This is a genomic window from Methylobacterium frigidaeris, from assembly GCF_022179185.1.
GTDB classification, from domain to species: domain Bacteria; phylum Pseudomonadota; class Alphaproteobacteria; order Rhizobiales; family Beijerinckiaceae; genus Methylobacterium; species Methylobacterium frigidaeris.
In genome coordinates, this window is record NZ_BPQJ01000013.1 from 136,139 (window position 1) to 180,119 (window position 43,981).

Annotated in this window: 37 protein-coding genes and 1 riboswitch (1 of these 38 only partly in view); of the genes, 15 read left to right on the top strand and 22 right to left on the bottom strand. The window is 71.8% G+C overall.

Annotated features, from left to right (window positions below):
- The 5 genes in view from MFF64_RS15645 to MFF64_RS15665 are tightly spaced (at most 45 nt apart) and all read right to left on the bottom strand, a layout consistent with a single transcriptional unit that may run on beyond the window.
- A protein-coding gene (locus MFF64_RS15645; RefSeq protein ID WP_099903373.1) for an ABC transporter ATP-binding protein crosses the window boundary here: on the bottom strand, window positions 1–1,834 show its 5' portion. It extends 44 nt beyond the left edge of the window; 1,834 of the gene's 1,878 nt are visible here — the first part of the coding sequence; it begins with the start codon at window positions 1,832–1,834; its stop codon lies beyond the left edge, outside the window.
- Window positions 1,835–1,879: 45 nt separating this feature from the next.
- Window positions 1,880–3,823: a glycosyltransferase gene (locus MFF64_RS15650; protein WP_238191459.1), complete on the bottom strand. Its 1,944-nt coding sequence runs from the start codon at window positions 3,821–3,823 to the stop codon at window positions 1,880–1,882.
- Entirely contained in the window at window positions 3,820–4,917 is a 1,098-nt protein-coding gene (locus tag MFF64_RS15655) for a glycosyltransferase family 4 protein (protein ID WP_099907973.1), read from the bottom strand. The genes MFF64_RS15650 and MFF64_RS15655 overlap by 4 nt, the downstream gene beginning before the upstream one ends.
- Window positions 4,914–6,158: a glycosyltransferase gene (locus MFF64_RS15660; RefSeq protein ID WP_099907971.1), complete on the bottom strand. Its 1,245-nt coding sequence runs from the start codon at window positions 6,156–6,158 to the stop codon at window positions 4,914–4,916. Before MFF64_RS15660 ends, MFF64_RS15655 begins: the two co-directional genes overlap by 4 nt.
- A gap of 12 nt (window positions 6,159–6,170) precedes the next feature.
- The gene (locus tag MFF64_RS15665) at window positions 6,171–7,370 is read right to left on the bottom strand and encodes a glycosyltransferase family protein (RefSeq protein ID WP_099907969.1); all 1,200 of its coding nucleotides are present in this window, start codon (window positions 7,368–7,370) and stop codon (window positions 6,171–6,173) included.
- Window positions 7,371–7,681: 311 nt separating this feature from the next.
- On the opposite strand from MFF64_RS15665, the gene atzD reads away from it, so the two are divergent.
- Complete coding sequence (gene atzD / locus MFF64_RS15670) at window positions 7,682–8,785, top strand: cyanuric acid amidohydrolase (RefSeq protein ID WP_099907967.1); 1,104 nt, start codon at window positions 7,682–7,684, stop codon at window positions 8,783–8,785.
- Between the two features lie 400 nt (window positions 8,786–9,185).
- Here the strand turns inward: atzD and MFF64_RS15675 are convergent, their stop codons facing one another.
- The 4 genes from MFF64_RS15675 to MFF64_RS15690 all read right to left on the bottom strand — a co-directional run bounded on the left by MFF64_RS15675 (window position 9,186) and on the right by MFF64_RS15690 (window position 14,790).
- Entirely contained in the window at window positions 9,186–9,503 is a 318-nt protein-coding gene (locus tag MFF64_RS15675) for a c-type cytochrome (RefSeq protein ID WP_099907965.1), read from the bottom strand.
- Window positions 9,504–9,558: 55 nt separating this feature from the next.
- Window positions 9,559–10,833: a PQQ-dependent sugar dehydrogenase gene (locus tag MFF64_RS15680; RefSeq protein WP_099907963.1), complete on the bottom strand. Its 1,275-nt coding sequence runs from the start codon at window positions 10,831–10,833 to the stop codon at window positions 9,559–9,561.
- A 122-nt stretch (window positions 10,834–10,955) separates the two neighbouring features.
- A complete protein-coding gene (locus MFF64_RS15685) occupies window positions 10,956–12,419 on the bottom strand; it encodes an amidase (protein ID WP_099907961.1) in 1,464 nt (487 codons plus the stop codon).
- 196 nt (window positions 12,420–12,615) lie between these two features.
- Window positions 12,616–14,790, bottom strand: coding sequence for a transglycosylase domain-containing protein (locus MFF64_RS15690; protein ID WP_099907959.1), 2,175 nt, complete (start codon window positions 14,788–14,790; stop codon window positions 12,616–12,618).
- Between the two features lie 225 nt (window positions 14,791–15,015).
- On the opposite strand from MFF64_RS15690, the gene MFF64_RS15695 reads away from it, so the two are divergent.
- Window positions 15,016–15,864: a type 1 glutamine amidotransferase gene (locus MFF64_RS15695; protein ID WP_238191461.1), complete on the top strand. Its 849-nt coding sequence runs from the start codon at window positions 15,016–15,018 to the stop codon at window positions 15,862–15,864.
- Between the two features lie 293 nt (window positions 15,865–16,157).
- Here MFF64_RS15695 and MFF64_RS15700 read toward each other — a convergent pair whose 3' ends face one another.
- Window positions 16,158–17,297: an acyltransferase family protein gene (locus MFF64_RS15700; RefSeq protein ID WP_099908554.1), complete on the bottom strand. Its 1,140-nt coding sequence runs from the start codon at window positions 17,295–17,297 to the stop codon at window positions 16,158–16,160.
- A gap of 126 nt (window positions 17,298–17,423) precedes the next feature.
- Window positions 17,424–17,798 (bottom strand): restriction endonuclease, encoded by a 375-nt coding sequence (locus MFF64_RS15705; protein ID WP_099908556.1) that lies wholly within the window; start codon window positions 17,796–17,798, stop codon window positions 17,424–17,426.
- 139 nt (window positions 17,799–17,937) lie between these two features.
- A riboswitch (TPP riboswitch) is annotated at window positions 17,938–18,048 on the top strand.
- A 58-nt stretch (window positions 18,049–18,106) separates the two neighbouring features.
- On the opposite strand from MFF64_RS15705, the gene thiC reads away from it, so the two are divergent.
- The 7 genes from thiC (at window position 18,107) to MFF64_RS15740 (ending at window position 28,865) form a co-directional block, all read left to right on the top strand.
- On the top strand, window positions 18,107–19,987 hold the full coding sequence (thiC, locus tag MFF64_RS15710) for a phosphomethylpyrimidine synthase ThiC (RefSeq protein ID WP_099908557.1): 1,881 nt from the start codon (window positions 18,107–18,109) through the stop codon (window positions 19,985–19,987).
- 896 nt (window positions 19,988–20,883) lie between these two features.
- A complete protein-coding gene (locus MFF64_RS15715; RefSeq protein ID WP_133123737.1) occupies window positions 20,884–22,731 on the top strand; it encodes an ATP-binding protein in 1,848 nt (615 codons plus the stop codon).
- Window positions 22,732–22,933: 202 nt separating this feature from the next.
- Window positions 22,934–23,347 (top strand): response regulator, encoded by a 414-nt coding sequence (locus MFF64_RS15720; RefSeq protein WP_064503883.1) that lies wholly within the window; start codon window positions 22,934–22,936, stop codon window positions 23,345–23,347.
- A 2-nt stretch (window positions 23,348–23,349) separates the two neighbouring features.
- Window positions 23,350–24,381 carry a sensor histidine kinase gene (locus MFF64_RS15725; RefSeq protein ID WP_238191463.1) on the top strand — a complete coding sequence of 344 codons (1,032 nt, stop codon included), beginning with the start codon at window positions 23,350–23,352 and terminating at the stop codon, window positions 24,379–24,381.
- A 464-nt stretch (window positions 24,382–24,845) separates the two neighbouring features.
- Window positions 24,846–26,501, top strand: coding sequence for an acetolactate synthase large subunit (locus MFF64_RS15730; RefSeq protein ID WP_099908561.1), 1,656 nt, complete (start codon window positions 24,846–24,848; stop codon window positions 26,499–26,501).
- A gap of 3 nt (window positions 26,502–26,504) precedes the next feature.
- Entirely contained in the window at window positions 26,505–27,626 is a 1,122-nt protein-coding gene (locus MFF64_RS15735; RefSeq protein ID WP_099908563.1) for a hypothetical protein, read from the top strand.
- Window positions 27,627–28,190: 564 nt separating this feature from the next.
- The gene (locus MFF64_RS15740) at window positions 28,191–28,865 is read left to right on the top strand and encodes a helix-turn-helix transcriptional regulator (RefSeq protein WP_099908565.1); all 675 of its coding nucleotides are present in this window, start codon (window positions 28,191–28,193) and stop codon (window positions 28,863–28,865) included.
- On the opposite strand, the gene MFF64_RS15745 is transcribed toward MFF64_RS15740, so the two are convergent.
- Window positions 28,841–29,620, bottom strand: coding sequence for a GntR family transcriptional regulator (locus MFF64_RS15745; protein ID WP_099908567.1), 780 nt, complete (start codon window positions 29,618–29,620; stop codon window positions 28,841–28,843). The two genes, MFF64_RS15740 and MFF64_RS15745, sit on opposite strands and share 25 nt — an antisense overlap.
- 65 nt (window positions 29,621–29,685) lie before the next feature.
- Between MFF64_RS15745 and MFF64_RS15750 the strand changes: the two genes are divergently transcribed.
- Together MFF64_RS15750 and MFF64_RS15755 are read left to right on the top strand one after the other, a co-directional pair.
- A complete protein-coding gene (locus MFF64_RS15750; protein WP_238191465.1) occupies window positions 29,686–30,660 on the top strand; it encodes a ribokinase in 975 nt (324 codons plus the stop codon).
- Window positions 30,661–31,293: 633 nt separating this feature from the next.
- Window positions 31,294–32,205 (top strand): alpha/beta fold hydrolase, encoded by a 912-nt coding sequence (locus MFF64_RS15755; RefSeq protein WP_099908575.1) that lies wholly within the window; start codon window positions 31,294–31,296, stop codon window positions 32,203–32,205.
- Here MFF64_RS15755 and trpC read toward each other — a convergent pair.
- From trpC to MFF64_RS15805, 10 genes are all read right to left on the bottom strand, one after another.
- Window positions 32,196–32,987: an indole-3-glycerol phosphate synthase TrpC gene (trpC, locus tag MFF64_RS15760; RefSeq protein WP_238191490.1), complete on the bottom strand. Its 792-nt coding sequence runs from the start codon at window positions 32,985–32,987 to the stop codon at window positions 32,196–32,198. The genes MFF64_RS15755 and trpC overlap by 10 nt on opposite strands.
- A gap of 144 nt (window positions 32,988–33,131) precedes the next feature.
- The gene (trpD, locus tag MFF64_RS15765) at window positions 33,132–34,145 is read right to left on the bottom strand and encodes an anthranilate phosphoribosyltransferase (protein WP_238191467.1); all 1,014 of its coding nucleotides are present in this window, start codon (window positions 34,143–34,145) and stop codon (window positions 33,132–33,134) included.
- Window positions 34,146–34,189: 44 nt separating this feature from the next.
- A complete protein-coding gene (locus MFF64_RS15770; protein ID WP_099903612.1) occupies window positions 34,190–34,855 on the bottom strand; it encodes an anthranilate synthase component II in 666 nt (221 codons plus the stop codon).
- A 223-nt stretch (window positions 34,856–35,078) separates the two neighbouring features.
- Window positions 35,079–35,789, bottom strand: a complete 711-nt coding sequence (locus MFF64_RS15775) for a Bax inhibitor-1/YccA family protein (RefSeq protein ID WP_099903614.1) — start codon at window positions 35,787–35,789, stop codon at window positions 35,079–35,081.
- 37 nt (window positions 35,790–35,826) lie between these two features.
- Complete coding sequence (locus tag MFF64_RS15780; protein WP_099903618.1) at window positions 35,827–36,618, bottom strand: anti-sigma factor family protein; 792 nt, start codon at window positions 36,616–36,618, stop codon at window positions 35,827–35,829.
- Between the two features lie 29 nt (window positions 36,619–36,647).
- Entirely contained in the window at window positions 36,648–37,217 is a 570-nt protein-coding gene (locus MFF64_RS15785) for a sigma-70 family RNA polymerase sigma factor (protein WP_438823078.1), read from the bottom strand.
- 187 nt (window positions 37,218–37,404) lie between these two features.
- Entirely contained in the window at window positions 37,405–38,133 is a 729-nt protein-coding gene (locus MFF64_RS15790) for an amino acid ABC transporter ATP-binding protein (protein WP_099901375.1), read from the bottom strand.
- Between the two features lie 158 nt (window positions 38,134–38,291).
- Window positions 38,292–38,984, bottom strand: a complete 693-nt coding sequence (locus tag MFF64_RS15795) for an amino acid ABC transporter permease (protein ID WP_238191471.1) — start codon at window positions 38,982–38,984, stop codon at window positions 38,292–38,294.
- Window positions 38,985–39,012: 28 nt separating this feature from the next.
- Window positions 39,013–39,732 carry an amino acid ABC transporter permease gene (locus tag MFF64_RS15800; protein ID WP_238191472.1) on the bottom strand — a complete coding sequence of 240 codons (720 nt, stop codon included), beginning with the start codon at window positions 39,730–39,732 and terminating at the stop codon, window positions 39,013–39,015.
- 168 nt (window positions 39,733–39,900) lie between these two features.
- Entirely contained in the window at window positions 39,901–40,812 is a 912-nt protein-coding gene (locus MFF64_RS15805) for an amino acid ABC transporter substrate-binding protein (RefSeq protein WP_099903067.1), read from the bottom strand.
- A 301-nt stretch (window positions 40,813–41,113) separates the two neighbouring features.
- On the opposite strand from MFF64_RS15805, the gene dgcN reads away from it, so the two are divergent.
- From dgcN to MFF64_RS15825, 4 genes are all read left to right on the top strand, one after another.
- The gene (gene dgcN, locus MFF64_RS15810; protein WP_099903068.1) at window positions 41,114–42,124 is read left to right on the top strand and encodes an N-acetyltransferase DgcN; all 1,011 of its coding nucleotides are present in this window, start codon (window positions 41,114–41,116) and stop codon (window positions 42,122–42,124) included.
- Entirely contained in the window at window positions 42,121–43,101 is a 981-nt protein-coding gene (gene dgcA / locus MFF64_RS15815) for an N-acetyl-D-Glu racemase DgcA (protein ID WP_238191475.1), read from the top strand. The genes dgcN and dgcA overlap by 4 nt, the downstream gene beginning before the upstream one ends.
- A 124-nt stretch (window positions 43,102–43,225) precedes the next feature.
- Window positions 43,226–43,543, top strand: coding sequence for an EthD family reductase (locus MFF64_RS15820; protein ID WP_099904794.1), 318 nt, complete (start codon window positions 43,226–43,228; stop codon window positions 43,541–43,543).
- A gap of 10 nt (window positions 43,544–43,553) precedes the next feature.
- Window positions 43,554–43,835, top strand: a complete 282-nt coding sequence (locus MFF64_RS15825; RefSeq protein ID WP_099904797.1) for a hypothetical protein — start codon at window positions 43,554–43,556, stop codon at window positions 43,833–43,835.
- Window positions 43,836–43,981 lie beyond the last annotated feature (146 nt).

The window sequence follows — 43,981 nt, forward strand, 5'->3', positions numbered from 1 at the left end:
GCCCGGGCTCGATCTCGGTCATGGTGCCGGCCGCGCCGCCGGTGAGGCGGTAGGGCTCGGGCCAGCTCGCCGGGTCGGAGAAGCGGTCGCTCATCAGGAGCTTCAGGTCGAGGGGATGGTCGAGGTCGGGTTCCGGCACCGCGGCGAGCAGCGCCCGCGTGTAGGGATGGGCCGGGTTCCTGAACAAAGCCTCCTTCGGCGCCTCCTCGACGATGTAGCCCCGGCACATCACCGCGATCGTGTCGGCGATGTAGTCGACCACCGCGAGGTTGTGGGAGACGAACAGGTAGGAGACGCCGAGGCTCGCCTGCAGATCCTTCAGGAGGTTGAGCACCTGGGCCTGGACCGAGACGTCGAGGGCCGAGACCGGCTCGTCGCAGAGCAGCACCCGGGGCTTGAGGGCGAGCGCCCGCGCGATGCCGAGACGCTGGCGCTGGCCGCCCGAGAAGGCGTGCGGATAGCGCCGCAGCGAGGTCTGGTCGAGCCCGACCATGTCGAGCAGTTCCTTGGCGCGCTCGTAGCGCTCGTCGGAGGTGCCGACGCCGTGGATGCGCAGGGGCTCGGTCAGGAGCTCGTAGACCGTCATGCGCGGGTTGAGCGACGAGAACGGGTCCTGGAACACGAACTGCACCGCGCGGCGGAAGTCCTTCAGCTCCCGGTCCTTGAGCGCGAAGACGTCCCGCGGCCCTCTCCCAGAGCCGTCGTCGAAGGTCACGGTGCCGGCATCGGGGCGCAGGGCCCGCATCACCACCTTCGACAGGGTGGTCTTCCCGCAGCCCGACTCGCCGACGAGGCCGAGCGTGCGGCCCGGATGCAGCTCAAGCGACACGCCGTTGACGGCGTTGATGGTGCGGGTCTTCCCCTTGAACCAGCCCGAGCGCAGGGTGAAGGACTTGCGTACCCCCTCGATGGCGAGCAGCGGCCCGGCCGGATCGGGCCGGTGCGGCTCGCCGGCCTTGCGGGCGAGCACCGCGCTCTTGACCTCGCGGATCGGGGTCAGCCGCTCGCCGGCCTCCATGTGGAAGCGCGGCACCGCCCGCATCAGGGCCTTGAGGTAGGGGTGGCCGGGCCGGCGGAAGATGTCGTCCCGCGAGCCCGCCTCCATCACCCGGCCGCGATACATCACCACGACGTCGTCGGCCATGTTGGCGACGACGCCGAGATCGTGGGTGATGAGCAGCATCGCCATGCCGGTCTCGGCCTGCAATTCGCGCATCAGCTCCAGGATCTGCGCCTGGGTGGTCACGTCGAGGGCCGTCGTCGGCTCGTCGGCGATGAGGAGGGCGGGCCGGGTGATCAGCGCCATGGCGATCATGGCGCGCTGGCGCAGGCCGCCCGACAGCTCGAACGGATAGGTGACCAGCGCCCGCTTCGGGTCCGGGAAGCCGACGCGCTCGAACACCTCGATCGCCCGGGCCCTGGCCCGATCGGCCGAGACGTCGGCGTGAAGGCGCAGGGCCTCGGTGACCTGGTCGCCGACGGTGTGGAGCGGCGACAGCGAGGTCATCGGCTCCTGGAAGATCATCGCGATGCGCCCGCCGCGCAAGCTCTGCATCCGGGACGAATCGGCTTTCAGCCCCGCGATGTCGGTGCCGCCGGGAGGGCCGGACGGGTCGGCGAGGCGGATCGCTCCGCCGGTGATCCGCGCGACCTTGGGCAGGATCTGCAGGATCGCCTGCGCGGTGACCGACTTGCCCGAGCCCGATTCGCCGACGAGCGCCACGGTGCGGCCCGCCGGCACGTCGAGGGACAGGCCGTCGACCGCCCGGAACGAGCCGGAATCGGTCGTGAAATCGACCTTGAGGTCGCGGATCGACAGGAGCGGTGCCGTCATCCTGGTGCCGTGCTGTCCTCTCGGGGCGCGAGGGCGCTCCCGGATCTATCGGAAGATAGGGTCCGTTTGTGACACGGGCGACGCCGCGGGCGCAAACAAAGCGGCGGCACGCGATATTCTCGATGCTCGGTTCTTCGCAGCGTGGGAGGCGAGGCAGTCGAGGAGGCGCTCGCAGAAGTCCCAGGTCGTCCCGTCCTGCACGAGGTGGTGGGTGAGCAGCCCGACCGGGCCGCCCTCCGCCACCGCCCGGGCCGCGCGGGCGACGATGCCCTCCGGATCGGCGAGCCCGCCGCCGGAGCGCCAGGCGATCGGGTCGATCGCGGCGTGGGCCTGGGCGAGGCCGGGCACCGGCGGCAGGGGATGGGCCGCCGAGAGGCCGCGATAGTGGAGGGCCGGCAGGTGCTCGGGCAGGTCGGGGGCGATGCGGTTCCAGGGCGGGACCAGCACCGGCAGCAGGCGGTGGCCGAGGCGGGCGTGGGAGAGCGCCAGGGCTTCCACCGCATCGGCGCGCAACGCCGCCAGGGGCCGATGCGAGCCGAACTCCGCCTTCCTGGCGTCGGCGGGCGCGTGGTTGGCGTGAGCGAGGCCGTGGACGAGGAGGTCGATCCCGGGCTCGTCCGCGATGCGCGCCGTCAGCGACGGCTCGGCCCGGGCCGGCACCGCCGCGAGGGCGACCGGCCAGCCGGTCCGGGCCGCCAGGGCGAGCAGGCGGTCGAGGGCGGGGGTGTGGGCGGTCGCGTCGTCGTCGCGCCACCAGAGGGTGACGGTGCGGCCTTCGTCCGCGGCGCGGGCGAGGGCGTCGGTGAGGGGCGTGACGTCGGGAGACGGATGACGAGCCGGCGCTCGCCCCTTTCCCGTGGGAACGGGAGTGCCCAGCATCTCCTCCACGATCGCCACGCTCCGCCGCGCCCCGTCGCGGGCGATGGCGTGGCCGGTGGCCGGCGGTGGAGTGGAGAGAGCTGCCGCGGCCAGATGCTCTGCCGTCAGCTCGCTCTCCGGCAGCACTCTCGCGAGACCGTGAGCGGCCAAGGTCTCGGCGCGCAGGCGCTGCTCGGTCTCCTGGCCGGCCTCGAACGGCACCAGCAGGGCCGGGCAGCCGCCGTGCAGGAGGTCCAGCACCGTGTTGTAGCCGGCCTGGCTGACCGAGAGCGCGGCGCCCGCCAGGAGGGCGCGAAAATCCGGCCGGGCCCGCTCGACGATGGCGTTCGCGGGCGCCGCCGCCGCCAGGCCGGCGAAGGCGGGCTCCGGCACGGCACGGCCGACGAGGATGCGCCAGGACAGGTCCGGGGTGAGCGCCGCCGCCGCGACGGCCGCCTCCTGCAACGGCAGCCCCGCGGCACTGGAGCCGCCCGAGACCACGATGCCGGAGCGGGGACCGCCCGGGGCGGGACTCGTCTCGGCCTCGTCGACGTAGCCGGTATAGCGCAGGCGCCGCGCCACGGCGGCCTCGACCGGCCAGGAGGCGTCGAGGGGCAGGAAGGCGGGATCGCCGTGGACCAGCACGGCGTCGTAGGCGTCGAGGCGCGCGTGGGTGGCGGCGACCCGCTCAGGGCGGCTCGGGGTCGCGAGGATGTCGCGGATCGAGGCGAGGAGCAGGGGGCGCGGCGAGGCCGCCCGAACGGCCTCGACCAGGGCCTCGAATTCCGGCGCCAGCACCCGGCGGCCGAAGGGATAGAGCTCGGTGACGACCGCGTCGGGTGCGGCCTCGGCGAAGGCGGCGAGCAGGGTGTCGCGGCGGGCCGCCAGGCGCTCCGCCGTCACCGGCGCGCCCTCCGGGTCGAGGAGCGCCGTGAAGGCCGTGCCGGTGATGCGCAGGGGCGGCAGCTGCACCAGGCTGATGCGGTCGAGGCGGGGCAGCGGCACCGGCATGCCGCCGGAGACGAGCGTCACGGCGTGGCCGGCGCCCGCGAAGGCCCGCGCCAGCGCCGCCGCCCGGGTGAGATGCCCGGCGCCGAGGAGGTGGGTGACGGCGATCAGGATCCGGCTCATGCCTGACGCTCCCGCAGGAGCGGGGCGAGGGCCGCGCGCAGGAGGGCCGCAGAGGCCATCAGGCCACGCTCCTCGCGGGCGAAGGCGAGAGCGGCCCCCCGCATCGCCGCGAGGCGCTCGGGCGCCGCGGCGAGGTCGCGGATCGCTGCGGCGAGCGCTGCGGCGTCGCCCGGCGGCGCCACGCGGCCGGTCACGCGATCGCGCACCACGTCGGGCACGCCGCCATAGCCGCCGGCGACCACCGGGCAGCCATGAGCCTGTGCCTCCAGCAGCGCCACGCAGTAGGCCTCGTTGACGGCCGGCCAGACCAGCAGGTCGGCGGCAGCGTAGAGGGCCGAGAGCCCGGCCGGTGCCAAGGTGCCGTGCTGGCGCACGCGGGGACCGAAGGGCGCGAGCAGGGCCGCGACCTCCGCCGCCGCCGGGCCGTCGCCGGCGACGTCGAGGATCCAGGGACGGTCGCCGAGCTGCGCCAGGGCCTCGGCCAGCAGGCGGTAGGAGGCGAGCTTGTCGCCCTCCCGCATCATCGCGACGGTGAGGAGGCGCAAGGGGCCGGGCGCTCGCCCGGCCTCGGGCAGCGGCCAATCGGCCGGATCGAGGAAGGGCGGCAGGTCGGCGAGCAGCTGCCGCCCCGGCCGCGCCGTCTCGAGCGCCGGCCGGTCGCGGCGGTTCATGACGAGGACCAGGTCCGCCGCGTCGAGGGCCGCCTCGGCTCCGGCATGGCCCAGCGCGTGCGGGCCGGCGGCACGCTTCGGCGCCCGCGAGCCCTCCGCCACCACGTAGGGAATGCCGAGGACCCGCGACACCGCCGGTCCGATCCAGTCCGGCGCCTTGTAGTAGACGTGATAGGTGAACCAGAGGGCGGGCGGGTCGGCGCGGTACGCCGTGACCAGGCGCGCGGCCTGCCTCAGCGCCTCCTCCCGCAGGATCGGATGCCGGGACCCGTCGGGATCGCGGGTACGCAGGGAACTAGCGACCTCCGGCGCGAACCCGGCCGCCGCGAGCGCCCGCAGGAAGAGCCGCGCCATCGTGCGCTCGCCGGACGGCACCGGGTGGTCCGGGGCCTTGAGGGGAGCGTAGAAGGCGATCCGGGTCATCGCCCGGCCGCATCCTTGAGCAGGCGGGCCACCCTCTCGAACCCGGCCTCGGCGCCGAACTCCGCCCGCAGCCGGTCGAGGGCCGCGCCGGCGAGGCGGGCCCGCTCGGCGGGATCGCGGGCGAGCAGGTTGACGGCGTTCGAGAGCGCCCCCCAGTCGCCCGGCGGCACCAGCCGGCCCTCGATGCCGTCGCGCAGGAATTCCGGGATGCCGGCGAAGTCGGTGGCGACCACCGCGAGGCCCTGGGAGGCCGCCTCCATGATGACGTTCGGCAGCCCGTCGCGGTCGCCCGACGGCGCGGGCTTGGCCGGCAGCACGAACAGGTCGGCCTCGCGCAGGAGCGCCACCACCTCGGGCTGGGGCTTGGGGCCGAGAAAGAGCACCTTCTGCGACAGGCCCAGGGACGCCGCCTTCTGGCGCAACGCCGCCAGCGCCTCGCCGCCGCCGACATGGGCGAGGCGCCAGTGCAGGTCGGGGGGAAGGGCGGCCAGCGCATCGAGGAGGTCGTCGAAGCCCTTCTTCGCCACCGCCCGGCCGACCGTGACGACCCGCAAGGGATCGGCCGGATCCGACCCGTCCCGGGACGGGCGGCTCTCCGGGGGCGCGGGAAACCGCGACAGGTCGAGGCCGTGATAGACGAGCGAGACCCGCTCCGGATTCCCCGAGAGCGCGCGCAGGCGCGCCGCGCCGGCCGCCGTGCAGGTCACCGCGAAGCTCAGCCGCGCATCGTCGAGCTTCTCCGTCAGCTCCCAGTCCGGCGTGGTCCAGATGTCCTTGGCGTGGGCGGACGCGCTCCAGCTCCGCCCGGTCAGGAGCGCGGCGTAACGCGCCACCGAGGCCGGGGTGTGCAGGTAATGGACGTGGATGTGCTCGATCTCGGCCGGCAGCTCGCGGGCGAGCACCAGGGCCTGGCCGAGGCGCCGGCCGCGATTGGGGGTGAGGTCGCGGGCGAGGTCGCGCCAGGCGAGGCCTATCAGCGGCAGGAGGCCCGGCCGGCGCAGGGCCGACAGGGCGCCGCGCAGGACCCGGAGCGGCGCCTGGTAGAGGTATTCGGGCAGGTAGGCGACAGGGGCGCGGATCTGCCGGTGCATCGGGTGCACGGCGCCGTCATGCGGCTGACGGAGGGACCAGATCGCGAGATCCAGGCCCCGCGCCTCGAGGCCGAGCAGCTCCTGGGCGATGAAGGTCTCGGACAGGCGCGGATAGCCCTTGACGAGGACGGCGATGCGGAGCGGGGGCATGGGAGGAATGGCTTACTCGGCGGCCACGCAGGCGGCGTCCGGTGCGGCGGCGAGGCGGCGGATCGCCGACAGGCCGTCGAGGAGACCGGGGATCGGCCGGGACGAAGGGGTCGGACGATGGGGCAGGGCGGCGAGCGCCGCGGCCATGCGGGCGGTGTCCTCGTCCTCCCCGGGCTCGATCACCCCGACGAGGCCGAGCCGGGCGGCGGCGCGGGCGCGGATCAGCTGCTCGCGCCGCGGCCGCACCCGCGGCAGGATCAGGGCCGGGCGATCGAAGGACAGGATCTCGCAGAAGGTGTTGTAGCCCCCCATCGCCACCACGCCGGCGGCCCGGCGCATCAGTCGCTCCAGCCGCGCGTCGAAATCGAGGGAGGCGAGCCGCGGATGGGCGGCGATGCGGGCGCGGAAACGCTCCTGCTCGACGGCCGGGAAGAACGGGCCGAACACCACCAGCGCCCGGTGCTCCAGGCCTTGCGCCTCGTAGGCGCGCACCACCGCCTCGACGAGCTCGACCCCGTCGCCGCCGCCGCCCGGGGTGACGAGGAGGAACGGCTCCTCGGCTGCCTCGTCGGGAGCCTCCGCCCCGGGCGCCTCGCGGCGGAGATAGCCGGTATAGGTCAGGCGGCCGGCGATGCCGGTGGGCAGTGCCAGCCCGTCGAGGGGGGCATAGATCTCCTCCAGGCCGTAGACCCAGAGCGAATCGTAGAGCGGCAGCACCGCGAGCGCGCCCTTGCGCTCCCATTCGGGCGCGAGCAACGCCGGATCGTCGAGGACGTCGCGCAGGCCGAGGACCAGCCGGCAGCCCCTTGCCTTGAGACGGTGGAGCGTCGGCAGCACCTCGCCGTGGAAGCCCGCCGGCTCCTTGTCGACGAGGAAGAGGTCGGGGTCGAAGCGCTCGGCGACGTGGCGGATCAGGGCGGCGCGGGTCGCCACCACCTCGCCGAGGCCGTGGCCGGGACCGAGGCTCTGGTACTCGCCGCTGGCGAGCTTGGTCACACCCGGCAGGCGCCGGCAGCTCACCCCGGGGGCGAAGCGGAAGGCGTGGCTCACCGGAGAGCCGGACAGAATCACCACCCGCCGCTCCGGCGCCTCCGCCACCAGGGCATGCGCGATCGCCCGCGCCCGGCGCAGGTGGCCGAGCCCGAACGTGTCGTGCGAGTAGATCAGCACCCGCTGCGGAGAGCCGCCGGGCACGGGGGACGCGAAGCTCATCCCGTGGACACTTCGATCCGGGCGGCCATTCCGGCCCGGGAAAACAGGGAGGCCCGTGCGGACACGGCGGGCCGGGTGCGGCTCAACGGTATCGGCATCGGGTTGCGGACCTCCCGGGCGCGGGAGGCCAGACTAGCGCATCCGCCCCCGGCCCGGCTACCCGGGCTCCGGCAGTTATGGCCAGGCTTGTGGCGGTGCAGCACCGTCGGCCGGGTTGGCGGCGCATTTGCAAGGGGCGCCGCGGCGCGGAGCGGCCTCGTCGCCCCCCGTCAGACGACCCGGACACCCAAGCAGCGCCGTGAGAGTACCAGATGCCCGAATGCCTCGTCTTCCGCGTGCCGACCCGGCACCCCGCCGACGTCTCGGGGCTCGACGCCCTGATCGAGTCCGGCGCCGTCGCTCCGCAGGAGATCGTCGCGGTGTTCGGCAAGACCGAGGGCAACGGTTGCGTCAACGACTTCACCCGACCGCTCGCCGTGATGGCGTTGGAAGCGATGCTCGGCGCCCGCCTCGGCCTCTCGCCGGCGGCCGTCGGCGCCCGGGTCGCCCTGGTGATGTCCGGCGGCACCGAGGGCGGGCTCTCGCCCCACCTCCTCATTCTCGCCCGGCGCGAGGGACCGGCCGGGCCGGGCCGGGCGCTCGCGGTCGGCACCGCCTTCACGGACGATTTTCGTCCCGAGGAGATCGGCCGCATGGCGCAGGTGCGCGCCACCGCCGCTGCCGTGCGGCGCGCCATGGCGGCGGCAGGGCTGGAGGTCGTCGATGACGTGCACTTCGTGCAGGTGAAGTGTCCGCTCCTGACCAGCGCCCGCATCCAGGAGGCGGCCTCCCGCGGCGAGAGCGTGGCGACCCACGATACCTACGCCTCGATGGGCCTCTCCCGCGGCGCCTCGGCGCTGGGGATCGGGCTGGCGCTCGGCGAGATCCCGGATTCAGCCCTCGCCGACGACGTGATCGGCACCCGCACCGACCTCTATTCCGGCCGCGCCAGCGCCTCGGCGGGGATCGAGTTGATGCGCAACGAGGTCATCGTGCTCGGCAACGCGCCGGGCTGGAGCGGGTCCTTGCGCATCGCCCACCAGGTCATGCGCGACGGCATCGACTTGTCGGCGATCCAGGGCGCGCTCCAGGATCTCGGCCTGCCGGCCTCCGGTCAGCTCCCGCCGGAGGCGGCCGCCCGCGTCGTCGCCCTGCTCGCCAAGGCCGAGCCGACGAGTAACGGCCTGATCCGCGGGCAGCGCCACATCATGAACGACGACAGCGACATCAACGCCACCCGCCACGCCCGGGCGTTGGTCGGCGGCGTGGCCGCGGCGGCGATCGGGCGGACGGACCTGTTCGTGTCGGGCGGGGCCGAGCACCAGGGGCCGGACGGGGGCGGACCGGTGGCGGTGATCGCGACGATAGAGGGGTAAGTGAACCGCGCGGCGCGCCGCCTTTCGAGAAGTCTTCGTGGTTTCCCGGCGACCGCCGCGCCGCGTTCCAAGGCTGCCGCCGCCTCCTGAACGGCGCGGCCCGGAGCGAGCATGCCGATCGTTCCCCGACGACCTATCTCGATCGCCTGTGCGAGGCGCGCGACGACAGCGGCCTTGTCTGGATTTTCGCGATTCTCGAAGGCTCACGTCACTTCGCGAGCGATGACCCGAGATACGGACTGCCGGACGCCGCCTTCGAGATCGTCGAGCGCCTCGTTTGGTTCGCTCAAGGTATCCGGTCGGGAGCCTGGACCTACTTCGCGTCCACACTGATCGATGCCGACAACCATCGAAGGCTCGTCATCTGCCTCGTGCCGACCGATCGTCTGCGCGTCGTGGCTCAGCCCGGCGGGATCACATCGATCTGGATCCCACTGTAATACGCCGCCAGGTTCGCGATATCGGCATCCGACAGATCCTGGGCCGCCACCGACATCACCTCGTTCTTCCGGGTCCCGTTGCGGAACTCGGTGAGCGCCTTGACGAGGTAGGGTTCGACCTGGCCGGCGAGGTTCGGCGCGTCGGGCAGCTTCGAGAGGCCGTCGAGGCCGTGGCAGGCCTGGCAGCCCACCGCCTTGGCCCGGCCGGCCTTGGCGTCGCCGGCGGCGGCCGGCACCGTCGCGGCAAGCAGCAGCAGGAGGGAGAGGGCGCGGGTCATGAACGTCTCCTGAGAGAGGAGGGGGCGGCCCTTGGGCCGCCCCCTCCGAAACAGCCTACTTCTCGTAGGAGATGCGGTAGATCGCGCCGGCCGTGTCGTCGGAGACCAGCAGCGAGCCGTCGGGCAGGGTCGCGACGTCGACCGGGCGGCCGAGATACTCGCCGCCCTCGGTCAGCCAGCCCTCGGCGAAGGGCTCGGGCTTGCCGGCGGTACCGTCCTTGTTGACCGGCACGAACATCACCCGGGCGCCGATAGGCGTCGTGCGGTTCCAGGAGCCGTGCTCGGCGGTGAAGATGCCGCCGCGGTACTTCTCGGGGAACGACTTGCCCTTGTAGACGATCATGCCGAGATCGGCGGCGTGGGGCGGCAGCTCCGCCTTCGGCGCCACCACGTCGGCCGGGATCTTGTCGTCCTTGTACTCGACCGTGCGGACGCCGCCGCCGCCGTACCACGGGAAGCCGAAATTCTGGCCCGGCTTGGTGATCTGGTTCAGCTCGCCCGGCGGCTGGTCGTCGCCCATGCCATCGACCTGGTTGTCGGTGAACCACAGGGTCTTGTCGGGGGCGAAGTCCATGCCGACCGAGTTGCGGATGCCGGTGGCGTAGACCTCGCGGTTCTTGCCGTCGGCGTCCATGCGGATGATGCCGCCGATGCCGGTCTTGGCGTAGAGGTCGGCCTTGTCCTTCGGCGGCACGTTGTAGGGCTGGCCGAGCGAGACGTAGAGCTTGCCGTCCGGGCCGATGCGGCAGATCCGGGCGGTGTGGTTGTAGCTCTCCTCGGCCGGCGGGATCAGCTCGCCCTGCTTGACCACGACGACCGCCGGACCGTCCGTCCCCTCGTAGAAGAACTCGGCCGCCGGGAAGGCCAGCACCCGGTTCTGCTCCACCACCGTCAGCACGCCGTCGCGAGAGAAGCAGACGCCGTTCGGGATCTTGAAGTCAATGCCGGGCGCGTAGACCTTCACCTCGTCGGCGACCCGGTCCTTGTCGCGGTCGGTCACCGTATACATCTTGGACTTGCGGGTGCCGACGAAGACCACACCGGCATTCGGGCCGACCGCCATGGCCCGGGCATCCGGTACCACGGCGTAGAGCTCGATCTTGAAGCCGTCCGGGACCTTGATCTTCTGCAGGGTGCGGTTGATCGCGTCGGCGCGCCGGCCGGTCTGCGGGATCGGCGCCGGCTCGGCGACGCCGGTCTGCTTGAAGCTGCCGAGCTTCTCCAGGTTGTCGACCTTGGCCTTGGTGTCGCCGGCCGTGGTGTCCTGCGCGAGCGCGGCGCCCGCGAAGGATACGCTCGCGGCGAGAGCCGCCATCAGGAAGGGCTTCATCGGGATCTCCTCCGGTGTCGACCGTTTGCGGCGTGGCCGAGCTTGTTGCCCGCCATGTATGGCTGCGACCTCGCCGGGCAGCAAGCGCAGCAGAAAGCCTATCCCGTCCGCGCCACCGCGGTTCAGGCGCGCAGGGCTGGCGACCGGTCCCGCAGGATCGGCGGCTGGGTGCGGTCGAAGCCCGTCGCCGCCTCGTAGGCCGCCGCGATGGCGAGGAGGTCGGCCTCGCCGTGGTTCGGGGCGATGAGCTGAATCCCCATCGGCAGCCCGCCCGGGTTGAGGCCGACCGGCAGGCTGATCACCGGGCAACCCGACATCGTCCCCGGCACCACCACCTCCATCCAGCGGTGATAGGTGTCCATCGCGCGGCCATTGATGCTGCGCGGCCAGGTCTCGCGCGCATCGAACGGGAAGACCTGCGCGGCGGGCAGGGCCAGGACGTCGAAGCGCTCGAACAGCCCGCGCACGCAGTGGTACCAGGCGGTGCGGGTGACGCTGGCGGCGTGCACCTCGAAGGCCGAGAGCTTCTGGCCCTGCTCGACCTCCCAGACGGCCTCCGGCTTCATCAGGGCTCGCTTCTCCGGGTCGCGCCAATGGACCGCGAGGTTGGCACCGGTGATCCACTGGCGCAGAACCATCCAGGCGCGCCAGATCGCCTCCGGATCGAAGGCGGGCAGGACCGGCTCGACCGCGGCACCGTGAGCGGAGAACACCGCGAGGCCGGCTTCGCAGAGGTCGAGCACGCCGGGCTCGAACGGGAGATGGCCGCCGAAATCGCCGATCCAGCCGATGCGCAGCCCCCTCAGCTCCCGCGGCCGGGCCAAGGCGAAACCCGCCGGGTCCTGACGGATCGCGTTCGGGATGCGGGGATCGTCGCCGGCCTGGACGGAGAGCAGCAGGCCGAGATCGGCGGTGCTGCGCGCCATCGGACCATTGACGCCGAGCTGGGGCAGGAAGACCTCGTCGGTGTGGCCCGGCACCCGGCCGGCGGCGGGGCGCAGGCCCAGCACGTTGTTCCAGGCGGCGGGGTTGCGCAGCGAGCCGCCGTGGTCGCTGCCATCGGCGAGCGGCACCATGCGCAAAGCCAGGGCCACCGCAGCCCCGCCGCTCGAGCCGCCGCCGGCCTTCGCCGGATCGTAGGCGTTGCGCGTCACGCCGAAGACCGGGTTAGTGCTGTGCGAGCCGAGGCCGAATTCCGGCACGTTGGTCTTGCCGATCAGGATCGCGCCCGCCGCCTTGAGGCGGGCGACGTGGAGCGCGTCGGTCTCCGGCACGGTGTCGCGGAACAGGGGCGAGCCTTGCGTCGTGCGGATCCCGGCGGTGGCCGAGAGGTCCTTCACCGCGTGCGGCAGGCCGTGGAGCGGCCCGCGCGGGCCGTTCGCCGCCAAGTCCCGGTCGGCGGCCTCGGCCTCGGCGAGGAGACGATCGGGGTCGCGCAGCGAGACGATCGCGTTCACCGCCGGGTTGTGGCGGGCGATCTGGTCGAGATGGGCCTGCATCGCCTCCCGGGCCGAGACGGCCCGGTCGCGGATCGCCCGCGCGAGGTCGGTGGCACGCATCGTCACGAGATCGGAAGAAGGGGGCATCGGGTCGTCCTGGAGCGGCGTTGCGCCAGCGGAGCACGGGGGAGGGGGCTCGGCAAGCGCCGCAGAGGCGGGTCTTCCGCCGCCTCGTGCATGCGTCCCGGTCGGCGCGGCCCCGTGCCACGGCGGCGATCACCGCCGCGCCGTCGCGTCACGACGGCCCGGGCCAGCCGGATGGCGACGGCGCGAGGCCGCCGCCTCAGTCGAGCCCGAACAGCCGCTCCAGGAAGTTCTTGTCCTCCCGGCTCGGCCCGCCGCGCTGCGGCGCCGGCGGGCGCGCCGGGGGCTGCCCACCGCCGACGAGGGTGTCGATCAGGCCACCGAGCGTCTGCGGCTCGGCCGGGCCCGCCGCCGCGACGGCGGTGCCGCTGCTGCGGCGCCAGCGGGCGGCGCCGGGCAGCGGCACCGGCTTGTCGCCACGCAGGGCCGCGGTCATGACGCGGTTCCAGATCTCGACCGGCAGGTTGCCGCCCGAGACCTTCTTCGTCGGCTCGCCGTCGTCGTTGCCGAGCCAGACGCCGGTGACGAGCGTGCCGGAGAAGCCGACCACCCAGGCATCGCGAAAATCCTGGCTGGTACCGGTCTTGCCGGCGAGGTCCCAGCCCGGGATGTCGCCCTTCTTCGCCGTGCCGCTGACGAAGACCTCGTGCATCATGGCGTTCATCATGCCGACCGCGTTGGGGTCGATCACCCGGCCGAGGCCGCTCGGGGCGCGCTTGTAGATGCTGCGGCCGTCGACGGTCTTCACGCTGGCGATCACGTAGGGAATCACCCCCATTCCGCCATTGGCGAAGGCCGCGTAGGCGCCGACCAGCTCGAGCGGCGTGACCTCGGAGGTGCCGAGCGCGATCGAGGCGTTGGCCTGGAGCGGGGAGGTGATGCCGAGGCGCTGCGCCGTCTGCACCACCGCCTTCGGGCCGACCTCCTGGCCGAGCCGCACCGCCACGGTGTTGAGCGAGTGGGCGAGGGCGTCGCGCAGGGTCACCGGCCCGCTGTAGTTGCGCGAGTAGTTCTCCGGATTCCAGCCCTTGATGGCGATCGGCGCGTCCTCCCGCACCGTGTCGGGGGTCAGGCCGCGCTCGACCGCCGCGAGGTAGACGAAGGGCTTGAAGGCCGAGCCGGGCTGGCGCTTGGCGGTGGTGGCGCGGTTGAACTGGCTCTGGGCGTAGTCGCGCCCGCCGATCAGCGCCCGGATCGCCCCGTCGGGGCGCATCGACACGACGGCGCCCTGGCCGACATTGTAGCGCCCGCCTTTCTGGTTCAGCTCGTCGACCAGCGCCCGCTCGGCCACCGCCTGGATCGCCGGATCGACGGTGGTCTGCACCGCGACGTCGGTCTCGATCTTGCCGACGTAGTCGTCGAGCACGTCCATCACGAGGTCGGCGACGTAGTTGGCCGAGCCGCCGCCCTTCGCCCGGGCTGGCTTGGCCGGCTGAGCGAGCGCCGCCTGCACCTCGGCGGGCTTGGCGAAGCCCAGCTCCTGCATCGCCGCCAGCACCTGGGCGGCCCGGGCCTGGGCAGCGGCCAGGTTGCGGTTGGGCGCGAGCCGCGACGGCGCCTGGACGAGGCCGCCGAGCATCGCGGCCTCCGCCAGCGTCACGTCCTTGGCCGGCTTGGCGAAGTAGCGCTGCGCCGCCGCCTCGACGCCGTAGGCGCCGGCACCGAAATAGACCCGGTTGAGATAGAGTTCGAGGATCTCGTCCTTGGTGTATTTGTGCTCGAGCCAGAGCGCCAGGATCGCCTCCTGGATCTTGCGCGAGGCGGTGCGCTCCTGGGTCAGGAAGAGGTTCTTGGCGAGCTGCTGGGTCAGGGTCGAGCCGCCCTGCGCCACGCCGCGGCGGGTCAGGTTCTGGCCGATGGCGCGGGCGATGCCGATCGGGTCGATGCCCAGATGGCCGTAGAAGCGCCGGTCCTCGATCGCCACGAAGGCGCGGGGCAGGTAGGGCGGCAATTCGCGGATGCTCACCGTGCGGCCGCCGGTCTCGCCACGGTTGGCGAGCAGCGAGCCGTCGGCGGCCAGGATCGCGATGTTGGGCGGGCGCTTCGGGACCGCGAGCTGGTCGATCGGCGGCAGCTGCGAGGCGTGGTAGGCGACGATGCCGGCGACCGCCACCAGGCCCCAGAGGCCGAGGATCATGGTGCCGTAGACGAGGGTTCCGAGGAAGGAGCGCCGCCGGCGCCGCGGCGCCTGGGCGGCCGCACGGCTGGCCCGCTTCGGAGCGGCCTTGGCCCCGCCCTTGGATGTTCCTTTGGCCACGCCGCCTCCCGCCCGGTCGCCGCGCGAGAGGCGCAGGTCGAGCGCCGCCGGGTCCGCGGGCCCGTCCGCCTCGAAGCGCGGCTCGACCCGACCCTTGCGCTCGCGTCCCTTCGCCATCCTGCCGAGTTCCCCTTCGCCCCCGGACATGCCGGCCTGCGCGGGGCGATGCCGGCCCGCACGGGGCACTCAAGAGACGCTAAATGAGGCGGGTTTAAGGGCCGTTAACCGAAATTTTGTCGAAGGATCCTCGTGACTTAGCACTGTGGCCGCGGGGCTGCGGCACACCGTGCCGGGAACGCCCCCCACCCGCGGACGTTGCGGAGGCTCTGACAAGGAGCCGACATGTTGCACCTGCTGGTGGCGGATGGGAACGACCGGGCCGGCCGCGAGACGCATCTCACGGTCTGCGACAAGACCTCGGCCGAAACCTACGCGGGCATCCTGACGAAGCTCGCCCCGGACGCCCGCTGCCACCTCGTCGCCCCGGCCGATGCCGATGCGGTGCTGCCCCGGGCGCTCTCCGAGTGCGACGCCCTGGTGCTGACCGGCTCGATCCTCCACGTCGAGGAGGGCGGTCCCGCGGTGACGCGGCAATGCGACTTGGTGCGGGCGGCGCTCGAAGCCGGGCTCCCGGTCTTCGGCTCGTGCTGGGGCGTGCAGGTGGCGGCCACGCTCGCCGGGGGCCGGGCCGCCCGCAACCCGCGGGGGCCGGAATACGGGCTCGCCCGCGCCATCAGCCGGACGGAGGCCGGGGCAGGCCACCCGCTTCTCGACGGCCGGCCGCCGGCCTGGGACGCGCCGGCGATCCACGACGACGCCGTCATCGCGCCGCCGCCGGGCAGCCGCGTCCTCGCCGGCAACGACCGCCTCGACGTCCAGGCGATCGAGATCCGCCTCGGCGACGGGGTGTTCTGGGGCACGCAGTACCATCCCGAGCTCGACCTCGACGAGGTCGCGGCGATGCTGCGGCTGTCGGCGCAGGGCGTGGTGGAGGCGGGCCTGTGCCCGGACGAGGCCTCGCTCCACGCCTACGCCGATGCCATGCGCGACCTGCATCATGACCCGGAGGGTCGGCGGGACCTCGCCTGGGGCCTCGGCGTCACCGCCGAGGTGCTGGTGCCGGAGCGGCGCCGGCGCGAGATCAGGAATTTCCTCGATCACCTGGTGCGGCCGCGCACGCGCCGCGCCTGAGGGGCCCGTACACCCTCCAGGAAGCCCGCGACCTCGGCCTCCAGATGCTCGGCCTGCTGCGTCAGGGCGTCGGCGGAGGCTGGTCGGAACTTGCAGAGACATCGCCGACGATCGGCAAAGACTGGTCGACGATCGGCAAAGACCGCCGGTCACCGCATCTCTTCCCGCTCGACTGGACGAGGATTGCGACAAGCAGGAATAGATGCCCGGTACCCTGTCGTCATCCGACGGCCGGACGACAAAACGGCGCCCCGAGAGGAGCGCCGTCGTGGAGCCGGTCGGGGAGTCGGGCGTCAAGTCGTTCGGGCGGAGGCGAGGTGCGGCGCCGGGCCGGGCCGGTCCTCGCCGACGAGGTGGAACGCGGCGGGCCGGCGGAACAGGAAGCGGGCCGGGGTGTGGCGCACCAGCCGCTCGATCCCGAGGGGCACGGCCACCGCCGCCACGGTGACGAGGAGCGAGACGAGGCCGACATCCTCGATGATCCCGCTCTTCACCAGCGCCGTGCGAAGCGCCGCCATTGGCAGGAAGAAGGCGAGGTAGATCACGATCGAGCGCTCACCGCAGGCGCGGAGGACCGCCGTCACCGGGCCGCCGGCCCGGGTCAGCAGGGCCGCAGCCGCCACGATGGCGAGCGCCCCAGCGGCGCCGAGCACCAAGCTCACAACCGGCAGGCCCGCCAGGTTCGGGTGGAACGGCAGGCCGGTCGCCGTGAAGACCAGGGCGCCCTCGATCAGCGCCCAGGCGGCGAGGCCTGCGAGCGCGAGGCCGGACCGCGCCCGCACCCAGTCGGCGAGCGCGAAGATGCGGGCCGCGAACAGGTAGCCGGCGACGAAGTAGACGAAGCGGGCGCAGAACTCGTCGATCAGGGTCGAGCCGGTATGGACCGGTGCGAGCTGCAGCAGGGCGGCGCCGATCAGCAGCGCCGGTCCGGGCACCCGGCGCAAGAGCTTCACGGCGATCGAGAACACCGCCAGGAGATAGATGAACCACAGCGTCGAGTACGGCTCGACCAACCCGTGGCCGAGATGGGCGAGGAACGCCCCCGGTCCCGCGCCCTCAGTGATCTGGCCGTACTTCACCGCCGACTGCAGCACCAGCCACAGCAGGTAGAAATACGCAAAGTGGACGATGCGCCGGTCGGCGAACAGCCGCCAGTCGCGGTCGACCACGCGGCCGACGAACAGGCCGGACAGAAGGAAGAAGTCCGGGATCCGGAACGGTTTGGCGAATTCCACGACGTGGTGCATGAAGCCCTCGCCCCCCATCGCCTCGCCCACCCCGAGGGTGGAGTGCATCATCACCACCAGGATGATGCAGATGCCCTTGGCGACGTCGACCCAGGCGAGGCGGCCGGCGGCCGGCGCGGCACGCGGGCGCACCGGGTCGTCCGGCCGGACCGAGAGGGCGGGTTCGGTGTTGGGTCGGGCGGACATCGGCGTCTCCACGAGGACGGCCCGAGGCTCGCAGGGAGACGTAAAGATCGGTGCAAGACCGGCCGGTCGAATCGCGCGCAGACTCGCAACGGCGCATTCACCGTCTCGTCGAAGACTTCGGTCGTTCTACCGGCAGCTCCGCTTCGCCTCCCGCCGCGTCCGGGTCATCCGCGTCGCGGTGTGGAAATCGTCCGGCTTGGTGCGCACCCAGGCGAGGAAACGGGCGATCTCCGGCTCGGCCCGCAGGCTCTCCACGTCGCTCAGGCGACGGGCCAGTTCGGCCTCGCTGTGGCGGGCATGGATCGCCGAGTGGCAGATCTGGTGCAACTGCACCGTCTCGCCATGGGTGCCGCCCTTCAGCTTCGGCGTCAGGTGGTGCTTGCTCTGGCGGGCGCCGGGTGGGATCGGCCGCTCGCAGAGCGGGCAGATCACCGATTCGCGGGCGCTCGGGCCGTGGGTGGAGGGGTCGTCGTCGCGCCAGCGCCGGTCACGGCGTCCCAAGGCAAGCTCCTGAAAGGCGGGGATAGGCTTCCGTATCTGGGTCGCAGTGGCAGCGCGTTTCAAGATCGAAGGCGGGATGCCGCAACGTCTCGACCCGCGGCCTGCCGTTGACAAACCCCGCGCCCCGCCCGACAGTCGGCCCGTTACCGAGGGGGGCCCCGCAGACGGGGCTGAGATTGGACGAGCATGCGTCCTGACCCTTGAACCTGATCCGGTTCGTACCGGCGGAGGGACGGGAACCTGCCATGACTGCATTGCCCGTGCGTCCTCGCGCCTTCGAGGCCGGATCGTCTCCCTGGGAGGGATCCATGAACGCACCCATCCTCGCGAAGGATCTGCCGCAGAGCGTCACCACCGGGCCGGTCACCGGCTCGGTGAAGGCCTATGCCTCGCCGAAGGACCGCCCCGACCTCCGGGTGCCCTACCGCGCGATCGCGCTGACCGACCCGGGCGAGGCCCCGGTGCGGGTCTACGACCCGTCGGGCCCCTATACCGAGACCGGCGCGCGCATCGACCTCGCGGCCGGCCTGCCCGAGATCCGCAACCCCTGGATCGCGGGCCGCGGCTACGATTCCGTCGCACCCCGGGCGGTGAAGCCGGAGGATAACGGCTTCGTGCCTGAGGACCGGCTGGTGGCGCCGTGCCCGGCCGCCCGCACCGTGCGCCGGGGCGGGGCCGGCCAGATGGTCACGCAGTACGAATTCGCCCGTGCCGGGATCGTCACCGAGGAGATGATCTATGTCGCGCACAGGGAGAACCTGTGCCGCGAGGCGATGCTGGCGGGGGCCGACGGTAAGATCGCCGACGGCGAGAGCTTCGGCGCCGCGATCCCGCCCTTCATCACCCCCGAATTCGTACGCGACGAGGTGGCACGCGGGCGGGCGATCATCCCCGCCAACATCAACCACACCGAGCTCGAGCCGATGGCGATCGGCCGCAACTTTCTCGTCAAGATCAACGCCAATATCGGCAACTCGGCCGTCACCTCGTCGGCGGCGGAGGAGGTCGAGAAGATGGTGTGGGCGATCCGCTGGGGCGCCGACACGGTCATGGACCTCTCGACCGGCCGCAACATCCACAACATCCGCGGCTGGATCCTGCGCAACGCCCCGGTGCCGATCGGCACCGTGCCGATCTACCAGGCCCTGGAGAAGGTCGGCGGCGATCCGCTCAAGCTCGACTGGGAGGTGTTCAAGGACACGCTGATCGAGCAGGCCGAGCAGGGGGTGGATTACTTCACCATCCATGCCGGCGTGCGCCTCGCCCACGTGCCGCTCACCGCGCGGCGGGTCACCGGCATCGTCTCGCGCGGCGGCTCGATCATGGCGCGCTGGTGCCTGGCCGGGCACCGGGAATCCTTCCTCTACGAGCGGTTCGAGGAGATCTGCGACATCTGCCGGGCCTACGACGTGTCGTTCTCCCTCGGCGACGGCCTGCGCCCGGGCTCGATCGCCGATGCCAACGACGCGGCACAGTTCGCCGAGCTGGAGACTCTCGGCGAGCTCACCAAGGTCGCCCATGACAAGGGCTGCCAGGTGATGATCGAGGGGCCCGGCCACGTGCCGATGCACAAGATCAAGGTCAACATGGAGAAGCAGCTCGCCGAGTGCGGCGAGGCACCGTTCTACACGCTCGGCCCGCTCACCACCGACGTGGCGCCGGGCTACGATCACATCACCTCCGGCATCGGCGCGGCGATGATCGGCTGGTACGGCACCGCGATGCTCTGCTACGTCACCCCGAAGGAGCATCTCGGCCTGCCGAACCGCGACGACGTGAAGACCGGAGTCATCACCTACAAGATCGCGGCGCATGCCGCCGACCTCGCCAAGGGCCACCCGGCGGCGCAGGTCCGTGACGACGCCCTGTCGCGGGCCCGGTTCGACTTCCGCTGGGAGGACCAGTTCAACCTCTCCCTCGACCCGGACACGGCGCGAGCTTACCACGACGAGACCCTGCCGAAGGACGCCCACAAGGTCGCGCATTTCTGCTCGATGTGCGGGCCGAAATTCTGCTCGATGAAGATCACCCAGGACCTGCGCGCCGACGTGCTGGCGATGGAGGCGGCGAGCGCCGTGGTCGGCGAAGCCACACCCTTGAGCGAAGCGGCCCGGGCAGCCGGCATGGCCCAAAAATCGGCGGAATTCTTGGGCGTGGGCGGGAGGCTTTACGTCGAACCCGGCGAGTAGGAATCCGTTTCATGCCGATGCAGGCCTCCGCGACCCCGCCGGGGCCTGCCCCGTCTCTCGCCCCCTCCCTTGCGCCGGGACACTCGCGCCCCGGCTCGATCGTGCGCCGCCTCGTCGTCTTCGCCCTCGGCCTGGCGGTGCCGATCCTGATCTTCGGCGGCGTGGTCCTGTGGCAATTCGCCGGCGCCGCCCGCGAGCGCCTGGAGGGAGAGGCTCTGGGCCGCGCCCGGATGGAGGCGGCGGCGGTCGACCGCGAGGTCGCGAGCCTCGTCGCCACCCTCGAGGCCCTGAGCCTCTCCAACGCGCTCCAGCGCGGCGACGTCACGGCGTTCCGCGAGCAGGTGGAGGAGCTTTCTCACCGAAGCGGTCTGCCGGCGGTCCTGCGCGACACCGACGGCCGGCGGATCATCGATGTCGGCACCGAGCCGATGCCGGAACACCTCGACGCCGCGGACGCGGCCGCTCTGAACGGTCGGCCGGCCGTCTCGGGCGTGGCCGACGGGCGTTTCCGGGTCACGGTGCCGGTTCTGCGCCGCGGCGGCGACGCGGTGCTCTACCTTCTGTCCTTCTCCCTGCCGACGACGCGGATTCGCGACGTGCTCGTCTCCGGCGGCGTGCCGCAGGGCTGGGTGATGAGCGTCGTCGACCGCGACCAGCGGATGCTGACCCGCACCCGGGCGCCCGAGCGCTTCACCGGCGTCAGAGCTCCGGACGAGCTGCGCCAGGCCGTCGGACCGGAGGGCAGCTGGCGCGGCGCCTCGATGGAGGGTGATCCGTTCTTCGTCGCCTATGCGCGGGCCGGGGTGCCGGACTGGCGCGTCGCCGTCGGGGTGCCGGAGGAGGCGCTGGCGGCGCCGGTCCGGGCCTCGCTGGTCTGGTTCGCCGGGCTCGGCGGGATGCTGGCCGCCATCGCGGCCGTGCTGGCGCTCGCCTTCGCCCGCGGCATCGCGGCGCCGCTCCAGGCCCTGCGCGACCAGGCGGTGGCGCTCGGCCTCGGCCGCGCGGCCCCTGTCCTCGATGGCGTGCCGGCGGAGGTGGCGGCGGTGAGCGCCGAGATCGCGGGCGCGGCCCAGCGCCAGCGCGAGCGGGCGGCCGAGCGCGCCCGGTCCGCCGCGGCCCTGCGCGCCGAGACCCAGCGCCTGGAGGTGCTGAACCGCCTCGGCACGGCGCTCTCGAGCGAGCTCGACCGCCAGCGCCTCGGCGACACCGTGGTGGAGGCGGCGACCCACCTGACCGGGGCGGCCTACGGCGCCCTGTTCGAGCGGGTGCCGGAGGGCCCGGAGGGCCCCGAGCACTGGCAGCTCCTCAGCCTCACCGGTGCGCCGCGGGAGGCCTTCACCCGGTTCGGCCTGCCGCGGGCGACGACCCTGTTCAGCCAGACCTTCGCCGCCGGCGGGGTGGTCTTGAGCGAGGACGTGACGACGGACCCGCGCTACGGCAGCCATGGCGGCATGCCCAAGGGCCACCTGCCGGTGCGCAGCTACCTCGCGGTGCCGGTGGTTTCCGGCACCGGTGCCACCCTCGGCGCCCTGCTGTTCGGCCATCCCGAACCACACCGCTTCGGCAGCCGCGAGGCGGCGCTCGTCGAGGGCCTGGCCGGCCAGGCCGCGGTGGCGATGGACAATGCCCGCCTGTTCGCCTCGGTGCGACGCGAGCAGGACCGCTTCGCCGCCGCCGTCCAGGCGGTGCGCGGCGTGCTCTGGACCAACGACGCGAGCGGTCGGATGACGAGCGACCAGCCGGCCTGGGCGGCGCTCACCGGCCAGACGCCGGAGCAATATGCCGGCTACGGCTGGGCCGAGGCGGTGCATCCGGAGGACCGCGCCGCCAGCGTCGAGAGCTGGAACGAAGCGGTGGCCGAGCGCCGGCGCTTCACCCACGAGCACCGGGTGCGCCGCCATGACGGCGTGTTTCGCACCTTCGCGATCCAGGCGGTGCCGGTGCTCGATCCCGACGGCGCGATCCGCGAATGGGTCGGGGTGCATTCCGACATCTCCGAGCAGCGCGCTGCCGAGACGGCGCTCCGCGAATCGAACGAGGAGATCCAGCGCTACGCCTACATCGTCAGCCACGACCTCAGGGCGCCGCTCGTCAACATCATGGGGTTCACCAGCGAGATCGAGGCGAGCCAGGACGACATCCGCGTCGCCCTGGCGGGACGGCCGCAGGCCGAGCGGATCGACGCCGACCTCAGCGAATCGGTGAGCTTCATCAAGGCCGCGATCACCAAGATGGACGGTCTCATCAACGCCATCCTGAAGCTCTCGCGGGAGGGGCGGCGCACCTTCCAGCCCGAGCCCCTGGCGATGACCGCCCTGGTCCAGGGCCTCGCCGACGCGCAGCGCCACCAGGCCGACACGGCGGGCGCCGTGATCGAGATCGGCGACCTGCCGGGGATCACCGCCGACCGGCTCGCGGTCGAGCAGATCTTCGGCAACCTGATCGACAACGCGATCAAGTACCTGGCCAAGGACCGGCCGGGCCGGATCAGCGTAGCGGGATCGGTCTCGGACGGACTCGCGGTCTTTCTGGTGACGGATAACGGCCGCGGGATCCATGCCCGCGACCACGCCCGGGTGTTCGAGCTCTTCCGCCGCTCCGGCGTGCAGGACCGGCCGGGGGAGGGGATCGGGCTCGCCCATGTCCGCACCCTGGTGCGGGCGCTCGGCGGGCGGATCGACCTGTCGTCGGAGTTCGGGGTCGGCACCACCTTCAGCGTGACGCTGCCGCTGCGGCAGAGCTGAAGCGCAATGCAACGCCAGGTTAACGTGACCGGCATGTTTTCTACGCCAGCCACGTGTCACTCTGACTGGAAAATGGTCTAGAGAGAGGATGACGGGAGCATGTCTCCCGCGGTCGGCGCGATCGCGCGCGAGGAAGAGGCGTCCCGGTTCGTCCGGGTTTCGCGCCACAAGGAGTTGTCAGGTGCCGGCCGTACACATCGTGATGATCGAGGATGACGAGGGCCATGCCCGGCTGATCGAGCGGAACATCCGCCGCGCCGGCGTCAACAACGTCATCGAGTCGTTCCGCGACGGAACCTCCGCGCTCGCCGCCCTGTTCGGGCCGGACGGCAGCGGCGAGATCAATGCCGGCCGGCCGCTGCTCATCCTCCTCGATCTCAACCTGCCGGACATGACCGGCATCGACATCCTGCAGAAGGTGAAATCGAACCCGCACCTGCGCCGCTCGCCGGTGGTGATCCTGACCACCACCGACGACCAGCGCGAGATTCAGCGCTGCTACGATCTCGGCTGCAACGTCTACATCACCAAGCCGGTGAACTACGAGGGCTTCGCCAACGCGATCCGCCAGCTCGGCCTGTTCTTCTCGGTGATGCAGGTTCCGGAGAGCGCCTGACCGTGACCGAGCCGGTCCGCGTGCTCTATATCGACGACGACCCCGGGCTGGGGCGCCTCGTCGCCCGCACGCTGGCGGGCCGGGGCTGCGAGGTCGTGCACGCGAACGACGGCGAGGCGGGATTGGCCCGCATCGCCTCCGAGCGCTTCGACGTCGTCGCCCTCGACCACCACATGCCGCAGGAGACCGGCCTCGACATCCTTCCGCGCATCCGCGCCTTGGCCGACGCGCCGCCGGTGATCTACGTCACCGGCTCGGAGGACAGCCGCGTCGCCGTGGCGGCGCTCAAGGCCGGGGCCGTCGACTACGTCTGGAAGGACCTGCAGGGCCACTTCCGCGAGCTTCTCGCCGAGGCCGTCGCGACCGCCGTGCTGCAGGACCGCACCCGGCGCGAGAAGGAGCGAGCCGAGGCCGAGGTGCGCGAGGCCCGCGACCGGGCCGAATTGCTGCTGCGCGAGGTCAACCACCGGGTGGCGAACAGCCTCGCCCTGGTGGCGGCTCTGGTGCGGATGCAGGCCAACACCGTCACCGACGCCTCCGCCCGCGCCGCGCTCGAAGAGACCCAGACCCGCATCACCGCGATCGCCGGCATCCACCGGCGGCTCTACACCTCCGACGACGTGCGGGTGGTGGCGGTCGACGCCTACCTGGCGACCCTGGTCGAGGACCTCGACGGGGCGATGAACGCCACCGGTCAGCGCCACCGCATCCTGCTCGACGCCGCCCCGGTCGAGGTGGCGACCGACAAGGCGGTCTCCCTCGGGGTGATCGTCACCGAGCTCGTCACCAACGCCTACAAATACGCCTATCCGGACGGCGCCACCGGCGAGATCCGCATCACCGCGCGCCGCGACGGCGACACCCTGCGCCTGACGGTCGCCGACGACGGCGTCGGCTGGCAGGGCGTCGGCACCCCGCGCGGCACGGGGCTGGGCTCGCGCATCGTGCGCGCCATGGCGTCGAACCTGCGGGCGCAGATCGCCTACGCCCAGGCGGAGAAGGGTACGGCGGCGAGCATCGACATCGCGCTCTAGGGCGCGATCCGATTACGCCACACCACAATCCACGACAGGGATGGCTGATCGCACAGGCCCCTCGCCCGTTCCCGGACAAGGGTGAGGACGTGGAAGGAGATCCGGGATCCGCAATCGACGTTCGCGAAGCGACCGCTCTGCAATGGCATTTCGGCTGCAACCCTCGCAGCTGGGCAGCGGCCGGACACCGGGATGCAACGCGAAAGCTCGACCGGAACTTTCTGCTTGCGAGGAAGGACCGCCCGCGGCGAATCCCGGATCTTCTTCCGCCTCGCGCCCGTCATCCGGGAGAGGGGGGAGCAAAAGGGAGCCGTCCGCCCACCGGCACGACCGCGTGCCGCGCGCCCCGCCGGACCCGCTCCGCCGCATCGTCCCGGACGACGCGGCGCGCTTTTCCCGCGTGTCGCGACACCCCGTTTGCCTCTATGGTCCGATCAACGAAGAGAGGCCCTGAGGAGCACCGCATGGCCAAAGGATCCGACCTGCTGGTGGCCGCCCTCGAGAACGAGGGCGTGGACCGGATCTTCGGCATCCCGGGCGAGGAGAATCTCGACGTCGTCGAGTCCCTGCGCTCCTCGAAGATCGAGCTGGTGCTCACCCGCCACGAGCAGGCGGCGGCCTTCATGGCGGCGACCCATGGCCGGCTGACCGGCCGGCCCGGCGTGTGCATCTCGACGCTGGGGCCCGGCGCCCTCAACTTCACGACCGGCGCGGCCTACGCCCATCTCGGCGCGATGCCGATGCTGATGCTCACCGGCCAGAAGCCGATCATGAGCGCCCGCCAGGCCCGGTTCCAGATCGTCGACGTGATCGCGGCGATGCGCCCGCTCACCAAGATGACGCGCCAGATCGTCTCCGCCGCCTCGATCCCGACCATCGTGCGCGACGCCTTCCGGGTCGCCACCGAGGAGCGGCCCGGGCCGGTCCATCTGGAGTTGCCGGAGGACATCGCCGCGGAGGAGGCCGACGTCGCCCTGGTGCCGTCGCACCCGATCGACCGGCCGGTGGCGAACCCGGCGGCGATCGAGCGCGCCGCGGCGATGATCCTGCAGGCCCGCCGCCCGCTCATCATGATCGGCGCCGCCGGCAACCGCCCGCGCCTGGTCGAGCCCCTGTCCGACTTCGTGCGCCGCACCCGGATCCCGTTCTTCAACACCCAGATGGGCAAGGGCGCGGTCACCGGCGGCTCGAACCTCTATGTCGGCACCGCCGCCCTGTCGGAGCGCGACTACGTCCACGAGGCGATCGACAGCGCCGACCTCATCCTCTCGATCGGCCACGACACCGTCGAGAAGCCGCCCTTCCTGATGGGCCGCGTCGCCGGCGGGCCCCGTGTGATCCATGTCGGCTACGTCTCGGCCAGCGTCGAGCAGGTCTTCCACCCGGATGCCGAGGTGGTGGGCGATATCGGGGCGACCGTCACGGCCCTCGCCGACCGGCTCGGCGGACGGCTCGACCCCGAGCCGTCCCTGCTCGAGATGCGCCAGCACATCCTCGCCCGCATCAACGACCGGGCCGAGGAGGACCGCTTCCCGGTGACGCCCCAGCGCCTGGTGCACGACGTGCGGGCGGTGATGCCGGAGGACGGCATCGTCTGCCTCGACAACGGCATGTACAAGATCTGGTTCGCCCGCAACTACCGCACCCACGTCGCCAACACGCTCCTCCTCGACAACGCCCTCGCGACGATGGGGGCCGGCCTGCCCTCGGCGATGATGGCCAAGCTCGTCCATCCGGAGCGCCGGGTGATGGCGGTCTGTGGCGATGGCGGGTTCATGATGAACAGCCAGGAACTCGAGACGGCGGTGCGCCTCGGCCTCGACCTCGTGGTGCTGGTGCTCGACGACCGCGCCTACGGGATGATCCGCTGGAAGCAGGCGGTCGACCGTTTCCCCGATTACGGCATGACCTTCGGCAACCCGGACTTCGTCACTTACGCCGAATCCTACGGCGCCAAGGGCCACCGGGTCGCGTCCGCCGACGCCCTGGCGCCGACCCTCGAGGCCGCATTCGCGGCGGGCGGGGTGCATCTCGTGGCGGTGCCGGTCGACTATTCCGAGAACACCCGGGTGCTGGTCGACGAGCTCGGCGGCCACGCCCCGCAGGTCGAGCCGGGTTAGGTCATGAAGAACCCCACGTCGGATCTGCGCCGGCGCGCGGCCGGGGTGCTGCTGCTGCTCGGTGCCGCCGGCATCGCCGCCTCGGCCCCCGTTCTGCTGCCGAAGGCGAGCCAGGCCTGGCGCTTGCGCGCGGCGGCCGACGATCCGGCGGCGCTCGCCACCCTGCGCCTGGCCTCGGTCGCCGATCCTGAGCGGATCGGCGCCGGCCTCGACGCGGCAGTCGCGGCGGGCGACGACGACCTGGCACAAAGCTTCCTGGCACTGGCGGAGGAGCGGGGCGTACTGGTCTCGCCCGAGCGGCGGGCCGCCGTGACGGCGCTTGCCGAGAGCGCGCCGCGCCGGGCCCTGTCCGATGCCGCGACCGGCTTCGTCAGTGGGGAGGGGGCCGGCATGGCGGGCCTCGCCGGGGCGGTGGCGGGCGACCTCGTCGGTTACGGCGACCTGCGCGACCTGTGGCGCGAGGGCGGGCGGCTCGCCCGGGGCGAGAGCTACGACCCGCTGCTCCTCGGTCTCGCCACCGCGGGACTGGCGCTCACCAGCGCCACCATCGTGTCCCTCGGCAGCAGCGTGCCGGTCCATGCCGGCACCACCACCCTGAAGCTCGCGGCCCGCACCGGCAAGCTGTCCCGGCCGCTGGCCGCCCGGCTCACCCGCAGCGCCAGCACCGCGATCGACCGGGAGGCGTTGAGCCTCGCCACCGCGGCCGCCGGTCGGCTCGACCTCGCGGCCCTGCGGCAAGGGGCGAAAGGGGTGCTACGGCCGGGCGCGCTCCGGGAGATCCGCAGCGTGGGCGAGCAAGCGGCCCGGATCCAGGCCAAGCTCGGCGCCCGCGGCACCCTTCAGGCGCTCGCGGTCGCGGAGAATGCCGATGACCTGCGCCGGGTCGCCCGCCTGTCCGAGGGCATGGGCGGGCGCACCCGCGCGGTCCTGGCGCTGCTCGGCCGCGGCGCGCTGGTGCTGGGTTCGGGCCTCCTGGTGATCCTGCAGAGCCTGTGGCTCGGCCTCGCCTGGTTCCTGGCTGTCGCCCTGTTCTGCCGCCGCGCCGGCACGGCTCTGGGCCGCCTGATCTGGCGCCGCCCGCGCCGGGCGCGGACATCCCCGCGCCTCGCAGGCGCGCCCGCCTGACCTCACCGATCAGGCCGCCGGGCCGCATCGTCGTCTCGCCGCAGTGCAGCGAGAGCGGAAATTCCCATGTGGTGGCCCTCGCCGCGAAGACTACCACATTCCGCTGCGTTCATCGCCGATCGACTCCCTGGACCGCCAGCCCTCGTCTCTGCACATCCGGACGCGATCCAGAAACCGGGTCAATTGGATGTCCTTTGGCGGGCCTCGACGACCGCGCCTGCGCCGATAATCGGCGTTCGACCTCTGAGAGGCGCGCAGCCCCCCTTCGAAAGGATGATACCAATCTCGGCCGCAGCCCGACCATCGATACCAGACACAAGCATCCGGAATCGCCCGCATCAATCTTGTCCGATTTAATCTCGGCGATGAAACAGCGATAATCAGTCTTGTGCCGCAGAGGTTTTGGTACTTATATGGCTTCAGGCGGGTTGCGGCCCGCTCGATCGCGGAGTTTTGCCGGGGGGCGACGATGCACGCGTGCAGATGGGGCGGACGCGTTCGGGGCGGCAGCGCGCGAACGGATGACGGGCGGCGGCGCAGCCGCTTGACCGGAACCACCGCTCCGTGACCGCCTGGCAGCCGGCGGCGGCGGCCGCCCTCGACGCGCTCGCCCTCGCGGTGCTGGTGGTCGACCGGCAGGGGCACATCCTCCACGCGAACCGGGAGGCGGCGGACCTCCTCGAACGTCCCGACGGGGCCTTGTCGGGCCAGCACGCGAGCGGCGGTTGCCTCGGAGCGCGACAGGCGGAGGGCCGTTCGCGGCTCCACGCCCTGATCCAGGCGGCCTGCGACGGGCGGTCCGGGGACGCCGGCGGCTTCCTCCAGCTCGAGAGCGGCGGCCCGGACGAGCCGGGCGTCTCGGTCTGCGTCTCGCCCCTCGTCGATGCCGCGGCGCCGGGCCGGGCGGTGGTGGTGGCCCGCCTGCTGCGGGCGCAGGGGCGGATCGAGGTGCAGCTGCGCACCCTGTTCGGGCTCACCCGGGCGGAGGCGCAGGTCGGCGCGGCGCTCGCCCGCGGCGGCTGCCTCGCCGAGATCGCCGCGGAACTCGGCATCAGCGTCACCACGGCGCGCACCCACGTCGCCCGCATCTTCCTGAAGACCGGCACCCGGCAGCAGAGCCAGCTTGTCGCCCTGGTGGCGGCGGTGCAGTTGCCGGTGGCGTGCGGCGCTAGCGAGGCGGCGCCGGTTCCGGCTCACGCCCTCAGATCGCCGGCTCAGGCCCTGAGATCGAGCCGGTAGGCGTAGGCGTCGCCGCGAAACAGGCCCTCGACGTACTCGATCATCCGGTCGTCGCGGGCGTAGGAGCGGCGCTTGATCAGGAGGCAGGGCAGGGGCTGGGTGAAGCCGAACACCGCGCACTCGGTCTCGTCCGGCGTCGCTGCCTCGATGGTCTGGCGGCACCGCACCAGGGCCGCCCCGTGAGCGCCGAGGAACGCGTAGACCGAGCCGTCGAGGTCGCCCTCGGCCAGCGCCGGCACCGCCGTGAGGTCGTACCACGCCACCTCCCGCGACAGCGGCATGCCGTCGCCGCAGCGGATGCGGACCAGCTTCAGGAACGGCGCCGTCGAGGGCAGGCCGAACAGCGAGGCGATCGAGCGGTCCTGGACCACGCGGCGCTCGACGATCCGCGTCGAGGGCACGCGGCCGAGCTCCTGCATCTCCTCGGTGAAGCCCTTGAGCCGGTCCATGCCCGGGCTGAGCCGGGTGCGCCCGGCCGCGACGATGAAGCCGTGCCGGCCATGGGCGGTGAGGTAATGCTGCCGGCGCAGGGAATCGTAGCAGCGCTGCACCGTGGTGCGGCTGACGCCCAGCGCCTCAGCGAAGGGGCGCTCGGCCGGCAGCGTCGTGCCACCCGCCACCGTCCCGTCCTCGATCAGCGCGCGCAGCTGCTCTTCCAGCTGCTGATAGAGCGGCTTCGCGGTATCGTGGCGCAACCGCACCAGACTCGTCAGGGCAGGATGGCCCGGGCCGGGCCCGGACGGGTGATCGGGCATCGGCGGATCAGCCGATGCGGCGGCCGCGCAGCGGCGCGGCGTGAGCGACCGGATGGAGGGGGGGCATGAGCGTCGAGATCAACGTCGACATGGCGGCCAGTCCGGCTCTCTTCGTCCTCGGAAGCTTCGTGGTCGCCTGTTCTGCCACGGTTGAACGCCTGCCGCGAGCGGGCGAATCACTGCAGGCACAGGCTTTCCTGGTCGAACCGGGCGGCAAGGGCCTCAATCTCGCGGTCGGGGCGCGGCGCCTCGGCGCCGTCGTCGATGGCCTTCTGGCGATCGGTGACGACGCCCTGGCAGCGCTCGCCGAGCCGGCCCTGGAGCGCGCCGGCCTGTCCGCCGCGATGCTGCGCCGCGTCCCCGGCCCGACCGGCGCCGGCATCGGCTTCACCGATGCCTTCGGCGAGAACTGCCTCGCCGTGCATCCCGGCGCCAATGCCCGGCTCGGGGCGGCGGAGGTGCGGGCGACGGCGGAGCGGATCGCCGGGAGCGCCCTCGTCCTGGCGCAGTTCGAGGTTGGCGACGACGCGGTGGCGGAGACGTTCCGGATCGCCCGCGCGGCGGGGGTGCAAACCCTGCTCAATCCCTCGCCGTTCCGGATGCCGTCGCCGGGGATCCTGGCCGATACCGCGATCCTGGTCGTCAACGCAGTCGAGTCGGCGGCGTTCGGCGCCGCCTTGGGCATACCCGTCCCCTGCGGCGCGGCCGAGCCCTCCGGCTTCGAGGTCCTGGCAAGCGCGATTCTCGCCCGCGGGCCGGATCTCGTCGTGGTCACCCTCGGGGCATCCGGAGCGCTCGCCTTCCAGGCCGGTCGTCCCGCCCTGGTCCAGCCCGCCTTCCCCGTCGCGGCCGTCGATACGCTCGGGGCCGGCGACGCCTTCACGGCGGGTCTCGCCGTCGGTCTGGCCGGGGGGCGCCCGCTTCCCGAATGCCTGCGCATCGCCGCGTCCTGCGGCGCCTGCGTGGTTCGCCACAAGGGCGTGTTCGACGCCCTGCCGGACCGCGCCGCCCTCGCGGCCCTGCTCGCCGGAGTGGCGTGAGGCGCCATGCGCGAATGGTTGTGTTCCGAGAACCGGAGGTTTTGCCCTACGTGAACAGCCCGGCGAGCAGGCTGCCGAGCATCGCGACCGTCGCGAGAGTCACGATGAACCGGATGTCGTCGAGTCTTTCCCTGATCATCGCCGAGCCTCCTTCGCCGCGTGACCGGGCAACGTGTAGGGCCGGGGGCGGCGCTGCGCCGTGCGCATCCGCACCTTTGCTTGATGGATGGTGAATGACGCCGATCCAGGATTGACAAGCTCCGGCCGCGCTCGGTGCAAGGCCCTGCACGGCTATGCGCTTCAGCGTGAAGCTGACATTGGCCGTGCCAGCTTGAGCGTTGACAGACCGCCTCGTACCTAAGAAAAAGGGCCACACGCGAGGTGCGGCCCAAGTCTAGGGAGGAAACGCCCAAAGAGGGCAGCAACGCCGCGACGCCATCGCCGCGTTGCCACTCAATAGCTAAGCCCTGCCGGCTGCGCTGGCAAGGGCTGTCTCGCGTCTTGTGGCATCCGCGACGCAGGTGATGCCTCCGCGCAACGCTTCGGTGACGCAGAAGTCGCGGCACTCGGGCCCGGCTCTCACCTGCCGCGTTTCGCTCTCGCCGTCGAAATCCGCAGGAGGCCGCCGCGATGATGCCGACCGAACCCGTGACGCGGCGAATCCCGGTCCGCGGCCTGACCCTGAGCATCGCCGAGGCCGGCCCGGCGGACGGGCCGCTCACCGTGCTGCTGCACGGCTTTCCCGAGACCTGGTGGGGCTGGCGGCACCAGATCGGCCCGCTGGCGGGTGCCGGCCTGCGGGTGGTGGCGCCCGACCAGCGCGGCTACGGCCTGTCGAGCCGGCCGGATGGGATCGCGGCCTACCATCTCGACCGCCTCGCCGATGACGTGATCGGCCTCGCCGACGCCCTTGAGCAAGATACTGGGCAAGTTACCGGGCGAGCGCGCTTCCGCCTCGTCGGGCACGATTGGGGCGGCCTCGTCGCCTGGTGGGTGGCGTCGCGCCATCCCGAGCGCGTGGAGCGCGTGGCGATCCTCAACGCGCCGCATCCGGACGTGTTCGGCGCCTATGCCCGCCGTCACCCGAGCCAGATGGTGCGGAGCTTCTATGTCGGGCTGTTCCAGCTCCCCGGGCTGCCCGAGGCGCTGCTGCGTGCCGGCGACTGCGCCGCGCTCCGCCGTGCGCTCACGAATTCGAGCCGGCCCGGCGCCTTCTCGCCCCACGACCTCGACCTCTACGCCGCCGCCTGGCGCCGGCCCGGCGCCATCACCACGATGCTGAACTGGTACCGGGCCCTGCGCCTGCCCCGGGAGCCGGCGCCGGGGCCGATCCGGCCGCCGGTCCTGGTGCTCTGGGGCGAGCGCGACACGGCGCTCGAACGCGGCCTCGCCGCCGCGAGCCTGCGCCTCTGCGCGCAAGGGACGGTGCGATACTTCCCTAACGCCACCCACTGGCTCCAGCACGAGGAGCCGCAAGCGGTGAACGCGACCCTGGTCGGGTTCCTGACCGCCGAAGGACCCGACCAGCGTCCCGGTCAGGCCTGATCGCCGAGCAGCAGCCGCTTCGTCGCCGCCGTCACGTCGTCCTGTCGCATCAGGCTCTCGCCGACCAGCAGCGTGCGGATGCCGGCCTTGCCCAGAATCTGCGCGTCGGCGTGGCTGCCGATGCCGCTCTCGCCGACCAGGATCCGGTCCGGCGGCACCAGCGGGCTCAGGCGCACAGCGTTGTCGAGGGAGACCTTGAAGGTGCGCAAGTCGCGGTTGTTGACGCCGATGAGTCGCGTGCCGAGGGGCAGGGCGCGGGCCAGCTCCGCCTCGTCATGCACCTCGACCAGCACGTCCATGCCGAGGTCGTGGGCGGTCTCGACCAGCGCCGAGGCCTCCTCGTCGTCGAGGCTCGCCATGATGACCAGGATGCAGTCCGCCCCCCAGGCCCGTGCCTCGACCACCTGATAGGGCTCGAACAGGAAGTCCTTGCGCAGGACCGGCAGGGAGCAGGCGGCGCGGGCCGCCGTCAGGTATTCGGGCTTGCCCTTGAACGAGGGCTCGTCGGTGAGCACCGACAGGCAGGTGGCGCCGCCCGCCTCGTAGGCGCGGGCGAGCGTCGGCGGGTCGAAATCCTCGCGGATCAGGCCGCGGGACGGCGAGGCCTTCTTGATCTCGGCGATCAGCGCGAAGCGATCCTGTGCGACGTGCGCCGCGATCGCGTCGGCGAAGCCGCGTGGCGGATCGGCCTTCGCGGCGCGCTTCTCCAGTTCGGCGAGCGGCACGCGCAGCTTCGCCGCGGCGATCTCGCGCCGCTTGTAGGCCTCGATATGGGCGAGCACGTCGGCCGGGCGCGGCCGGGCCTCGCCGTCGGGAGACGTCGAGTCCTGAGACGTCGTATCGGTGTCGGACAAGGCCGTGTCCTCCCCTCGGGAGCGTGTCGGGGGTCTTGAGCGAGTGTCGGGATCCGCCGCGAGGCGGGGTGCTCACGCGTTGGAGACGACCGCCAGGCGCTCCAGGACCGCCCTGGCCGCGCCGGTGTCGATCGCCTGGGCGGCGCGCGTCACGCCGTCCTGCAGGCTGACAACGCGCCCGGCGACCATCAGGGCCGCCGCGGCATTCAGCACGCCGATGTCGCGGTAGGGCGTATGGGCGCCGCCGAGCACCTCGCGCAACGCGCTCGCATTGTGCGCGGGATCGCCGCCGCGCAGCTCCTCGGGTTGGGCGAGGCGCAGGCCCAGCTCCCGCGGGTCGATGGTGAAGCGGCGGATCGCGCCGTCCTCCAGCGCCACCACGGCGGTCGGGCCGGTGGTGGTGATCTCGTCGAGCCCGTCCGAGCCGTGGACGGTCCAGACCCGGCGGCTGCCGAGCTCGGCCAGCACCCGCGTCATCGGCTCGGCGAGCGACGGCGCGTAGACGCCGAGCAGCTGCGCCGACACCCCGGCCGGGTTGCAAAGGGGTCCCAGCACGTTGAACAGCGTCCGCGTGCCGATCTCGACCCGGACGGGTGCCACGTGGCGCATCGAGGCGTGGTGCGACTGGGCGAACATGAAGCACAGTCCCGCCTCGCCGAGGCAGCGGGCGAGGTGGTCCGGGGTCAGGCCGATGCCGACGCCGAGCGCCGAGAGCACGTCGGCGGCGCCGGAGCGGGACGAGGCGGCGCGGTTGCCGTGCTTGGCCACCGGCACGCCGCAGGCGGCGGTGACGATCGCCGCGAGGGTCGAGACGTTGTAGCTGCCCGAATGGTCGCCGCCGGTGCCGACGATGTCGATCGCGCCCTCCGGCGCCGCGACACGGGTCATGCGCTCGCGGAGCGCCCCGGCGGCGCCCGTGATCTCGTCCAGAGCCTCACCGCGGACGTGCAACGCCATCAGGAAGGCGCCGGCCTGGGCGTGCGTCACCTCGCCGGAGAGCAGGTGGTCGAAGGCGCGGCGCGCCTCCTCGCGCGTCAGCGCGGCGCCCGTGGCGACCTTCGCCAGGTAGGGCTTGAACGAGTCCATGACGATAACGAGCCTGATCTCAGCGCGGGCCTACGCCCGGCCCGTCAATGCACATCTCGGCCGCGCTTGTCACCCCGGGGCTCGGCATTCCGGGCCTCGGCGGTCCGAACCTTGGCATTCCGAACCTTGGCATTCCACGCCGCGGCGAGGTCGAGGAAATTGCGCACCATGGTCTGCCCGTGCTGCGACAGGATGCTCTCGGGGTGGAACTGCACCCCGTGAACCGGCCGCTCGGCGTGCTCCAGCGCCATGATCAGCCCGTCGGCCTCCGCGGTGACGACGAGGCTGTCGGGGCAAGTGGCCCGCTCGACGATCAGCGAGTGGTAGCGGGTGGCGGCGAACGGCCCGTTGATGCCGCGAAACAGCCCGTTCGCCCCGTGCTGCACCTGGGAGACCTTGCCGTGCATCGGGGCGGGGGCCCGCACCACGTCGCCGCCGAAGGCCTGGCCGATCGCCTGGAGGCCGAGGCAGACGCCGAGCATCGGGATCTCGTCGCTCAGGTCGCGCACCACATCGAGGCACACGCCGGCCTCGCTCGGCGTGCACGGGCCCGGCGAGAGCACCAGGGCGTCCGGCGCGCGCCGGCGGATCTCCTCGACGGTGATCGCGTCGTTGCGCACCACCTCGATGGAGCCGGCGAGCGACCCGATCAGATGGACGAGGTTCCAGGTGAAGGAATCGTAGTTGTCGATGACCAGGATGTCGGACATGGATGCGCCTCTTGGGGCGCGGTGTGGGGCTTGGGGCGGCGGGAGGTCAAGGGGGCGGAACGCGGCGGGGGCGGGCAGGGTCCGTGCTTCCGGGTCGAGCGGGCCGCTCGCCTCGCTCGATACGTCTCGGCAGATGTGCCGCGCGGCCCACGAAAAAGCCCGCCCATCCCTCGCGGGACAGGCGGGTGGAAGTCGAGGGTCCGTCCTTGGTGGAGGAGGGTTGCTATTCCCGCTCGCCGGTGAGGCTCAGCAGCATCTGGAACAGGTTGATGAAGTTCAGGTAGAGCGAGAGCGCTCCGAACACCGCGAGCTTGGAATTGGCTTCCTCACCCCAGTTGTCGGCGTACTGCTCCTTGATCGACTGGGTGTCGTAGGCGGTCAGCCCGGTGAAGATCACGACGCCGATGAGCGAGATGGCGAATTGCAGCGCGCTCGAGGCGAGGAAGATATTCACCAGGCTGGCGATGACGAGGCCGATCAGGCCCATCACCAGGAACGAGCCCATCCGCGAGAGGTCGCGCTTGGTGGTGTAGCCGTAGAGGCTGGTCGCGCCGAACATCGCCGCGGTGATGAAGAAGGTCCGGGCGATGCTGGTGCCGGTGAAGACCAGGAAGATCGAGGCCAGGGACAGGCCCATCACCCCGCAGAAGGTCCAGAACAGGGTGTGGGCAGTGGCGGCCGAGATCCGGTCGGCGCGGAACGACAGCACCATGATGAAAGCGAGGGGGGCCAGCATCACGACGTATTTGAGCGGCGTGCCGAAGAGCGGCTTGTAGAGCGCCGGGGTCGAGGAGACGCCCAGCGCCACGAGGCCGGTCAGCGCCAGGCCGAGGCCCATCGTGTTGTAGACCCGCAGCATGTGCCGCCGCAGGCCCTCGTCGAAGACCGCACCGGCGGGGGCCGCATGGGTCTGCCAGGCGAAGGGGGTGTTCATCGGGGAGGTCGCTCCGGGATGGTGGCGGTTGACGAGGTTAGTGCCGCAGGGCCGCCAGGGTGGCGGCGGCGCGGCCGAGATCGGGCTCGCTGCCCGAACCGCTGAGCGCGTAGGCGCCGTGCCCGGCCTTCCAGTAGACCGTGACGGCCTCCGGCGAGCGGACGATGGCGGGAGCGCTCGCCTCCGCGTCCGACGTGCGGGTCGCGAAGAGTGCGACCTTGCCGAGGCTGCCGGCATCGATCGCGACCTCGACGCCCGCGCCGCTGCGCGAGGGGAAGATCTGCATGTCGTCGACGCGCCAGTCCGCCGGCAGGTCGGGCAGGGCGATGCCGGTCGCCGCCTCGACCTCGCGCCGCTCATAGGCCGGCGTCGGGCGCTGCGAGGTCACCCGGGCCCGCACCAGGGCGGCCTGGCGAGCCTGGAGCGCCTCCTCGACGAAAGCCGGCGCGGAGTCCGGGTAGTGCGTCGAGGCGATGGTGTTCTGCACCCCGAAATCACCGGTCTCGTTGTGCAGGAGCCAGCCGGTCCCGACCAGCATGGCGATCACGGCGGCGCGCTGGAGCCGCGCGCCGATGCGCCGCCAGGTCATGGCGCGGTCGAGGCGGCGGGCCGCCGCGGCGAGGCGCTCGGGCGTCGGACCGGGCCGCACGGCCACGCCCTGCACCGGCCCGAAGGCGGCGCAGAGGGCGTCGCGGGTGTGCAGGTCGGCCATCACCCTGGCCGCCACCTCCGGGCGCGCTGCCAGATGCTCCTCGACCTCGATTCGACGAGCGAGGTCGAGCTGGCCATCGATATAGGCGTTCAGGTCGGCCTCGGTGATCGGATCCATGGTCGTCTCCGGTGACTGCTCGCCGCTCATCACGATGCCCTCGCGGCGTTGCCGCCCTCGACCACCCGCAGGCGCAGGGCCGGTCGCTCCGGCGCGTCGTCCGGGGCCGGCAGGCGGGAGGCGCCGCTCTCGATGTTGCGCAAGGCCGCCCGGGCCCGCCCGAGGCGCGACATCAGCGTGCCGATGGGGATGCCGAGCACATCGGCCGCCTCCTGGTAGGCCAGCCCCTCGATCGTCACGAGGTGCAGGGCCTCGCGCTGCTCCGCCGGCAGGCGCTGGAACGCCTCGCGCACCTGGGCCAGCCGCACATGCCCCTCCTGCGCAGGCGGCGTCGCCTCCTCGACGATGTGGCCGAGGGCGTCGGCGTAGCGCGCCTCGACCTTGCGGCGGCGCTGATCGTCGATGAAGGCGTTGTGCAGCACCGTCATCAGCCAGGTGCGCAGGTTGGTGCCGGGCCGCAAGGTACCCTGGCGCTCGAGGGCGCGCACGAGGGTGTCGTGCACGAGGTCGTCGGCCTGCGCGGAATCGCGCGTCAGGGATCTGGCGTAGCGCCGGAGCGGCACCAGGAGGTCGAGCACGTCGGGGCGCTTGCGAAGCATCATGATGGGTAAACGTGCGGAGGCGCGTTCCTAATCCCCTCGCCGCCGCTCCGCGCGACCGTCATCGCGCAGGGTCAGGTTCACATCCGCGTGATCGAGCCGTCGGCATGGGGGCCGAAACGACGCCGCCGAAACGACAAGGGGCCCCGAATGGGCCCCTTGCGCACGTCCGAACGGGACGGCCGTTTCAGTGCGACAGGATCCGCGACAGGAAGGTCTGGGCGCGCTCGCTGCGCGGGGAGCCGAAGAACTCCTCCTTCTGCGCGTCCTCGACGATCTCGCCCTTGTCCATGAAGATCACCCGGTGGGCGACCTTGCGGGCGAAGCCCATCTCGTGGGTCACCACCATCATGGTCATGCCTTCACGGGCGAGCTCGACCATCACGTCCAGCACCTCGCCGACCATCTCGGGGTCCAGCGCCGAGGTCGGCTCGTCGAACAGCATCACGATCGGGTTCATGGCGAGCGCCCGCGCGATGGCGACGCGCTGCTGCTGGCCGCCGGAGAGCTGGCCCGGATACTTGTGCGCATGGGCCTTGAGGCCGACCCGCTCGAGCAGCGCCAGGCCCTTGGCCTGCGCCTCGTCCTTGCTCCGGCCGAGCACCTTGCGTTGTGCGAGGCTCAGATTGTCGGTGATCGACAGGTGCGGGAACAGCTCGAAATGCTGGAACACCATGCCGACCCGCGAGCGGAGCTTGGGCAGGTTGGTCTTCTTGTTGGCGATCTGCGTCCCGTCGACGGTGATCTGGCCCTTCTGGAACGGCTCGAGGGCATTGACGCACTTGATGAGCGTCGACTTGCCGGAGCCCGACGGGCCGCAGACCACCACCACCTCGCCCTTGCGGATGGCGGTGGTGCAGTCCGTCAGCACCTGGAAGTCGCCGTACCACTTCGAGATGCCCTCGATGGTGATCATCGGCGCGCCGGTCGCCGCCACCGGCGGCGGATCGGTGAGCAGGGTGCCGACGGGGCCGGAGGCCGGCGCCGCCGCGGACGTGGCCTGCGGCTCCGGAACGGGGCTGACGGGCGGCATCGCGGAGGAGGTCATGGGCAGGGAATCCTTGGGCGAGAACCCTATCGGATGATGGCGACCCGGCGCTGCAGGCGGCGCACCAGGAGCGAGGCGATGAAGCAGACGGCGAAGTAGACCACGGCGGCGAACAGGTACATCTCGACCAGGCGGCCATCGCGCTGCGCCACCTTGGACGCGGCACCGAGGAAGTCGGTGATCGACAGGACGTAGACCAGCGAGGTGTCCTGGAACAGCACGATGGTCTGGGTCAGCAGCACGGGCAGCATGTTGCGGAAGGCCTGGGGCAGGATGACGTTGCCCATCGACTGCCAGTAGGTGAGGCCGAGCGCCGAGGCGGCGGCCGCCTGGCCCTTGGGGATCGACTGGATGCCCGCCCGCATGATCTCGGAGAAGTAGGCCGCCTCGAACAGCGTGAAGGTGATGAGCGAGGAGGAGAAGGCGCCGACCTGGATCGGCCGTTCGGCCCCGATGACCCACTGCCCGATATACGGCACCAGGAAGTAGAACCAGAAGATCACCAGCACCAGCGGCAGCGAGCGCATGAAGTTGACATAGGCCTTGGCGATCTGCGGCAGCACCGGCAGGCCGGAGAGCCGCATCATGGCGATCAGCGTGCCGAGGATCACGCCGCCGACCGCCGCGAGCGCGGTCAGCGTCAGCGTGAAGGTCATCCCGTCGAAGAACAGGTAGCGCCAGGAATTGAGGATGACGCTGAAATCGAAGTTCGAGAACATCGCGGGCCCTTGTCCGTCAGCGTAGAGGTTAGCGGCCCGGCACCGCGACGCGGCGCTCGATCAGCCCGGCGGCGGTCACCACCAGCAGGTTGATGATGATGTAGATGATCGTCGCGGCGGTGAAGGCCTCGAAGACCTGGAACGAGAATTCCTGCATCGCCCGGGCCCGGGCTGTCAGCTCCAGGAGGCCGATGGTCAGCGCCACGGACGTGTTCTTCAGGTTGTTGAGGAACTCGGAGGTCAGCGGCGGCAGGATGATGCGGTAGGCGTTGGGCAGGAGCACGTAGCGGTAGGTCTGCGCGGTGGTGAGCCCGAGCGCCGTGCCGGCCATGCGCTGGCCCCGCGGCAGGGCCTGGATGCCGGCCCGCACCTGCTCGGCGACGCGCGAGGCGGTGAAGAAGCCGAGGCACACCACGGCGGTGTAGAACGGCGCGTTCGGCAACTGCTTCAGCCAGGTGCCCCAGGATTCGGGCAGCACCTCGGGCAGCACGAAGAACCACAGGAACATCTGCACGAGGAGCGGGATATTGCGGAACAGCTCGACATAGGCGTTGCCGACGCTCTGCGCCGCCCGGCTCGGCAGGGTGCGCAGCACGCCGACGACCGAGCCGACCGCGAAGGCGATGACCCAGGCGCAGAGGGCGGTGACGATCGTCCAGATCAGGCCCGACAGCAGCATGTCGGCGTAGGTGCCGTTCCCCTCGGGCGACGCCTCGAAGAAGATGCCCCAGTTCCAGTTGTAGTTCATGCCCTGTCTTCCGGGTCCGCTCGGCTTGGTCGAGGCTGTCTCGGCGGCGATGGTATACGGTTTTCCGGCCCGGGCGAGGCCGGGCGCGGTCGAGGCACAGGGAAAAGTGCCGAGGGAGAAGATCCGGGGAAGCGCCGCCCCCTCGGGAGGGCGGCGCGCCGCGTCAGATCAGTAGGCGGCCGGGTCCGGGCTGTCGCTCGGCTTGGCGAAGGCGTGCTGCAGCGCCTCGCTCATCGGCAGGTTCAGGTTGATGTCCCGCGGCGGGATCGGCTTCATGAACCACTTGTCGTAGGTCACCTTGGACTCGGGGCTCTTGTAGAAGGCGGCCGTGGCGGCGTCCGTGACCTTCTTGAACGGCGCATCGTCCTTGCGCAGCATGATGCCGTAGGGCTCGGGCTTCGACAGGGCGTCGGTCGAGATCATGTAGGCGCCCGGTTCCTTCGAGCCGGCGGCGAGCGAGGCCAGGAGCACGTCGTCCATCACGAAGGCGGCGGCGCGGCCGGTCTCGACCATCAGGAACGCCTCGGCGTGGTCCTTGGCCGGCAGGATCGTGATGCCGAGCTTCTTCTCGGCATTGTACTCGTTGATCTGCTTGATGTTCGTAGTGCCCGAGGTCGACACGACGGTCTTGCCCTTCAGGTCCTCGAACTTCGTCAGCCCGCTCGACTTCTTGGCGACGAAGCGGTTGGCGGTGAGGAAGTGGGTGTTGGTGAAGGCGACCTGCTTCTGCCGGTCGACGTTGTTGGTGGTCGAGCCGCATTCGAGGTCGACGGTGCCGTTGGCGATCAGCGGGATGCGCGTCGCAGAGGTCACCGGGTTCAGCTTGACCTCGAGCTTGTCGAGCTTCAGCTCGGTCTTCACCGCGTCGACGATCTTGTAGCAGATGTCCATCGCGAAGCCGACCGGCTTCTGGTTGTTGTCGAGGTAGGAGAACGGCACCGACGAGTCGCGGTAGCCCAGCGTGATCTGCCCGGTCTCCTTGATCTTCTTCAGCGTCCCGGTCAGATCCTGTGCCGAGGCGGTTCCCGCCGAGGCCGCCAGGCCGGCGAGCAGGACGGGAAGCAGGCTTCTCAAACGCATTCGTGCTCTCCTTTTGGGCACAGACCTAGTCCGTCACGGCGATGTTGGCGTCAAGGGTCGGGCTGGGGATGAGTGGGGCGCCCGGACGGGGCCAGTCTGCGCAGGCCGGGAGGTCGTGCCCGGTCCGCCCCTGGCAAGCCGCGGGCCAACCGCAGCCGTGGCGCGCCGCCGCCCCGGCCGGGCAGCCCCTCGCGGGGGACCTGTTGCGCCCTGGACCCGCCCGCGCGAAGGTGCCACCGCCGACGGCCCTGAGCTTGCTCGGCCCCCGCGACGAACCCGCGACGACGGACCGACGAGACCGATGCAGATCGCCACGCCCTACCTGATGTTCCTCGGCGACGTGCCCGACCGGCTCGCCGCCAAGACCGCCTACGGCATCGTCGACTGGCGGCCCGAATGGTGCGTCGGGCAGCTGCGCCTGCCCGGTTGCGCCGCCGATCTCGGCATCCCGGACCTGACGATCGCGGAGGGCGTCGCCAAGGGTGCCCGCACGCTCATCGTCGGCGTGGTCAATGCCGGCGGCGTGCTGCCGCCGCACTGGGTCGCCACCATCGTCCAGGCGCTGGAGGCCGGGCTCGACGTGGCGAGCGGCTTGCACACCCGCCTCGGCTCGGTGCCGGAGATCGCCGAGGCCGCGTCCCGCCACGGGCGCCAGCTCCACGACGTGCGCCACTCCGACCAGCGTTTCGATACCGGCAAGGGCACGCGGCGGTCGGGCAAGCGGCTGCTCACCGTCGGCACCGACTGCTCGGTCGGCAAGAAGTACACCGTGCTGGCGCTGGAGAAGGGCATGCGGGCCCGCGGCCTCGATGCCGATTTCCGCGCCACCGGGCAGACCGGGGTGTTCATCTCCGGTCGCGGCGTCGCCATCGACGCGGTGGTGGCCGATTTCATCTCCGGCGCCGTCGAGTGGATCGCGCCCGCCGCCGATCCGCAGCACTGGGACCTGATCGAGGGCCAGGGCTCGCTGTTCCATCCGAGCTTCGCCGGCGTCAGCCTCGGCCTGCTGCACGGGGCGCAGGCCGACGCCTTCGTGGTCTGCCACGAGCCGACCCGTACGACGATGCGCGGGGTCAGGCACCCGCTGCCGAGCATTCAGGAGGTCATCGACCTCACGGTACGGCTCGGCCGCCTGACCAACCCGGACATCCGGCCGACCGGCATCGCAGTCAACACGCAGGCCCTGGAGGAGGGGGAGGCGAGGGCGCTCCTCGACACGCTCGCCGCCGAGCACGGCCTGCCGGCGACGGACCCGGTGCGGTTCGGGGTCGAGGGGCTGGTCGACCGTCTGGTCGCGGAGTTCCCGGCGTGATCCGGCTCGCGACCGCCATCGAGCGCTGGCCGATCGCCGGCACCTTCACCATCTCGCGCGGCAGCCGGACCGAGGCGGTGGTGGTGACCGCCGAAGTCACGGACGGCGCCGTCACCGGCCGCGGCGAGTGCGTTCCTTACGCCCGCTACGGCGAGACCGTGGAGGGCGTGCGCGACCTGATCGCGGCGCAGGCCGAGGCGCTGGCCGCCGGCCTGAGCCGGCAGGATCTCGCCGGACGGATGCCGGCGGGCGCCGCCCGCAACGCCCTCGACTGTGCCCTGTGGGACTTCGAGGCCAAGCGCGCCGGCAGGCCCGCCTCCGCGCTCGCCGGGATCCCGGCCCCCGCCCCGGTGACGACCTGCTACACTCTGAGCCTCGGCAGCCCGGAGGAGATGGCGGCGGCGGCCCACGTGGCGGCCGCGCGGCCGCTCCTGAAGGTGAAGCTCGGCGGCGCCGGCGACCCTGAGCGGATCGCCGCGGTGCGACGGGGCGCACCGAATTCGCGGCTCGTGGTCGACGCCAACGAGGCCTGGTCGGCCGAGACGTTGGCGGCCAACCTCGCGGCCTGCGCGGCGGCCGGCGTAGAGCTGATCGAGCAGCCCCTGCCGGCGGGCGACGACGGGCTGCTCGCCCGCATCGACCGCCCAATACCGATCTGCGCCGACGAGAGCCTGCACGGCGACGTCGGCCTCGATGCGCTGAGAGATCGCTACGACGCGATCAACATCAAGCTCGACAAGGCCGGCGGCCTCACCGAGGCCCTGCGCCTCGCGAAAGGAGCGAAGGCGCAGGGGCTGTCGATCATGGTCGGCTGCATGCTCGGCACCTCGCTCGCCATGGCACCGGCGATGCTGCTCTCAGGCTTCGCCGACTTCGTCGACCTCGACGGGCCGCTCCTTCTCGCCCGCGACCGCGAGCCCGGGCTGCGCTTCGAGGGCAGCCTGATCCACCCGCCGGAGCCGGCCCTGTGGGGATGAGGGTATTTTCGGCCTGAACCGGACCTTCGGACGGGCCCGGCGCGCTTGCGCCTGGCCGGCAAAGGGTGCTCTCTGACCGTCAGGGACCGGGAACGGGTCCCGCATCCGGGAGAGACCGTACGCCATGATCCTGGTCAGCGTGATGTATCCGGGCGGCGCCGACGCCCAGCCCTTCGACCTCGACTACTACCTCAAGCACCACATGCCGCTGGTGCGCGAGCGCTGGTCCTCGATGGGCCTGGAGAAGGCCGAGGTGGTCAAGGCGAGCGGCACGCCCGACGGCAGCCCGGCCCCGTTCCAGGTGATCGCCCTCCTCACCTTCCGCTCCCTCGACGAGTTCAAGCAGGCCGGGGCGGCCCACGGCAAGGACATCTTCGGCGACATCCCGAACTTCTTCAAGGGCCAGCCGGTCGTGCAAATCAACGAGCCTCAGAGCTTCTGACGCCTCGGTGATGATCGACATCATCAAGGTCCTGCGCGAGCAGCATCCGGACCTCGGCCCCTACGTCCTGGCCTTGCGCGAGCGGTCCGGGCTGGTGGCGCCGGACGATCCCGATGCGCTCGCGCCGGAGGTGCGGGACTGGGCCGCGGAGCAGGCGCCCAGCACCGCGTTCAGCCGGCGTAAGCTGACCTACGCGCCGTTCCCGGGCCTGCCGGAGGAGACCCGCACCCTGGGTGTCGTCGCCTTCGACAATGCGGCGGACCTCGCCCGCTTCGCGACCCGCTGGACCTGAGCCTCGTGCTGAGACCGGCTTCGCTCTGGCGCCGCGGCAGCGCATGATGTGGAATCCGGAGGTCGTCGTCCGGATTCCGGATTATACCCTCGCGCCTTCGCCTCGACGTGTCGATGCGAAGGCGACCGGCGCATCAGCGCCGGCGC

Coding starts and splice junctions, on each gene's coding strand:
- MFF64_RS15650 (WP_238191459.1), bottom strand. CDS start 3,823: ATGAGCCGGATCCTGATCGCCGTCACCCACCTCCTCGGCGCCGGGCAT.
- MFF64_RS15655 (WP_099907973.1), bottom strand. CDS start 4,917: ATGACCCGGATCGCCTTCTACGCTCCCCTCAAGGCCCCGGACCACCCG.
- MFF64_RS15660 (WP_099907971.1), bottom strand. CDS start 6,158: ATGCCCCCGCTCCGCATCGCCGTCCTCGTCAAGGGCTATCCGCGCCTG.
- MFF64_RS15665 (WP_099907969.1), bottom strand. CDS start 7,370: ATGAGCTTCGCGTCCCCCGTGCCCGGCGGCTCTCCGCAGCGGGTGCTG.
- atzD (WP_099907967.1), top strand. CDS start 7,682: ATGCCCGAATGCCTCGTCTTCCGCGTGCCGACCCGGCACCCCGCCGAC.
- MFF64_RS15675 (WP_099907965.1), bottom strand. CDS start 9,503: ATGACCCGCGCCCTCTCCCTCCTGCTGCTGCTTGCCGCGACGGTGCCG.
- MFF64_RS15680 (WP_099907963.1), bottom strand. CDS start 10,833: ATGAAGCCCTTCCTGATGGCGGCTCTCGCCGCGAGCGTATCCTTCGCG.
- MFF64_RS15685 (WP_099907961.1), bottom strand. CDS start 12,419: ATGCCCCCTTCTTCCGATCTCGTGACGATGCGTGCCACCGACCTCGCG.
- MFF64_RS15690 (WP_099907959.1), bottom strand. CDS start 14,790: ATGGCGAAGGGACGCGAGCGCAAGGGTCGGGTCGAGCCGCGCTTCGAG.
- MFF64_RS15695 (WP_238191461.1), top strand. CDS start 15,016: ATGTTGCACCTGCTGGTGGCGGATGGGAACGACCGGGCCGGCCGCGAG.
- MFF64_RS15700 (WP_099908554.1), bottom strand. CDS start 17,297: ATGTCCGCCCGACCCAACACCGAACCCGCCCTCTCGGTCCGGCCGGAC.
- thiC (WP_099908557.1), top strand. CDS start 18,107: ATGAACGCACCCATCCTCGCGAAGGATCTGCCGCAGAGCGTCACCACC.
- MFF64_RS15715 (WP_133123737.1), top strand. CDS start 20,884: ATGCTGGCCGCCATCGCGGCCGTGCTGGCGCTCGCCTTCGCCCGCGGC.
- MFF64_RS15720 (WP_064503883.1), top strand. CDS start 22,934: ATGATCGAGGATGACGAGGGCCATGCCCGGCTGATCGAGCGGAACATC.
- MFF64_RS15730 (WP_099908561.1), top strand. CDS start 24,846: ATGGCCAAAGGATCCGACCTGCTGGTGGCCGCCCTCGAGAACGAGGGC.
- MFF64_RS15735 (WP_099908563.1), top strand. CDS start 26,505: ATGAAGAACCCCACGTCGGATCTGCGCCGGCGCGCGGCCGGGGTGCTG.
- MFF64_RS15745 (WP_099908567.1), bottom strand. CDS start 29,620: ATGCCCGATCACCCGTCCGGGCCCGGCCCGGGCCATCCTGCCCTGACG.
- MFF64_RS15750 (WP_238191465.1), top strand. CDS start 29,686: ATGAGCGTCGAGATCAACGTCGACATGGCGGCCAGTCCGGCTCTCTTC.
- MFF64_RS15755 (WP_099908575.1), top strand. CDS start 31,294: ATGCCGACCGAACCCGTGACGCGGCGAATCCCGGTCCGCGGCCTGACC.
- trpD (WP_238191467.1), bottom strand. CDS start 34,145: ATGGACTCGTTCAAGCCCTACCTGGCGAAGGTCGCCACGGGCGCCGCG.
- MFF64_RS15770 (WP_099903612.1), bottom strand. CDS start 34,855: ATGTCCGACATCCTGGTCATCGACAACTACGATTCCTTCACCTGGAAC.
- MFF64_RS15775 (WP_099903614.1), bottom strand. CDS start 35,789: ATGAACACCCCCTTCGCCTGGCAGACCCATGCGGCCCCCGCCGGTGCG.
- MFF64_RS15780 (WP_099903618.1), bottom strand. CDS start 36,618: ATGGATCCGATCACCGAGGCCGACCTGAACGCCTATATCGATGGCCAG.
- MFF64_RS15785 (WP_438823078.1), bottom strand. CDS start 37,217: ATGCTTCGCAAGCGCCCCGACGTGCTCGACCTCCTGGTGCCGCTCCGG.
- MFF64_RS15790 (WP_099901375.1), bottom strand. CDS start 38,133: ATGATCACCATCGAGGGCATCTCGAAGTGGTACGGCGACTTCCAGGTG.
- MFF64_RS15795 (WP_238191471.1), bottom strand. CDS start 38,984: ATGTTCTCGAACTTCGATTTCAGCGTCATCCTCAATTCCTGGCGCTAC.
- MFF64_RS15800 (WP_238191472.1), bottom strand. CDS start 39,732: ATGAACTACAACTGGAACTGGGGCATCTTCTTCGAGGCGTCGCCCGAG.
- MFF64_RS15805 (WP_099903067.1), bottom strand. CDS start 40,812: ATGCGTTTGAGAAGCCTGCTTCCCGTCCTGCTCGCCGGCCTGGCGGCC.
- dgcN (WP_099903068.1), top strand. CDS start 41,114: ATGCAGATCGCCACGCCCTACCTGATGTTCCTCGGCGACGTGCCCGAC.
- MFF64_RS15820 (WP_099904794.1), top strand. CDS start 43,226: ATGATCCTGGTCAGCGTGATGTATCCGGGCGGCGCCGACGCCCAGCCC.
- MFF64_RS15825 (WP_099904797.1), top strand. CDS start 43,554: ATGATCGACATCATCAAGGTCCTGCGCGAGCAGCATCCGGACCTCGGC.